The following is a 57,671-nucleotide window of genomic DNA, read 5'->3' as shown; positions in this document are numbered from 1 at the left end:
TAAGTCTCGACCATGTTTTTCGATCGTTTTTCGCTTAGGCGTTTGAAAAAGATTCAGTCGATGTTGACCACAAAGCTCGGCACATACTTCCAGTAATGATTGGGCCGATTTATGTTGTTCCTTCCCCACCAGCGCCGCCTGATCGCCATTCACATGTGGGACGACCAAATGACGTTGAATCTTACTGGCTTCCAGCGCAGCAGGCAGCACACCTTTTACAGGTCTCAGACCACCAGATAACGCTAACTCACCAACAAATTCGTAGTTTTTGAGCTTATCTGTCGCGATTTGCTCCGAAGCGGCCAAAATTCCCAATGCAATAGGAAGATCAAAACGCCCTCCCTCCTTGGGTAGATCTGCCGGAGCCAAGTTCACGGTGATCCGCTTAGCAGGAAATTGAAAGTTAGAATTAATGATCGCACTGCGTACGCGATCTTTGGACTCTTTTACCGTTGTCTCTGGCAAGCCTACTAAGGTAAACCCTGGCATGCCGTTGCTGATATGAACTTCTACACTAACCGATGGCGCTTGCACCCCGACGCTTGCTCGACTATGAATGATTGCCAGCCCCATACGTTCCTCAATTTTTTTGAACACTCTGTAAACAAATGTTTTATCTAGTTGGTTATGTTATATACCGCGTCCCAATTGAGAGTTAATGTGAAAAAAGAATGACTTTTTGCTTGTCATGCAGCGGAATTGTGTGATACCACTAATGACGCAAACAATTTCGTAGAACATTACACAACATTTTTTAACGAAAAAAGAACGACAGACAGATGAACCTTTTCGCTCATATCAACGCACTGCTAGCCCTGATTATCGTGGTCATTATTGGCACCGCGCGGGGTATTGTGGGCGAAAGGTAACCACAAATTACAAAAAACCCCCGCACTGAAAAGTCCGGGGGTTTTTTTACAACTACAAGTTGTCATCTGTCTAACCCTCGGACAGTTTAACGGGAAGAATGGGAGTGCACATGAAGTGCAATAAATATGGCAATCGCTACGAGCCACAACGTAGCAAAGGAGGTTTACGATGACTGGTGCACAACTTGTCGTAGCCGCTTTAAGACAGCAAGGCATCGAAACCGTTTTTGGCTACCCCGGCGGGGCCATCATGCCAATCTATGATGCTTTGTATGACGGTGGGGTGGAACACATCCTATGCCGTCACGAGCAAGGGGCCGCTATGGCAGCTATCGGGATGGCTCGTTCCACTCAAGACGTTGCTGTGTGCATGGCAACTTCTGGCCCAGGAGCCACTAACCTTGTTACCGGCCTTGCCGACGCTTTCCTTGACTCCGTACCTCTAGTTGCCATCACAGGCCAGGTTGCTAGCTCTCATATCGGTACCGATGCATTCCAAGAAATGGATGTGATCGGAATGTCCCTAGCCTGTACTAAGCACAGCTATCTCGTGACCGAAATTGAAGATCTAGCTCCGACACTTGCCGAAGCCTTTGAGGTCGCAAAAACCGGTCGTCCGGGTCCTGTCATTGTCGATATCGCCAAAGACGTTCAACTCGCTCAAGCACCTACAGACCTTCTTCCTCCATACATAGCACCAGCAATCGAAGATGTCAGCGCTGAAGATATCAAACGTGCGCAAGATGTGCTGGCAGCATCTACTCGCCCAGTGTTGTATGTTGGTGGTGGCGTGCAACTTGCGAAAGCAACCGATGCAGTACGCGAATTTCTTCGCTTAAACCCAATGCCTGCAGTTAGCACATTAAAAGGCCTCGGTACCATTGAACGCCATGATCCTCACTATCTTGGTATGTTGGGTATGCATGGCACCAAAGCCGCCAACCTAGTGGTTCAAGAAGCCGATCTATTGATCGTGGTTGGCGCGCGTTTTGATGACCGTGTGACGGGTAAGCTCGATACGTTTGCACCAAATGCGAAAGTGATTCACATCGACATTGATGCTGCGGAGATTCATAAACTGCGCCACGCCAACGCACCATTACGTGGCGACATCAACACCATTCTTCCTCAGCTAGAGCTGACTCAAGATATCTCACCGTGGGTTCATCACAGTGAAAGTCTGCGCAGCGGCTTTAAGTGGCGTTACGACCACCCAGGCGAGTTAATCTACGCACCGCTATTGCTTAAACAACTGTCTGACATGATGCCAGATAGCTCAATTGTCTCGACCGACGTCGGTCAGCATCAGATGTGGGCAGCGCAACATATCCAGCCACGCGAACCACAAAATTTTATCACTTCTGCTGGCCTTGGCACCATGGGCTTTGGCTTGCCAGCAGCGATGGGCGCTGCAGTCGCACGTCCTGATGATCAGTCTATCCTTATTACAGGTGACGGTTCATTTATGATGAACGTTCAGGAATTGGGCACGCTGAAGCGTCGTCAGATTCCAGTGAAGATTGTCCTTCTTAATAACCAACGTCTTGGCATGGTTCGCCAATGGCAGTCATTGTTCTTTGACGGTCGCCACAGTGAAACCATTCTTGATGACAACCCAGATTTCGTGATGTTAGCAAAAGCATTCGATATCCCGGGCAAAACCATCACCAAGAAAGAAGAAGTCGAACCTGCTCTCAAAGAGATGCTAGCGAGTGAAACTTCTTACATGCTTCACGTTTTGATTGATGAAGAAGAAAACGTGTGGCCATTGGTGCCACCTGGCGCATCAAACAGTGATATGTTGGAAAATACATAGGAGACAATCGCATGGACAGATATTTACTCGACATCAAAGCCGATGACAAACCGGTACTGTTGGAGCGCGTTCTACGTGTGATTCGTCACCGAGGTTTCGTGATCAAACAAGTCGCTGCTACGCAAAACCACGAAAGCAAAGTAGCCAGCGTCGAGATCATCGTCGACAGCGATCGACCAATCTCGTTTTTGATCAATCAAATAGAGAAGTTGTGGGACGTTCGTAAGGTTGAGGTGCTAAAAATCCGCAACGATGAACTGCCAAATCACAACTTACAACAACACGTAAGTGCATAAGGAAGGCAACAAATGGCAACGAAAACTGCAGATTTCATTTGGTTTAATGGTGAGATGGTTCCATGGGCAGAGGCGAACGTTCACGTTCTGACTCACGCAATGCACTATGGTACATCCGTGTTTGAAGGCGTGCGCTGTTACAACACACCAAAAGGCCCAATTGTCTTCCGTCACCGTGAGCATGCACAACGTCTAAAAGATTCTGCCAAGATTTACCGCTTTCCGATCCCTTTTTCTGTAGAAGAAATCATGGAAGCGACCCGCGAAACACTGCGCCAAAACAAACTCGACAGCGCTTACATTCGTCCATTGGGTTTTGTCGGTAATGTTGGCTTAGGCGTATGTCCACCAGTTGGCACTGAGATGGATCTAATCATTGCAGCATTTCCTTGGGGCTCTTACTTAGGCGAAGAAGCGCTAGAAAAAGGTGTCGACGCGATGATTTCAAGCTGGAACCGCGCTGCGCCAAACACCATCCCAACTGCGGCTAAAGCAGGCGGTAACTACCTATCTTCACTACTGGTTGGTGGTGAAGCCCGTCGTCACGGTTACGACGAAGGTATTGCGCTAAGCGTAGATGGTTACCTATCGGAAGGGGCTGGTGAAAACATCTTCGTTATCAAAGATGGCGTAATCACCACACCACCAGCAACTAGCGCGATTCTACCGGGCATCACTCGTGACTCGATCATGACAATTGCACGCGATAAAGGCTACGAAGTACGTGAAGCGAACATTGCTCGTGAAGCCCTTTACCTTGCCGATGAAGTCTTCATGACAGGTACTGCGGCTGAGATTGTACCAGTGGCAACCATCGACAAGATTGAAGTGGGCACTGGTAAGCGCGGCCCTATCACTAAAGAACTACAAGCAGCCTACTTTGGCCTATTTGACGGCACCACGGAAGATAAGTGGGGCTGGTTAGACTATGTGTACCCAGAACAGAAGTAAGAAGGATTAGGAAATGCCAAAATATAGATCAGCTACCACCACACATGGTCGTAACATGGCGGGTGCACGAGCACTGTGGCGTGCAACGGGTGTGAAAGAAGAAGACTTCGGTAAACCAATCATCGCCGTTGTAAACTCGTTTACTCAATTTGTTCCGGGTCACGTACACCTGAAAGACATGGGCCAGCTTGTAGCGCGTGAAATCGAAAAAGCCGGCGGCATCGCAAAAGAATTCAACACCATCGCGGTTGATGATGGTATCGCAATGGGTCACGGCGGCATGCTGTACTCACTGCCTTCACGCGAACTTATCGCAGACTCTGTGGAGTACATGGTCAACGCGCACTGTGCCGATGCCATGGTATGTATCTCTAACTGTGACAAAATCACTCCGGGAATGTTGATGGCATCTATGCGTCTCAACATCCCGGTTATCTTTGTTTCTGGTGGTCCAATGGAAGCGGGTAAAACCAAGCTTTCTGATCAGATCATCAAACTAGACCTTGTAGATGCGATGATCCAAGGCGCGGATCCAAAAGTGTCTGATGAGCAAAGCGAGCAGATCGAACGCAGCGCATGTCCAACGTGTGGATCGTGTTCAGGCATGTTCACTGCAAACTCGATGAACTGTCTAACAGAAGCCCTGGGTCTTTCTCAGCCGGGCAACGGTTCTATGCTGGCAACGCACGCTGACCGTGAACAACTGTTCCTTAATGCAGGCCGTCGTATCGTTGAACTGACTCGTCGTTACTACGAGCAAGATGACGAATCAGCACTGCCGCGCAACATCGCTACGTTTGATGCGTTCGAAAACGCAATGGCATTGGACATCGCAATGGGCGGTTCAACCAACACCATTCTGCACCTACTTGCCGCGGCGCAAGAAGGTGAAGTGGATTTCGATATGGAAGATATCGATCGCCTATCACGTCAAGTACCACACCTATGTAAAGTGGCACCATCTACCCAGAAATATCACATGGAAGACGTACACCGCGCAGGTGGCGTCATGGCGATTCTTGGTGAGTTAGATCGTGCAGGTCTTCTACACAATGATGCGCGCACCGTGCTTGGCCTTTCGATGAAAGAGCAGCTGGCGAAATACGACATCATCCAAACTGAAGACGAAGAAGTACTTAAGTTCTACCGCGCAGGTCCTGCGGGTATTCGTACTACTCAAGCGTTCTCACAAGATTGCCGCTGGGATCGCCTTGATGACGACCGTGCGGAAGGTTGTATTCGTACTATCGATCATGCCTTTAGCCAAGAAGGTGGCCTAGCCGTTCTATCAGGCAACATCGCATTAGATGGTTGTATCGTTAAGACTGCTGGTGTGGATGAGAGCATTCATAAATTCACTGGTCCAGCTGTGGTATTTGAAAGCCAAGAAGACGCCGTAGAAGGCATCTTGGGTGGCAAAGTAAAAGCTGGCGACGTGGTTGTTATCCGTTACGAAGGCCCTAAAGGTGGTCCGGGCATGCAAGAAATGCTTTACCCAACCACTTATCTAAAATCGATGGGCCTTGGCAAAGAGTGTGCACTTCTGACTGACGGCCGTTTCTCTGGCGGCACATCAGGTCTGTCTATCGGCCACGCCTCTCCTGAAGCAGCAAACGGCGGTGCAATTGGTCTGGTAAAACAAGGCGATATGATCGCAATTGATATTCCAAACCGTTCAATTTCACTCCAAGTGTCTGAACAAGAACTTGCTGAGCGCCGTGCAAAACAAGACGAACTAGGCTGGAAACCAGTTGACCGCCAACGTGAAGTTTCATTTGCACTCAAAGCGTACGCGAGTATGGCAACCAGTGCTGACAAGGGTGCAGTACGAGACAAGTCGAAGCTAGAGGGCTAGCAATGATGGAAGCTCAACCCGAAAAACAAGTGAACCAAACTGGCGCAGATTATCTGCGCCAAATCCTTCGCGCACCTGTTTATGAAGTAGCAACAGTGACGCCACTGCAAGAAATGCCTCGTTTATCTGCACGTATCGGGAATAACGTGCAGATCAAGCGTGAAGATCGCCAACCCGTACACTCGTTCAAATTGCGCGGTGCATACAACATGGTGGCGAGTTTATCTGAAGCACAAAAAGCCGCTGGTGTCATTGCAGCATCGGCAGGTAACCACGCTCAAGGCATGGCGCTCTCTGGTACTAAGCTAGGCATCAAGACCACCATCGTGATGCCCAAAACCACACCAGACATCAAAGTCGATGCGGTACGTGGCTTCGGTGGCAATGTAGTGCTGCACGGCAGCAACTTTGATGAGGCAAAAGCGGAAGCGGAACGCCTTTCTGATCTGCATGGGTACACATTTGTCCCTCCTTTCGATCACCCACTGGTGATTGCAGGTCAAGGCACCATAGGCATGGAAATGCTGCAGCAAAATGGTCACCTTGATTACATCTTCGTCCCTGTCGGTGGTGGCGGTTTGGCTGCCGGTGTTGCGGTACTCGTGAAGCAGCTCATGCCAGAAATCAAAGTGATTGCGGTCGAGCCAGAAGATTCTTCATGCCTCAAAGCGGCATTGGATGCAGGTGAACCAGTAGTATTAGACCAGGTCAGCATGTTTGCCGATGGCGTTGCAGTAAAACGCATTGGTGAAGAGACGTTTCGTCTATGCCAAAAGTACATTGATGGCCATATTGCAGTCTCTAGCGATGAAATCTGCGCAGCAGTAAAAGACATCTTTGAAGACACTCGCGCCATTGCTGAGCCTTCGGGGGCGCTTGCTCTGGCGGGTTTGAAGAAGTTTGCTGAGCAAAACAAACTGCAAGGTAAGAATTTAGGTACTGTGCTGTCTGGTGCCAACACTAACTTCCATGGCTTACGTTATGTTTCTGAGCGTTGCGAGCTTGGTGAGAAACGTGAAGGTTTGCTTGCCGTCACCATTCCTGAGCGTCAAGGTGCCTTCTTTGAGTTCTGTAACCTCATTGGCGGCCGCGCCGTAACGGAGTTTAACTACCGCTACAACGATGACGCATTGGCAAATATCTTTGTCGGTGTGCGTTTGCAAGGCGGTCAGGAAGAGCTAGAACATATCATTCACGACTTACGTGATGGTGGCTACCCAGTGGTTGATTTGTCTGATGATGAAATGGCGAAGCTGCACGTGCGCTACATGATTGGTGGTAAGCCGTCTAAGCCGCTTAAAGAGCGCCTATACAGCTTTGAATTCCCAGAATATCCGGGAGCGCTACTCAAGTTCTTAAGCACACTCGGTACTCATTGGAATATCAGCTTGTTCAACTACCGTAACCACGGCGCTGACTACGGACGTGTTTTATGTGGTTTCGAGTTAGATGAAAGCGATTTAGCTCAGTTTTCTGCACATTTACGTGAACTTGGCTATCAATGCAAAGACGAGACAGACAACCCATCGTATAAGTTTTTCTTGTCATAAAACGCCACATTTCAAATATATCAAAGACAACACCTCGCATTAGCGAGGTGTTTTTATGACTGTAACCAATCTTTATGTAGCTGATTAGGCGACCCAAGATAGTCCACCATCCACTGGATCAATTTATGATTATCATCTTTGCGCCATACTAAGCAGCAGTGACTGAGCGGTTTATCATCCGGCATGACCTTCTCCACCAGCACACCATCATTGATTAAGGGTGTTGCAATATGACGTGGCATGTAACCCACGCCCACCCCATTTTTTAAACATTCAATCGCACTATACCAATTGGGCAATAATAATCGGCGCTGTTGCGGATAATGGCCAGTATGGCGTTTTGGCAGCACGTTCGAAGTATCATCAAGACAGATCGCCGGAAATTGACTCACAAACTCTTCAGTAAGCACTTGTTGTCGAACGCAAGGATGAGCGGGTGACATTACAAATGCCCAATCTAATACGCCCATATCTTTGACTTCAAAATCTCCCCCAACGGGAACCGCAGATGTCGCGCCAACGACAATGTCAGCTCGACCTTGTGCTATGGCTTCCCAAGAACCATTGAAGACCTCCATATTGATCTGCAATTCAGCAAATTCAAACTCGCGATAGAAATCTTCCACCAAAGGTTTGAGTTTTTCTAACTTCACCACGTTATCTAAGGTCAGCTTTAACGTGCTTTTCCATCCTTGAGCCGCTCGCCGCGTTTGTGCTTTCACCTCTTCCATTTGACGCAGCAAAGAGCGCGCCTCGGCCATAAAAAGTTCACCCGCTGGAGTTAGCTCGACTTTCCTTGGTAAACGTCGAAACAGCACCACATCTAAATCTTGCTCGACCTGCCTTACTCCATAGCTGATGGCTGAGGGGACTTTATGCAATACCTCAGCCGCAGCGGTGAAACTGCCTAAACGGGCAACCGTATCCAGCATTTCCAAAGACGCTTTAGAGAACATGATTTAACCTTTCAAAAAATTTGATTGATAACCAACAATTTTAGCGTTTTATTTTCTCAAAATCGAAAAATAGAATAATAAGGTAAATAAATCAGGGTTGGCGCCAACTGATTTTGATTAAAAAATGATTAAATAATTTGACTGGTTGAATCATGAAAATCTCAAAACTACAGCTCATTTATCTGGCAGCATTATCGATGCTTGGCTTCGTTGCTACCGATATGTATCTGCCAGCATTCAAAGCGATGGAAATCGACTTTGCAACAGGCCCTGAGCAAATTGCGCTCTCTTTAACGGTATTCCTCGTTGGTATGGCGATTGGCCAGCTAATGTGGGGATTGGCATCCGATAAATTTGGCCATCGTAATACACTCGCAGCCGGGTTGGTGCTATTTACTATCGCGTCATTCGGTTTGGCTTTCTGTGATCAAGTATGGCAACTACTCACACTGCGCTTTATCCAAGCTATCGGTGTGTGTGCACCAGCCGTGATCTGGCAGGCTATGGTCATTAAACGCTACTCAAGCAGTAGCCAACAAATTTTTGCGACAATCATGCCACTCGTCGCGCTATCACCAGCACTAGCACCTCAATTAGGGGTTGTGTTGGCAGATAACTTCGGCTGGCACAGTATCTTTATTACGCTAACACTGGTTGGTGTCTTTTTGGTCTTTGCGACCATGGCACAAAAAGACGAGAAAGCAGAAATCAAACAAACCAGTATGTCTGCCGACATCAAAGCGCTGCTGAGTTCTAAAAAATACCTTGGCAACGTGTTTATGTTTGCGACGGCTTCAGCTGCATTCTTTGCTTACCTAACAGGGATGCCAGAAATCATGGCGCAACTGGGCTACGAAGCAAAAGATATTGGTTTGAGCTTTATCCCACAAACTATCGCGTTTATGGCTGGTGGCTACTTAGGTAAAGTAGGCGTTCGAAAATTTGGTGATGAAAAGGTTCTGCGCCAACTGATTGGCCTATTTAGTGTCGCGGCATTAATGATTTTCATTGCTTCACAGTGGGAGCTGTCATCGATTTGGCCTATTCTTGCGCCATTCTGTTTGATTGCCGTTGCTAACGGCGCGCTGTACCCAATAGTGGTAAACCGTGCACTGGCCAGCGCACAACAGAGCCCTGCAACAGCAGCAGGTCTGCAAAACAGCCTGCAAATCTGTGTAAGTAGCTTCTCAAGTGCATTGGTAGCCGCAATGGCAAGCCAAGCTCAGATGGTTACTGGCATCGCAATCATCATCTGTATGGGTGGGCTGTGGATGGGATACATTCTGTCGAATCGCGAATTATCCAAGCACTTTACGACTCCTGACAACGCCCGAGTCGTGAGTGAAGACGAACTTTAATCGTTCAGATAATAAAAAGAGCCGCGCAATGCGGCTCTTTCTGTTTATAAGCTTTTCAACCCCCATTTCTTGGCAGTCTGCTTAAAAAAGCCTTGAGTCTTTTTCAACTCTACCCAGTGATTGATGTAATTAATCCATACTTGATCGTCTTGCGGCAACAACATAGCAATTGGGGTTGGTTTACGCGGTGCGGTCACTGGCACTATCGCCAATTGTTTAAACTTATCCACCAACGTCGCTGCTTCCACATTGGACGTCACCGATACATCGGCCCTGCGAGCTAGTAGTTCTTGGAAGTCGCGCGCTGGCGCTTCAATAACAATATGCTGAGCAGACGGGAAGAACTCTTTCACCATTTTTTCTTGTACCGTACCTAACGTCGCCGCGACTTTTACTTCTGGTTTATTAAAATCCGCCCAATCAGAGAATTTGGCGAGATCTTTCTTTTGCACCACAGGTACAAAGGCAAGGTAGAAATATGGCTGGCTATATCCAGCTACTTTCGCGCGAGACATGTTCAGAGATGCGCTGCCAGTAATATCGTATTTGTTGGCGGTAATGCCATTAACTAGCGTCTTCCAATCCGTGGGCACATACTCCACTTTTACACCGAGATCTTTAGCAAGTTCTGTTGTTACATCGATATCGAAGCCACGATAACTGTTTGTCGCGGGGTCTTTCATCGTCATCGGATTCCAATCTCCCGTCGTTCCAACTCGGAGTACGCCATTGTCTAAAATGGATTGAAGACGGCTTTCAGCGTGAGCGACTTGAGTCGCAGCAAGCAAACACATTCCTAGCACTAGTAAAATCTTTCTCATTTTTATTCCCTTAAAAATAATGACCTTATACGGTTTAATAATTAACCTTTATTAGAGCTCTACTGATAACATAGCAGCAACAAAGGAAGTTTTTTAGTTAATTCAGGGAGTAAATGTGACGTTTCGAACTCTATGGCTGTTTTCACTGCTATTACTCACTGGTTGTTCAGATTATCAATGGGGCTGGTATGTACTTGACCCTTCGACGGATCAAGGGCTCACCAATCTAAAGTTTTTAATCGCTGGGTTTAATGACACCATTCAGGTATCACTCCTCAGTATGTTATTTGCGATGAGCTTGGGCCTGATCGTTGCGTTACCCGCTCTGTCGGACTCAGCCTCTCTGAAGTGGATAAACCGTATTTATGTCGAGGTGATCCGTTCAGTGCCAGTTTTAGTCTTACTACTTTGGGTGTATTACGGCATGCCTACGCTATTGGATGTCTCACTCAATCACTTTTGGGCGGGTGTTATTGCACTGACTATCGCTGAGAGCGCGTTTATGGCGGAAGTATTTCGCGGTGGAATACAAGCTATCAGCCGTGGCCAGCATGAAGCGGCTGAATCTTTGGGCTTAAGCTATTGGCAAAAGATGCGCTTGGTAATTCTTCCCCAAGCGTTTCGGCAAATTCTCCCACCACTGGGCAATCAATTCGTCTACATCCTCAAGATGAGTTCTTTAGTCAGTGTGATTGGTTTAAGCGATCTCACTCGCCGTGCTAATGAGCTGGTGGTGAATGAGTACTTACCCCTAGAAATTTATACCTTCCTCGTTTTGGAGTACTTGTTGCTCATCCTATTTGTATCTCAAGCCGTTCGTTGGCTCGAAAAACGTATTGCTATTCCTAGCTACTAACGATGAAGCCAGAGCTAGAAACAACAAAGCCGCTCTTGTTGAGCGGCTTTGACAGTATAGCGATAGAGTGAGTGCAGGTAATGTTTATTTCTGTTTTACAGGACGCTGCCAGCCAGTAATTTTGCGCTCTTTGACGCGAGTAATTACTAACTCACCTTCTTCAACATCTTTTGTTAGTGTCGTGCCTGCACCGATGGTTGCGCCATCAGCGATAGTGACAGGCGCCACCAGCTGGCTATCAGAACCAACAAAAACATCATTACCGATGATGGTTTTAAACTTGTTCGCACCATCGTAGTTACAAGTGATAGTACCTGCACCGATGTTAGTACGTTGGCCGATCTCTGCATCACCTAAGTAAGTTAGGTGGTTCGCTTTTGAACCTTCTCCGATGCGCGCATTTTTCACTTCAACGAAGTTACCCACATGGGAATCGTTACGCATTTCAGCACCAGGACGAAGGCGAGTAAATGGACCAACCGTACATTCTTCACCAACCGTTGCACCTTCAATCACACTGTAAGGGCGAACGATGGTGTTGTCGTCGATTTCACAATCTTTCAGTACACAACCCGCACCGATAACCACGTTATCACCCAGTGAAACTTTACCTTCGATGATAACATTCACGTCAATTTCACAGTCCATACCGCACTGTAACTCACCACGCAAATCAAAGCGTGCTGGATCGCGTAGCATGACACCTTGCTCTAGTAGTTTCTGAGCTTGCATTGACTGGAAAGCACGCTCTAGACGAGCAAGCTGTGCGCGGTCGTTGACCCCTTCCACCTCAATGGCATTGACTGGGTGTACTGCCTCAACGGCACGACCTTCATCGTGTGCAGCTGCAATAACGTCAGTTAGGTAGTATTCGCCTTGTGCGTTGTTGTTGTTTAAGCCAGACAACCAACGCTTAAGATCCCCACCAGTCGCAACCATCACGCCAGTGTTGATCTCTTTAATTTGTTTTTGTTCTTCTGTTGCATCTTTTTGCTCAACGATCGCCACAACAGGACCATTCTTACGGATAATACGACCGTAGCCTGTCGGGTTATCTAGAATCACTGTTAGTAGTGCAATACCGCCTGTTGGCTGTGCATCTAATAGGTTTTCAATCGTTTCAGCTGAAATCAGTGGAACATCACCGTAAAGCACCAGTACTTTTTCATCGTCTTCAAACTTCGGAGACGCTTGATCAACCGCATGACCTGTCCCTAACTGCTCCGCTTGAAGCACCCAATTTACAGGCTCTTCTGCAAGAGTGGTTTGCATTTGATCACCACCGTGGCCAAAGACCAAGTGGATATTTTGTGCACCTAGACCTGTACATGTATCAATCACATGTTTTGCCATTGGCTTACCTGCCAAAGTGTGTAGCACCTTAGGCATGTTCGAATGCATACGGGTACCTTTACCCGCTGCAAGAATCACAGCACTGAATTTCATTGATAACCTATTGACGTTTTATGTTAATTGGCCGTTATTTTAAACAGCTCTTTTAAAATAGTTAATGGAGTAAGGTAAATTTCCAACTAAAATTAATCAAAAAGGCGACCAATTGGCCGCCTTTTTTCATGCAACGTTGCTAATTGAGCTTAGCGACGCTTTTTTGTCAGCTCGATAACTCGTAGCTGAGCAATGGCTTTAGCCAGTTCACTGGCCGCTTGTGCGAAGTCCATGTCACCATGCTGATTCTGGATTTGCTCCTCAGCGCGGCGTTTGGCTTCTTCTGCCTTCGCTGCGTCTAGCTCTTCACCACGGATAGCTGTATCAGCTAGTACAGTCGCTGTACCAGGCTGAATCTCTACCATACCACCAGAAACATAAATAATTTCTTCGTGGCCGTGCTGTTTCACAATACGCACCATACCAGGCTTGATAGCGGTCAGCAGCGGTGTGTGACCATGGAAAATACCAAGTTCACCTTCGCTACCGGTCACCTGAAACGTTTCAACACGACCAGAGAAGATTTTCTTCTCAGCGCTTACTACGTCTAGGTGAAAGGTTATTGCTGCCATATCGCCTCCTAGTTAGCCTTATAGCTTCTTCGCATTCTCAATAGCATCGTCGATGCTACCGCAGTACATAAATGCCTGCTCAGGAATGTCGTCGTATTCACCAGCTAGTAGACCTTTAAAGCCACGTAGAGTCTCTTTTAGAGGTACGTAAATACCAGGGTCACCTGTAAATACTTCTGCTACGTGGTAAGGCTGAGTTAGGAAACGCTCAATCTTACGTGCACGAGATACAACTTGCTTATCTTCTTCAGATAGCTCGTCCATACCTAGGATAGCAATGATATCTTTCAGCTCTTTGTAGCGCTGAAGAGTCTGCTGAACACCACGAGCAACTTCGTAGTGATCTTGACCAACGACTAGTGGATCAAGCATACGAGATGTTGAATCTAGCGGGTCGATCGCAGGGTATAGACCCATTGCAGCGATGTTACGGTTAAGTACAACCGTTGCATCCAAGTGCGCGAACGTTGTTGCTGGAGACGGGTCAGTCAAGTCATCCGCTGGTACGTATACCGCCTGTACAGACGTGATAGAACCTGATTTCGTTGACGTGATACGCTCCTGAAGTACACCCATCTCTTCTGCAAGAGTTGGCTGGTAACCTACCGCAGAAGGCATACGACCTAGTAGTGCTGATACCTCTGTACCTGCAAGTGTGTAACGGTAGATGTTATCAATGAACAGTAGTACGTCACGACCTTCGTCACGGAAACGCTCTGCCATTGTTAGACCAGTCAGTGCAACACGTAGACGGTTACCTGGTGGCTCGTTCATCTGACCGTAAACCATCGCTACTTTTGATTCTTCAGGCTTCTCAACGTTTACAACGCCCGCTTCCTGCATCTCGTAGTAGAAATCGTTACCTTCACGAGTACGCTCACCAACACCAGCAAATACTGATAGACCTGAGTGCTGTAGTGCGATGTTGTTGATAAGTTCCATCATGTTAACGGTCTTACCTACACCAGCACCACCGAATAGACCGATTTTACCACCCTTAGCGAATGGACAAATTAGGTCGATTACTTTAACGCCCGTTTCTAGAAGTGCAATTTCGTTTGATTGCTCTTCGTAGCTTGGTGCACTACGGTGGATAGAGTAAACCTCTTCCGCACCCACTTCACCACGCTCGTCAATCGCGTCACCTAGGACGTTCATGATACGACCTAGAGTTTTAGTACCTACTGGTACTGAAATTGGAGCGCCAGTGTTAACCACTTCTACTCCACGACGTAAACCATCAGAGCTACCCATTACGATACAACGAACTACGCCACCGCCTAGCTGTTGTTGAACTTCAAGAACTAGACGCTCTTTTGAGTCCGTTACGTTTAGAGCGTCATATACACTAGGTACATTGCTCTGTGGGAACTCTACGTCGACTACCGCACCGATGATCTGTACGATCTTACCTGTAGCCATCGTTAATCCTCTAAACTATTTCGTTTTACCTAAGCTTAAACCGCAGCTGCACCACCAACGATTTCTGATAGTTCTTGTGTAATCGCAGCCTGACGGGCTTTGTTGTACACAAGTTCCAAATCGTCAATCAAACTGGTTGCGTTATCCGTTGCAGCCTTCATCGCAATCATTCGAGCCGCTTGCTCACAAGCAAGGTTCTCAACCACACCTTGGTATACCTGAGACTCTACGTAACGCACTAATAGCGTATCCAGTAGAGGTTTTGGTTCAGGCTCATAGATGTAGTCCCATGAATGCTCACGCTGCATCTCTTCGCTGTCCGATTTAGGCAAAGGTAGCAATTGATCGATCGTTGGTTGCTGAACCATAGTATTAACAAACTTGTTGAATACTACATATAGACGGTCCAGTTCACCTTCATCGTATTTCTTCAGCATTACGCCAACAGAGCCGATTAGGTCTTGTAGGCTTGGATTATCTCCAAGACCAGAAACCTGTGCCGCAACTTTTGCGCCACCATGTTTAAAGAAAGCTGTTGCTTTTGAGCCAACAACGGCTAGCTCAATCTCAGCACCTTTCTCTCTCCATGCTTGCATGTCTGTAACGGCTTTTTTGAACACGTTAATGTTCAAACCACCACACAGACCACGGTCTGTCGAAACGATGATGTAACCAACACGTTTAGCTTCACGCTCTTCTAGGTACGGATGACGGTACTCTAGGTTTGCGTTAGCCACATGACCGATCACTTTACGCATTGTTTCAGCGTATGGACGAGAAGCTTCCATTGCATCTTGAGAACGACGCATTTTTGAAGCTGCTACCATTTCCATCGCTTTCGTAATTTTCTGAGTGCTTTTAACACTACCGATTTTATTACGTATCTCTTTTGCGCCGGCCATCGTTACTCTCCGTTAGTTGGTGGCAGAAACTGCCACCGACCTAATTACCAAGTTTGGGTTGCTTTGAAGTCGTCAGTCAGTTTCTTCAACTGAGCTTCGATTTCATCGTTGTAAGCGCCAGACTTGTCGATCTCAGCTGCTAGTTCAGCGTATTGACCGCGAGCGTACGATAGTAGAGCCGCCTCGAAATCTAGAACTTTGTTAAGTTCTACATCATCAAGGTAACCGCGCTCTGCCGCGAAGATAGTTAGAGCTTGGTCAAATACAGACATTGGAGCGTACTGCTTCTGCTTCATTAGTTCTGTAACTTTTTGACCATGGTCTAGCTGTTTCTTCGTTGCGTCATCAAGGTCAGAAGAGAACTGAGCAAATGCCGCTAGTTCACGGTATGCAGCTAGTGCTGTACGGATACCACCTGATAGTTTCTTGATGATTTTCGTCTGAGCTGAACCACCTACACGAGATACTGAGATACCAGGGTCAACAGCAGGACGAACACCAGCGTTGAATAGCTCAGTTTGTAGGAAGATCTGACCATCGGTAATCGAGATTACGTTAGTCGGTACGAATGCTGAAACGTCACCTGCTTGAGTTTCGATGATAGGAAGAGCAGTCAAAGAACCAGTCTTACCTTTCACTTCACCGTTAGTGAAACGCTCTACGTACTCTTCGTTTACACGAGCTGCACGCTCTAGTAGACGCGAGTGTAAGTAGAATACGTCACCTGGGAATGCCTCACGGCCTGGTGGACGTTTAAGTAGTAGAGAGATCTGACGGTAAGCTACCGCTTGCTTAGATAGATCATCGTAAACAATCAGTGCGTCTTCACCGCGATCGCGGAAGTATTCACCCATCGCACAACCTGCGTAAGGCGCTAGGTATTGAAGCGCTGCAGATTCAGAAGCTGATGCAACTACAACGATAGTATTTTGTAGTGCGCCGTGCTCTTCTAGTTTGCGAACAACGTTAGCGATAGTCGATGCTTTCTGACCGATTGCTACGTAGATAGAGAAAATACCAGAGTCTTTCTGGTTGATGATCGCGTCGATCGCCAGTGCTGTTTTACCAATCTGACGGTCACCGATGATAAGCTCACGCTGACCACGACCGATTGGGATCATTGAGTCAACTGACTTATAACCAGTTTGCACAGGTTGGTCTACCGATTTACGGTCGATTACACCTGGTGCGATCACTTCTACAGGCGAAGTCATTTTCGCTTCGATTGGACCTTTACCATCGATAGGCTCACCCAGCGTATTTACTACGCGGCCTAGTAGTTCTGGACCAACTGGCACTTCAAGAATGCGGCCAGTACCTGTAACTTTCATGCCTTCCTTAAGGTCAGCATATGGGCCCATTACAACCGCACCAACCGAGTCACGCTCAAGGTTAAGTGCCAGTGCATAACGGCCACCCGGTAATTCAATCATTTCACCTTGCATCACGTCCGCTAGGCCGTGGATGCGGATGATACCATCGCTTACCGATACGATAGTACCCTCGTTGCGAGCTTCACTAACAACTTCGAAAGATTCGATACGTTGTTTGATCAGATCGCTAATTTCCGTGGAATTAAGTTGCATGCTCCAATCCCCATTAAGACTGCAATGCATCGCTCAGGCGGTTCAAACGACCACGCGCTGAGTCATCGATGACTAGGTCTCCGGCTCGAATAATAACCCCACCAAGTAGGGTCTCATCTACACTGCAATTCAGCTTCACTTTGCGTTCAAGACGCTTTTCAAGTTTGCTGCCAATGTTTGCAAGTTGTTCATCAGAAAGCTCTGTTGCTGAAATTACTTCAACATCAATTTCTTTCTCATGTTCTTTTTTCAGAGTAAAAAACTCCGTGCAAACATCAGGAAGGGCCGCTAAACGACCATTCTCAGCCATTACCTTCAAAAGGTTTTGACCGTGCGCATCAACTTGTTCGCCGCAAACTGCAACAAAAATTTCTGCCATTTTGTCAGCAGAAACCGAACCCGTTAGTAGTTCGTTCATTTGTTCGTTTTTGGCCACTTCAGCAGCAAAAGATAACATTTGGCCCCATTGGTCCAACTGGTCTTTCTCTAAAGCAAAGTCGAAGGCTGCTTTAGCATAGGGGCGTGCGATAGTAGTCAAATCAGACATATGCGCCCCCAGACTTAAAGTTTTGCAGTAATGTTGTCGAGAATATCTTTTTGCGCATCTTTATCGATAGAACGCTCAAGGATTTTCTCAGCACCAGCTACAGCCAGAGTAGCAACTTGTTTGCGCAGCTCATCGCGTGCACGATTGCGTTCAGCTTCAAGTTCTGCTTCTGCTTGCGCTAGGATTTTCTGGCGTTCTGCCTGAGCTTCCTCGCGAGCTTCATCAAGAATTTGAGACTTACGCTTGTTCGCTTGTTCGATGATCTCAGTTGCTGTGCGCTTCGCTTCTTTCAATTGATCAGAAGCGTTGGCTTGTGCTAGATCCAAGTCTTTCGCAGCACGTTCTGCTGCTTGAAGACCATCAGCAATTTTCTTCTGACGCTCTTCGATCGCTTGCATCAATGGTGGCCATACATACTTCATGCAGAACCACACAAATAGTGCGAACGAGATTGCTTGACCTAGCAGAGTTGCGTTTATGTTCACAACAGCTACCCCTCTATTTGGACTTAGTGTTAATCAGTGACAAGCGATAATCGCCCGTCCCGAGTTAAAGGTGATTAACCTAGTTGACCAACGAATGGGTTTGCGAAAGTGAATAGTAGCGCGATTACGATACCGATCATTGGAACCGCATCAAGTAGACCCGCGATGATGAACATCTTAACTTGTAGCATAGGAGCCATTTCTGGTTGACGTGCAGCACCTTCTAGGAATTTACCACCTAGCAGTGCGAAACCAATCGCTGTACCAAGAGAAGCAAGACCGACGATAATACCTACGGCGATTGCAGAAAAGCTCAGTAAAGTTTCCATTACTATCTCCAATTTATAGTTGTTGGCTTAGTGCCCAAATAAAAAGCTTTAAAAAAATTAATGATCAGGATCTTCGTGTGCCATTGACAGGTAAACAATTGTCAACATCATGAATACGAAGGCTTGAATCGTAATAACCAAGATATGGAAGATTGCCCACGGTAGTGAACCCATCCATTGTAAGTACCATGGTAGCATTGCCGCACAAAGAATGAATACAACCTCACCCGCGAACATGTTACCGAATAGACGCATACCAAGTGATAGAGGTTTCGCTAATAGCGATACCACTTCAATTAGTAGGTTAAACGGAATCATCAGTGGGTGATTGAATGGATGTAGTGCAAGTTCTTTTGCGAATCCACCTAGACCTTTTACTTTGATGCTGTAGTAAATCATCAATGCAAAAACGCCTAGAGCCATAGCCATGGTGATATTCACATCAGCAGACGGTACAACCTTAAGGTAAGGAATACCTAGCCAATGCTCTGCTGGGTATGGTAAGAAGTCGATAGGAACTAAGTCCATCACGTTCATCAAAAATACCCAACAAAAGATAGTCAGTGCTAAAGGCGCGATCAGTGGGTTGCGTCCATGGAACGTGTCTTTGACGTTATCGGCGACAAATTCAACGATCATTTCTACAGCACACTGAAGCTTACCCGGTACACCCGCTGTTGTTCTCTTTGCTACTTTGTAAAAAATTCCGAGGAAAATTAAACCAGTAAACCAAGAAAAAAACAGGCTATCGATATGTACGTTCCAGAAACTTGTCTCCGACCCTACTAAACCCAACTTGTATAGCGATAGGTTAGAAAGGTGGTGGGCAATGTAACCGGACGATGTTAGCGCTTCACCTGGCGCAGCCATAACTCATCCTATTTTTTGTTGTTAATGAATAGCACTGGTGCACAGATATTAATACCTAGTACCAGCAAATAGGTTAGTTTGAGGGGAACAAGTTCCACCTGCATATACATGTAGGCAACATAGAACAGTGCAACCGTGATGAGAATTTTCAGTACTTCACCCGTATAGAAGGAAGCAGCGATGCGCTTGGCAGCGCGAGCTCCACTAAACATGAAAGCACACAGCGCGAATACTGCATTGGCAACAACAAAAATGCCTCCGCCAATCAGCGCTGAAAATCCCCAGTCAGGATTTATGGCTACCGCCATTCCTGCTGCCACAAAAATAACCGCGCCAGACTGGATCATTAACAATTGCCTTGCGAGCTCTCGTCCTGGTCTAGCTAACGCAGCTACCATGTATTCGTACCTCTAGTAATATCCACTTCGCACTTAACTCTCTGTGCTGGGAAATTGGCGAAAATTATACGTTCAGTTCAACGTAAAGCAATTCGATTGCATCAAAAACTTACAGTTTTGTTTACAAAACGACAACTTTCGCACAAAATTCGATTAATTAGATTAATTGACCTAAATCAATTATCTCATCTAGGCCTCAAGCTTGGCAATTAGTTGGTCCAATTTGTGAGGCTCATCAAGACTTATCGTCAATTTCGCTTTTCCGTTTGCAGAACGGGTAAGAGAAACTTTTGCATCAAGCAGCTGACTCAATTTATGCGACATTTGCTCGGCTTCGGTATCCTCTTGTTGCCCTTTTTGCTCATTTTGTGGGGCTAAGCACTTTTTTACTAACTGTTCGGTTTGGCGAACAGTCATTTGCTTCTTAGCCACTTGTTGAGCTACTTCGACTTGCTGTTCGCCTTCTAACGCTAACAGAGCTCGAGCATGACCCATTTCCAATTTTTTATCTGCAACCAGACCTTTTACATCAACTTCCAACTGATTCAGACGTAATAGGTTACTGACCGTCGTTCTTGATTTACCAATCACATCGGCCACTTGCTGATGTGTCAGCGTGAATTCATCTTGTAGACGTTCAAGCGCTTGGGCTTCCTCAATCACATTCAAGTCTTCACGTTGAATGTTTTCAATCAACGCCATGGCGATGGCGGCACGATCTTCAACTTTTTTCACCAAACACGGCACGCGTTTTAAACCCGCCTGCCTTGCAGCACGCCAGCGGCGCTCACCTGCGATGATCTCAAACTGACCATTTTCGACCTGGCGAACCACGATTGGTTGAATAATGCCTTGTGATTGAATCGAAGCCGCTAGTTCTTCTAGCGCTTCAGGCGCCATATCTTTACGCGGTTGGTATACGCCCGGCTGCAATTGACCAATCGCTAAATCGGTTAACTCACCGTCTGCCGATAATTCTTGGCTATGCGATGCAATATGCTGTTTTTCACGAGCAAACGAACTGGTCGACAATAACGCATCCAGTCCTTTTCCGAGACCACGCTTAGACATGGGATTGAATTCCTTAGGTTAGAGTTAAACTGGGATTTCTTCGCGGCGGAGCATTTCGCCCGCTAGAGCAAGATACGCTTTGGCACCTGCGGAGTACTTATCGTAGTACATTGCTGGCTTACCGTGACTTGGCGCTTCAGCCAAACGAACATTACGCGGAATGACAGTACGGTAAACTTTATTCCCAAAGTGTTTTTTAAGTTGATCGGATACTTCATTCGATAAGCGGTTGCGTGGGTCGTACATGGTACGCAATAAACCTTCGATTTTTAGGTTTTCATTCACAACAGCCGCTAACTTGCTGATTGTATCCATAAGAGCAGTTAAACCTTCTAACGCAAAGTATTCACATTGCATCGGCACCAGCACAGAGTCAGCTGCCGCCATCGCATTGATTGTAAGAAGGTTTAGAGAAGGAGGACAATCAATAAAGATGAAATCATAGTTATCGCGAACTGACGACAATGCATTTTTTAGACGCACTTCACGAGCGAAAACTTCCATCAATTTGATTTCTGCCGCGGTTACGTCTCCGTTCGCCGCGATCAAATCATACTTCCCTGTTGTTTGGGTACAAACGACTTGATCGAACGGTGTATCTTCGACCAAAAGATCGTATGCGGTGGCATCGACCATATACTTATCCACGCCACTGGCCATCGTAGCATTGCCTTGCGGGTCGAGATCGATCACCAAAACCTTGCGCTTTGTTGCCGCCATCGAAGCCGCTAAGTTAATGCACGTTGTTGTTTTGCCGACCCCACCTTTCTGGTTGGCGATTGCTACAATTTTACCCACGATTACCTCGCTAATTTTCCTTGCGCGATAAGATTACTAGATGACGATCACCTTCCAACTCAGGAACAGCCAAAGATATGATCTCTGTCACACTGCACCATTCAGGAAGCTGATCCATTTCATCTTTAGGGTGCTGTCCTTTCAGCGCTAGAAACACCCCGTGCTCTTGTTTCGGCAAATGGTGGCACCATTCCACCATGTCTGTCATTGAAGCAAAAGCTCGACTCAAAACGCCATCAAATTTTTCTTCAGGTTGGAATTCTTCGACGCGACTTTGAATTGGTGTCACGTTTTTCAGCCCTAATGTGTGCACGACTTGCTTGATAAAACGAATGCGTTTGCCAAGACTGTCGAGCAAAAAGAAGGTTTTCTCAGGGTTCATTATTGCCAAAGGGATGCCCGGTAACCCCGGACCAGTACCAACATCAATGAAGCGCTCACCGGGCAGGTGTGCGCTTACAACGATACTATCAAGAATATGTTTCACTAACATATCAAGCGGATCACGTACCGATGTTAAATTGTACGCTTTGTTCCATTTGTCGAGCAGTTCGACATAACCAACTAACTGCTCTCGTTGCTGTTCTGACACTTCCAAATCGGTTTTCGCGATCAGTGAATCCAGCTTTGTTCGCAATGCGCTCATTATTCTTCCTCACCTTTCTTCAGCAAACCATGCTTTTTCAAGTGAACAAGTAGAATAGAAATTGCAGCAGGCGTAATACCAGAAATGCGTGATGCAATACCGATGCTCTCTGGTTTGGCCTCGCTCAGTTTAGCAACGACTTCGTTTGATAAACCTTTTACATCGCGGTAATCCAAATCAGCAGGTAACTTGGTATTTTCGTGACGCAGTGATTTTTCGATCTCTTCCTGCTGACGCTTGATGTAACCATCGTATTTCACTTGAATTTCAACTTGCTCAGCCGCTTGCTGATCTTCAAGTGCAGGAGCAAACGCTTCAAGTTGCGTCAGTTGCGAATAAGTGATCTCTGGACGACGCAGAAGATCCTCACCACTCGCTTCACGGGCCATTGGGGTTTTCAGCAGCTTGTTCAGCTCATCAACACCCTCTGACTTCGGATTCATCCACGTTGCTTTCAAACGCTGACGCTCCGTTTCCATATTGTTGATTTTCTCGTTAAAGCGAGCCCAACGAACATCATCAATCAAGCCTAGCTCGCGCGCTTTTTCCGTTAAACGTAAATCGGCGTTATCTTCACGAAGTAGCAGGCGGTATTCCGCACGAGAAGTGAACATGCGGTACGGCTCTTTGGTACCCATGGTCGATAAGTCATCAATCAACACGCCCATGTAAGCTTGGTCACGACGTGGGCTCCAGCCTTCTTTGTCTTGGCTAAACAAGCTTGCATTTAGACCGGCCATCAAGCCTTGCGCTGCGGCTTCTTCGTAGCCAGTCGTGCCATTAATCTGGCCAGCAAAGAACAAACCATGGATGAACTTCGTCTCGTACGTTTGCTTCAAATCACGTGGATCGAAGAAATCATATTCAATCGCATAACCTGGGCGAACGATGTGTGCATTTTCAAACCCTTTCATTGAGCGCACGATTTGTACTTGCACATCAAATGGCAAGCTGGTCGAGATACCATTAGGGTATAACTCGTGCGTGGTTAGGCCTTCTGGCTCAATGAAGATTTGGTGGCTGTTTTTGTCAGCGAAACGCATCACTTTGTCTTCAATAGACGGACAGTAACGAGGACCAATACCTTCAATCACACCTGCGTACATTGGACTGCGATCCAAGTTACTGCGGATCACATCGTGAGTTTGTTCATTGGTGTGGGTGATGAAACATGGAATCTGACGCGGATGCTGTTCACGTTTGCCCATGAACGAGAATACAGGCGTTGGGTTATCACCGTGCTGAGCTTCTAGCACTGAAAAATCAACAGTACGAGCATCAATGCGCGGTGGAGTACCTGTTTTTAAACGATCCACACGGAACGGCAGTTCACGCAGTCGATCCGCTAATGCGATCGATGGTGGATCCCCGGCACGACCACCAGACGAGCTTTCCATACCTATGTGGATCTTACCACCAAGGAAGGTACCCACGGTTAGCACAACGGCTTTCGCATGGAAGCGAAGTCCCATTTGAGTTACCACACCAACTGCGCGATCTTGTTCAACAATCAGATCATCAACTGACTGCTGGAACAACGTTAAGTTAGGCGCATTTTCTAATGCATTACGAACGTACGCTTTGTACAGAGCGCGATCGGCTTGAGCTCGAGTTGCTCGTACTGCAGGACCTTTGGAGGCATTTAGTGTACGAAACTGAATACCTGCATGGTCGATGGCTTCAGCCATCAAACCGCCCATAGCATCTACTTCTTTTACTAAGTGACCTTTACCAATACCACCGATCGCCGGATTACAAGACATCTGGCCTAATGTATCGATGTTATGGGTAAGGAGAAGCGTTTTTTGTCCTGTGCGTGCAGATGCGAGCGCGGCTTCCGTTCCTGCGTGTCCGCCACCGACAACAATGACGTCAAAGTTTTCGTGATAAAGCATGAACTGACCTCAGGTATTCAAAGGGATTTAATGGACAGATAAAGGAGCCGTATTTTACCTGCTTTATGCCAGAGAGAAAAACGTTTTCTCGTTTTATCCGTTTTAAGCTTCAAGATAAATATATATAAGATCTATATATATGATCTTTTATTAGATCTACTATTAGGATCGACCGTTTCTGTGGATAACCTAAAAATGATCAACAAGATCATGGATCTTCTTTGGATTATATCTTGTGATCATGATTGGATCAGATCGAGGATTACCTGGGATCAAAAGTGGTGGTTATACACAGGAGATAAAATTGATCAAAGTTGTTATTGGGATAACTAAAGGAAAATCACTGGATCTTATTGTAGTTATCCACAGTCTGTTTGGTTGGTTTTTGAGCGGTTAAACAAAATAATTTGGTGGGAGTTATTCACATGGGAGAAAACAGAGCCGAATTTCGACTCTGTTGAAGGGAAAGTCGTGAGTTTAAAAACGTTCGATATTCTCTTTTAACCACATCTCTGCGGCGTCTTCTGGCACATCATGGCTCAGTACATCGATTTTAAAGCAATCTGCGAGAGGGGTTGCACCAATATCCTCTAATAAATCATAAGCGTGTTGACCTGCGGCACAGAACGTATCGTAGCTAGAGTCACCAATCGCAATCACCGCAAATTTTACATCAGTCATTTTTGGCGGTGTATTTTGTAATGCTGCGATAAAAGGTTGGATATTATCAGGATACTCACCAGCTCCATGTGTAGAGGTGATCACCAACCACGTACCTTGATTTTCGATATCACTGAGGGAAGGCTGGTTGTGGATCGTTGTTTCAAATCCATTCTCGTTGAGTAGATCACTCAGGTGATCCCCTACGTATTCTGCGCCACCTAACGTGCTGCCTGTAATAATGTGGATCATACTTCTTCCTTATTGAATGCGACGGCTAAAGCTCATGGATGGCTTGCCGTACAAAAAGAAACGCGGTGTGAGTTAAGCTCAGCACCGCGCGTTCGATTATTTACTTCCCGATACAGAATGAAGAGAAGATTCGTCCCAGTAAGTCGTCAGAACTGAACTCACCGGTAATCTCATTGAGATGTTGTTGGGTGATGCGTAGCTCTTCAGCCAATATTTCACCAGCCATATAGCCTTCAAGCTGCTCCTGGCCTATTTGAAGGTGCTGTGCGGCACGTTCTAATGCATCGAGATGACGACGACGAGCCATAAACCCACCTTCACTGTTGCCAGAGAAGCCCATACACTCCTTGAGATGATCGCGCAGAGCTTCAACTCCTGCACCAGTCTTCGCTGACAAACGGATAAGGGTAGGGTTATTGACGTGGCAGATCCCCATATCTTCACCCGTTTGATCCGCTTTATTACGGATCACCGTTATGCCAATGTTGTCTGGTAGGCGATCCACAAAATCTGGCCAGATATCTTTCGGATCGGTGGCATCGGTTGTTGTGCCATCTACCATGAACAACACGCGGTCTGCTTGGGCTATTTCATCCCACGCACGTTCGATACCGATTTTCTCTACTTCATCGGAAGCATCACGCAAACCTGCTGTATCAATGATGTGTAGTGGCATGCCATCAATATGGATGTGCTCACGCAGTACATCACGCGTGGTTCCTGCGATGTCGGTTACGATTGCAGACTCTTTACCCGATAGTGCGTTCAGCAGGCTTGATTTGCCCGCATTTGGACGACCCGCAATCACGACTTTCATCCCTTCACGCATAATAGCGCCTTGGTTAGCTTCTTTGCGCACCGCATCTAGGTTGTCGATGATGGCTTGTAGGTCACCAGCCACTTTACCGTCGGCCAAAAAGTCGATCTCTTCTTCAGGGAAGTCGATGGCTGCTTCAACATAGATACGCAAATGAATCAGCGACTCAACTAAGGTATTAATGCGGCCTGAAAATGCGCCCTGTAAGGATTGCAGTGCCGATTTTGCTGCTTCTTCAGAACTGGCATCAATGAGGTCTGCGATCGCCTCGGCTTGAGCGAGGTCGAGTTTATCGTTCAGAAATGCGCGTTCAGAGAACTCACCAGGGCGAGCAGCTCGAATACCATCTATACCTAGAATGCGTTTTATCAGCATATCCATCACGACAGGGCCGCCATGGCCTTGCAGCTCAAGTACGTCTTCACCTGTAAATGAGTGTGGGTTAGGGAAGTACAGTGCGATGCCCTGATCAAGCACAGTGCCATCTTCTGACTTAAACGGCAGGTACTCTGCGTAGCGAGGCTTTAGTGTTTTGCCAGTGACTTCTAACGCCACTTGGTTGGCTTTAGGGCCAGAAACTCGAATAATACCGACACCGCCACGACCAGGCGCGGTCGCTTGAGCGACAATCGTATCTGTAGTCATAATTTTGCCTTTTGAGCTGGGCTATAGGGAAGATACCTAGGGAGCCATCACAATTAATTAGCTGAATTGTAATCAGCCAAAAACAAAAAGGCGACCTTTTGGCCGCCTTTCTCAATCATTTCCTAAAAGGTTACTTGCTGTGTAAGCCTTTTTTCTCTAATCCTTTGTAGATCAGAGTTTGCTGGATAAGCGTTACGATGTTCGACACCAACCAGTACAGAACGAGACCTGATGGGAAGAACAAGAAGAAGAAGGTAAACATAACCGGCATAAAGGTCATGATCTTCTGCTGCATTGGATCCGTTACCGTTGTCGGGCTCATCTTCTGGATTAGGAACATAGACGCACCCATCAATAGCGGCAGGATGTAGTAAGGGTCCTGTGCTGAAAGGTCATGAATCCAACCGAAGAATGGAGAGTGACGTAGCTCTACCGATTCCATTAGTGCCCAGTAAAGCGCGATGAAAATAGGCATCTGTAGGATAAGAGGTAAACAGCCACCTAGTGGGTTCACTTTCTCTTTCTTGTACAGTTCCATCATTTCTTGGCTCATGCGCTGACGGTCATCACCGATACGCTCACGCATTGCTTGCAGCTTAGGCTGTAGCATGCGCATTTTCGCCATAGACGTGTATTGCGCTTTTGTTAGTGGGTACATTGCACCACGAACGATGAAGGTCAGACAGATGATTGCCACACCCCAGTTGCCAACAAAGCTCTGGATGAATGAAAGCAACATATGAAGAGGCTTCGCAATGAACCATAACCAGCCGTAGTCCACTACTAGGTCTAGGTTAGGTGCCACTTCTGCCATTTCATCTTGCAGTTTTGGACCAACCCAAAGTGTTGCTTCAAACTTAGCCTGATCGCCTGTTGCGATAGTTTTGTTCGGCATACGAACGCCGATGTCGCCTAGGTTGCCAATTACACGAGTGTATAGGTTAGTACCTGGTTCGTTACGTGGGATCCAAGCTGCGGCAAAGTAGTGCTGAATCATTGCTGCCCAACCTTGGCCATCGGCTAGGTTAAGAGACAGGTTGCGATCCTGCATATCATCAAAGCTGTACTTCTTGTAACGCGTATCTTCTGTTGAGTATGCGCCACCACGGTAAGTAGGCATTGTAATGCTACCACCATCGTCCATTAGGTTTTGACGTAGGTGAGCGTACATACCAAATGTTGCGTTGTTGCCTGAGTTGTTCACTACATCGTATTCAACATTAAGCGCGTAGCTGCCGCGTTTAAAGATGTAAGTTTTGGTGTATTCGATACCGTTTGCAGTGAATGTCATCGGAACGCGAAGTTCATCTTGACCGTCAGCCATTGTGAAGCTGTCTGCACTTACGTTGTAGTGAGGGCGATTTGTGCTGCTCAAGTCGATACCTTGAGGGCCCACTAGACCGCTTTGAGCGATAAATTGGTGACCTTGAGCGTCTTTAAGCAGAACAAAGGAATCTGATGAATCTAACTCAGCAGAGTATTCGTTAAGGTTGGCATGTACCACATCGCCACCAACGGTGTCGATCGACAGAGTTAAAACATCAGTCGTTACTGTGATAGTTTTTGCAGAAGCTTGCTGTTGACCAGGAACTGGGTCAAGTTCATCAGCAAAAGATGGTGCAGGTAGAGTGCTGCTTGATTGAGCCTGTTCAACTGCTTGAGGTTCTGGATTCTTTGCAACTTGCCATTGTTGAAACAGCAAAAAAGAAACCAGGGCCAAACCGATGAGCAGGATATTACGTTGAGAATCCATCGTTAGTTATCTCTGTCTTGTTTTTGGACTGGTGGAACGGGGTCATACCCCCCTTCATTCAAAGGGTGGCATTTTAATAGACGTTTGCCTGATAACCAACATCCTTTTACAAAACCGTGAGCTCTCAAAGCTTCTAGCGCGTAAGTGGAACAGGTTGGTGTGAACCGGCAACGAGGACCAATCAAAGGGCTGATAAACCAGCGATACAGATAAACGAGCCCAATGGCTATCCACGTGAAGGGCGAGACAGGCGTTGCCATAGCTTATCAAACAACTTAAAAATTTCCTCATTGCTTAAATCTTGCGCGCTTTTCTTCGCAATCACAACAAAATCTTTGTTTGGAAGCTGATGTTGATTGTTACGAAAGCTTTCACGAGCCAAACGCTTAAATCGGTTACGACCGACAGCCGTTTTGATTTGCTTTTTGGGAACCGCTAAACCTAATCGTGGGTGAGAAAGTTTGTTATTGCGAGCAATGATGGTGAAATGAGGCGAGCCAGCTCGATGAGCTTGCTGGAAGACGTTTTGATAATGCTCGGGAGTTAACAAACGTAACTCCCGATTAAACGCGTACGTGTTCAAAATAAACTAGCGATTATTTTGATAGGCGCGCACGGCCTTTTGCACGACGTGCGTTGATAACTTTACGACCGTTCTTAGTTGCCATGCGAGCACGGAAGCCGTGAGTACGCTTGCGCTTTAGAACTGTAGGTTGAAAAGTGCGTTTCATGATAATTACCTTTACTGATCAGTAGTTTTAGGTTCTTGTTAAACCCGGCGTGGGTATTTGCTTTCTTATATAAAGAAGCTCTTTATATAGAGAAGGACAACCGACGCCTCTCAACAAAGAGGCGGAATTGTAATCACACTCACATAATGTGTCAATGACTCAATGAGTACGAAATTCCGGCCGGGCGATTATACGTAGTGTGAGTAAAATCTCAAGGATCAATCGATCCTGATGCTTGATCGTTACTCTATTCCTACTTGGTTAAGGAATTTTTTCAAACGAGGATCTTGTGGATTATCGAAGATATCCTGTGGAGAACCTTGCTCAACGATATTGCCTTCCGCCATGAAGATCACTCTATCAGCGACTTCTTTCGCGAATTGCATCTCGTGCGTCACCACCAGCATGGTTTGATGCTGATTAGCTAACTTCTTCATTAATGAGAGAACTTCACCGACCCATTCAGGATCCAGCGCAGAAGTTGGTTCGTCAAACAACAGCAGTTCTGGTTGCAGCGCCATCGCTCGGCCGATACCCACACGTTGTTGTTGGCCGCCAGACAATGCCGCTGGATAACTATCGCCTTTATCCCCAAGACCGATGTCATCCAGAATTTGTTGCGCTCGTTTGAGAGCATCGGCTTTTTTCCAACCTCGAACGGTCACTAGACCTTCGGCAATGTTCTGGCGCGCATTCATATGGGCAAACAGGGCATAGTTTTGGAACACAAAGCCAGTTCGACGACGCAGCGCTAATACTTCGGCTTTAGTGTGTTTTTGAGTATCAACGGAGATGTCATCTATCGTGATACGACCTTCATCTGCCTGCTCTAGAAAGTTAACCGTACGCAGCAAGGTTGATTTACCCGTACCACTTGAGCCGATAATCACGATGATCTCACCTTGCTTAATATCGAGGTCGATGCCTTTCAGCACTTCAGTCTTACCAAAACGTTTGTGAATATTTTCTAACTTAATCATCGTACGTACGCCTTATTCAGTTTTGCTTCTGCCCAGATTTGTACGCGAGTCAGAATCACCACCACGCCCCAGTAAATAAGAGCAACCGCAAGGAAAGCTTCAAAGAAACGGAAACTTGATGAGGCTTCCATCTGTGCTTTCGCCATGATTTCGGCCACACCAAGCGTGAAAGCAAGAGACGTTGACTTGATCATATCGATGAAATAGTTCATCAATGAAGGCAGTGCGACACGCGTTGCTTGAGGTAAAATCACTCGGCGCATTGCTTGGGATGTCGTCATACCGACCGATAAGCTCGCTTCCATTTGGCTGCGATCAATGCCAATAATGGCGGCACGAATACTTTCCGCCATATAAGCGGCAAAGTGCAGCGTTAAACCGATAACCGCTGCTGAAAAGGCGTCGATACCGACCATCAATGGAAAAATTTGCGGTAAGCCGTAATAGAGCAGGAAAAGCTGAACCAACAGTGGGGTGCCACGGAAGAAGCTGATGTACAGTTGGCTTAATTGATCCAGAACTGGCAGTTTAAATACGCGAATATTGGCTAAAATGACGGATAAAATCAGCGAAAACACCAATCCCCATGTCGCCATTTCCATGGTTGTGCCAAGATATTTCAGCAATATCGGCAGCAGTTCCAACATGTAATTAAAGTCAAATCCCATACGGCTTACCTAAAGGCTAGAGAAAAGAAAAGGTGGAAAACAAGTTCCACCTTTACGTAAGTTTATTTTAGTCCGAGAGTGATACCACTTTGCGGCCTAAAGTACAAAGAGTTCTTATTTCGTGATGTCAGCGCCAAACCACTTCACGGAAATTTTCTCTACTGTACCATCTGCGCGCATCTCAGCCAGTGCTTTGTTTACTTCTTCTTGCAGCTTACGACCTTTCTCGTTGTCAACGAAAGGCCATGCGTTTTGAATGGTCTCAAACGGTTCGCCTGCCAATTCCAGAGGAAGGCCAGTTTTCTTAATCAGCTCTAACGCAGAAAGACGATCCATTACAAACGCGTCTGCACGACCGAGCGCCACGTCATGTTCGATACCTGTGTCGTACGTTTTAATGTTGATCTTGCCGTCTTTGTCGTATTGACGCAGCAGTTGCTCAAAGTTAGAGCCTAGGTTCACCGCAACGGTTTTGTCCGCAAGATCGTCAACACCTTTGATGCTGTCGTTGCCTTTACGCACGGTAATTTGTGCGCCATCTACAACGTAAGGGTCAGCAAATAGGTATTTAGCTTTACGCTCATCAGTCATGGTGATTTGGTTGGAGATCGTATCGATACGACCAGTTTCTAAAAGACCAAATAAACCAGAGAAGTTGGCTGTTACGTATTCGATTTTGTAATCGTTACGTTTACCGATTTCATCCCACATGTCGACTTCAAAGCCTTGTAGCTTGTCTTGCTTTACAAAAGTAAACGGGAAGTAGCGACCTGACATACCAACTTTGACTTCAGTAGCGGCTTGTACGGTTGCTGCCGACAGTGCAATGGCTGCAACGGCAACCTTAATCCAGTTTTTCATAATACATCTCCATAATTTTATGGTTGGAAATACTACTGTTAGTTAGCTCAATTAAATAAATAACCAAGAGCAATAACCTAGACCTGTGAGTTATTAGATAATAGAAGAAGAATGTTAAATGTGACGAAAATGCGAACTGAACCTAGCGAAATGATCGACAAAATCAGCATTGGGAATAAAATAATACACAGACTTATCACCAATCGCTCGATCTTGTTAATTTTGCCCAATTGTGGATCGTTGTGTGGGCAAATTTGGGGCAAGGTGTGTTGATCTCATCAAGTTTGCAGAAATAATTGTGAATAACTTGGATCTTATTCACTGGATCGTCGATCAATCGCTGGCGATCTTGGTTATCAACAGGTAAAATTGCCAGTCTTTTCCGATAATTCAATTACTCAGTGGGGGCACCGTGTCATCTTCGCTTTGGCTGCAATGTTTGCAGCAGCTTCAAGAAGAGCTACCAGCTACAGAATTCAGCATGTGGGTTCGTCCGCTACAAGCGGAGCTCAATGACAATACTCTCACTCTATTCGCGCCAAACCGCTTTGTGTTGGACTGGGTGCGTGATAAGTATCTGAACAATATTACTCGCTTACTGCAGGAATACTGCGGTGGCGATATTCCTAACTTACGTTTTGAAGTGGGGAGCCGACCTGTCTCTGCACCAAAACCAGCGCCGACACGTACGCCTGCAGATGTGGCTGCCGAGTCATCTGCACCTGCGCAATTACAGGCGCGTAAGCCAGTACACAAAACCTGGGATGACGACGCTCAAGCGATTGCGGCTATCAATCACCGCTCAAACATGAACCCAAAACACAAGTTCGATAACTTTGTTGAAGGTAAGTCGAACCAACTGGGTTTGGCTGCGGCGCGTCAGGTATCGGATAATCCTGGTGCAGCATACAACCCGCTGTTCCTATACGGCGGCACGGGCTTGGGTAAAACGCACTTGTTGCATGCGGTGGGCAACGCGATTGTGGATAACAACCCGAACGCAAAAGTGGTCTACATGCACTCAGAACGTTTTGTGCAAGACATGGTAAAAGCGTTGCAAAACAATGCGATTGAAGAATTCAAACGCTACTACCGCAGCGTGGATGCGCTCCTTATCGATGACATCCAATTCTTTGCTAATAAAGAACGTTCACAAGAAGAATTCTTCCATACCTTCAACGCACTATTGGAAGGTAATCAGCAGATCATTCTAACGTCTGACCGTTATCCTAAAGAAATTAATGGCGTTGAAGATCGTCTTAAATCTCGCTTTGGTTGGGGTCTTACTGTTGCGATCGAGCCACCTGAGCTTGAAACGCGTGTGGCGATCTTGATGAAAAAAGCTGAAGATCACCAAATCCACCTTGCTGATGAAGTGGCATTCTTCATTGCCAAGCGTCTGCGTTCGAACGTTCGTGAGCTCGAAGGTGCACTGAACCGTGTTATCGCGAACGCGAACTTTACTGGTCGTCCAATTACGATTGATTTTGTTCGTGAAGCGCTGCGCGATCTGCTTGCTCTACAAGAGAAGCTGGTGACGATCGATAACATTCAAAAGACCGTGGCGGAATACTACAAGATTAAAGTAGCGGACTTGCTGTCTAAACGTCGCTCTCGTTCTGTAGCTCGTCCTCGTCAGCTGGCTATGGCGTTAGCAAAAGAACTAACCAACCATAGCTTGCCTGAAATTGGCGATGCGTTTGGGGGCCGCGATCATACGACCGTACTTCATGCTTGTCGCAAGATTGAGCAGCTGCGTGAAGAGAGCCACGACATTAAAGAAGATTACTCTAACTTGATTCGCACCCTGTCTTCGTAATCGGTTAGAATAACGGTATTCTAAGCAAATCATTTATTGAGCTGACAGCGTAAAGAGCCAAGCATGAAATTTACCATTGAACGTAGTCATTTAATCAAACCGCTACAGCAGGTTTCGGGCGCTTTAGGTGGCCGACCAACCCTGCCAATCCTGGGTAACCTACTTCTTAAAGTAGAAGAGAACGTATTGTCGATGACGGCAACCGATCTTGAAGTAGAGTTAGTAAGCAAAGTGACGCTAGAAGGTGATTTTGAAGCGGGCAGCATTACCGTTCCTTCGCGTAAGTTTCTCGATATCTGCCGTGGTTTACCGGACGATGCGATCATCACATTTGTATTAGAAGGTGATCGCGTACAAGTTCGCTCTGGTCGCAGCCGTTTCTCATTGGCAACGCTTCCTGCGAACGATTTCCCTAATATTGAAGACTGGCAAAGCGAAGTGGAAGTATCACTGAGCCAAGCTGATTTACGTACGCTGATCGACAAAACTCAGTTCTCGATGGCGAATCAAGACGTTCGTTACTACCTCAACGGCATGTTGTTTGAAATTGACGGCACCACGTTACGCAGCGTGGCGACGGACGGCCACCGTATGGCGGTATCGCAAACTCAGCTAGGTGCAGACTTTGCGCAGAAGCAAATCATCGTGCCACGCAAAGGTGTGCAAGAATTAGTAAAGTTGATGGATGCGCCAGAGCAGCCTGTAGTACTTCAGATCGGTAGCTCCAATGTTCGTGCTGAGGTGAATAACTTTACTTTTACCTCTAAGTTGGTTGATGGTCGTTTCCCTGACTACCGCCGTGTATTGCCTCAGAGCACCAATAAGACACTAATAGCAAGTTGTGACGAGTTGCGCCAAGCCTTCTCTCGTGCTGCGATTCTTTCCAACGAAAAATTCCGTGGCGTGCGTGTGAATCTGGCTGATACTGAAATGCGCATAACCGCGAATAACCCAGAACAAGAAGAAGCGGAAGAGATGCTTGATGTAACCTTTGAAGGTGACGCCATCGAAATCGGCTTTAACGTAAGCTATGTGCTTGATGTTCTGAACACGTTGCGTTGTGAAAATGTACGTGTGTCGATGTCGGATGCTAACGCTAGCGCGTTGATTGAAAATGCCGACGATGACAGTGCCATGTACGTGGTGATGCCAATTCGTCTATAAGCCAACTGAATGCCTCTTTCTCGTCTCATCATTCAGCAGTTTCGAAACATTAAAGCCTGTGATATTGAGTTATCAGCAGGCTTTAACTTTCTTATCGGGCCGAACGGCAGCGGTAAAACTAGTGTCTTAGAAGCGGTTTATCTGCTCGGGCATGGCCGCTCATTCAAGAGCTCTCTCACCGGACGAGTGATACAAAATGAGTGTGACGAACTGTTTGTTCATGGTCGTTTTTTGAACTCGGATCAATTTGAGCTACCTATCGGCATTAATAAGCAGCGTGATGGCTCAACAGAGGTTAAAATAGGCGGTCAATCTGGACAAAAATTAGCGCAGTTGGCACAAGTTCTGCCTCTGCAGTTGATACACCCAGAAGGGTTTGATTTACTGACAGATGGCCCTAAACATCGTCGTGCGTTTATTGATTGGGGCGTATTTCATACCGAGCCCGCTTTTTATCAAGCATGGGGAAGGTTCAAGCGCCTGAACAAGCAGCGCAACGCGTTGTTGAAAACCGCCAATAGTTATCGTGAGCTCAGTTATTGGGATCAGGAAATGGCAGGATTGGCTGAAAACATCAGCCAATGGCGAGCAAGTTACATCGAGCAGATGAAAACTGTCGCAGAAACTATCTGTCAGACATTTTTGCCAGAATTTGAGATCCAATTGAAGTATTATCGTGGCTGGGATAAAGACACTCCATACCACGAGATACTAGAAAAGAATTTTGAGCGTGATCAGGCATTGGGATACACCTTTAGTGGCCCAAACAAAGCTGATTTGCGCATTAAAGTGAACGGAACGCCCGTTGAAGATGTTCTGTCACGCGGTCAATTAAAACTCATGGTGTGTGCATTGCGTGTAGCGCAAGGGCAACACCTGACAGAGATGGCCGGTAAACAATGCATTTACCTAATTGATGACTTCGCGTCGGAATTAGATAGCCAACGTCGCAAGCGTCTTGCTGACTGCTTAAAAGAGACGGGCGCACAAGTATTTGTAAGCTCTATCACTGAAAGCCAAATCGCCGATATGTTGGACGATAACGGTAAATTGTTTCATGTGGAACATGGCAGGATAGAGTCAAACTAGAAGAGAGAAACTCATGTCTGAAAATTACGATTCATCGAGTATTAAGGTACTGAAGGGTCTGGATGCGGTACGTAAGCGTCCAGGAATGTACATCGGCGATACGGACGACGGCACCGGCCTTCACCACATGGTTTTCGAGGTGGTGGATAACTCAATTGATGAAGCGTTGGCAGGTCACTGTAAAGACATCGTTGTGACAATTCATGAGGATAACTCGGTTTCCGTTAGCGATGATGGTCGTGGCATTCCAACAGAAATCCACTCTGAGGAAAATGTCTCTGCAGCAGAAGTAATCATGACGGTTCTTCACGCGGGTGGTAAGTTCGACGATAACTCATACAAAGTATCGGGTGGTCTTCACGGGGTAGGTGTTTCAGTAGTAAACGCACTATCAGAGAAAGTTGAGCTAACGATTCATCGTGGTGGTCATATCCATACGCAAACCTACCGCCATGGTGAGCCTCAAGCGCCACTAGCCGTTGTGGGTGATACGGATAAAACCGGTACACAAATTCGTTTCTGGCCAAGTGCCGAGACGTTCTCTAACACTGAGTTCCACTATGACATTCTGGCGAAACGCCTGCGTGAACTGTCATTCCTGAACTCTGGTGTGTCGATCAAATTGGTTGATGAACGTGAAGCGGACAAACATGATCACTTCATGTATGAAGGTGGTATTCAAGCGTTCGTTGATCACCTAAACACCAACAAAACGCCAATCATCGAAAAAATCTTCCACTTTAATTCTGAGCGTGAAGACGGCATTTCAGTTGAAGTGGCGATGCAATGGAACGATGGTTTCCAAGAGAATATCTTCTGCTTTACCAACAATATCCCACAGCGTGATGGTGGTACTCACCTTGCTGGTTTCCGTGCTGCGCTAACACGTACATTGAACAGCTTTATGGATAAAGAAGGTTTCTCGAAGAAAGCGAAAACAGCGACTTCAGGCGACGATGCGCGTGAAGGTCTAACTGCGGTTGTTTCGGTGAAAGTGCCTGATCCTAAGTTCTCAAGCCAAACAAAAGACAAACTGGTTTCTTCTGAAGTGAAATCAGCTGTTGAGTCTGCAATGGGTGAAAAACTGTCTGAGTTCCTGATTGAGAACCCGACAGAAGCGAAGATGGTTTGTTCGAAAATCATCGATGCAGCACGTGCTCGTGAAGCAGCGCGTAAAGCTCGTGAAATGACGCGCCGTAAAGGTGCACTAGACCTAGCTGGCCTTCCAGGTAAACTTGCAGACTGTCAGGAAAAAGATCCGGCACTCTCTGAACTATACATAGTGGAGGGTGATTCGGCAGGCGGCTCCGCAAAACAAGGCCGTAACCGTAAGAACCAAGCGATCCTACCGCTAAAAGGTAAGATTCTTAACGTAGAAAAAGCACGTTTCGACAAGATGCTATCTTCTCAAGAAGTAGCAACACTGATCACCGCACTAGGTTGTGGTATCGGTCGTGACGAGTACAACCCGGACAAGCTTCGTTACCACAACATCATCATCATGACCGATGCCGATGTCGATGGTTCGCACATCCGTACGCTACTGTTGACCTTCTTCTACCGTCAAATGCCAGAGCTTATCGAGCGTGGCTATGTGTACATCGCTCAGCCACCACTATACAAAGTGAAAAAAGGCAAACAAGAGCAGTACATCAAAGATGAAGAAGCGATGAACCAATACCAAGTATCATTGGCTCTGGACAATGCATCGCTACACGTAAACGCAGAAGCACCTGCACTGGCAGGTGAAGCACTAGAGAAGCTTGTTCAACAGTACAATGCGGGTATTAAACTGGCGGAACGTATGAGCCGTCGCTACCCAAGTGCTTTGGTAAACGAGTTGATTTACACTCCTCGCCTAACGCCAGAGCAATGCCATGACGCATCAGTTGTGGAAGCTTGGACGAAGCAGCTTATTGAACAGCTGAATGCGAAAGAAGTGGGTGCAAGCCAGTACAGCTACGAAGTTGAGCAGCACGAAGAGCTAGGCTTAAACTTGCCTAAGATTGTGGTTCGTACTCACGGTGTGACGCACGAACATGCAATTAGCATCGACTTCCTAAACTCGAAAGAGTACGGCAAGTTGGCTGATCTATCAGAAGCACTTGATGGACTTCTGGAAGAAGGCGCGTACATCAAACGTGGTGAGCGTACTATGCCAGTGGCAAACTTTGCAGAAGCGCTTGACTGGTTAGTGAAAGAGTCAATGCGTGGCTTAAGCCGTCAGCGCTACAAAGGTCTAGGTGAGATGAACCCAGACCAACTTTGGGAAACCACCATGGACCCAGAAACTCGTCGTATGATGCAGGTAACGATTGAAGATGCGGTAGGTGCAGATCAACTGTTCACTACGCTAATGGGTGACCAAGTAGAACCTCGTCGTAACTTCATCGAAGAGAACGCACTGAAAGTAGCGAACCTAGACGTATAACGACACTGTTCGTGATAGTAAAAAGCAGCGAGAAATCGCTGCTTTTTTTGTTGTACCACCAGCTAAAATCGCCACTTTCTGCTAAAGCGGATGTTTTTCTGGTACTAACTGCCAACAACCCGATCAAGCCTGCCATTTTATTTCTGTTTTCTTTTTTTCTCGCCATTTTGTTCGCTTGAGCGTTTTTGCTTTCTTTTTTCTGCTCGCTATAGTGCTGAAGAGCTGATGAATAAGGAGACTAAGAAAATGGTGATGACTTTCCTGAACTAAGCCGGAAGTGATGCACTTCCGGTTCAATGCACTGAATTTATTTGTAAGACAAGGCATTAAGAAGGAAATAATCATGTTTGAACGCTGGTTCTCAGCGTACTGCTTGGCGCTGCGAACTTGGTGGTTAACCAGTCGCTTTTTAACCTATCAATCACCACTAAGGTTGTTATCGCTATTTGAAATCTGCGAGCAACAAGCCCATTGCCGTAACCGAGCTCGTATTGCGGTTGGGGACACGGTTCGCTTAGTGGATGTTGAACGCGCCTATCAATATCGCATGACATTGGTCAGCTCGCGTAAGGGGCAACCCATGACAGGTATGCTCGCGGTCGATTCTTATTTGGGGTCTCGACTGTTAGGTCGAGCTAAAAATGATGCGCTCGAAGTGGAAATTTTTAATCAGCGACGCTGCTTTGTGATTACTGAAATTGTTCATCAATCGCAGCCACCAGCTCAGAAAATGCTGTGTGGTTGTCTGTTGTGCCAATAAATAGAGGTGAAGTCATGAGTAAGAAAGAAAAGAAACAACCGCAGTTGAGTCTAAAAGAAAAGCGCAAACTAAAGCAGGAAAAGGACGTTGTAAAAGCGCGTAAATCCTCCCGCAAGTAAAGTGTAGATTGAGCCCCCCAGAACGGCGGGCTTTTTATCACAGATCGCGAAGTGATGAGGAACTAAGCTGTTCAAGGGGATAGTGGATGCTTTAAAAATTTTTTATTTTTTCACTTGAAAGTCATTTTTGACGACCTTATATCTAGTTGTGAAGAGGGTGACTGGCTTGCTAGAGACTAGAAGACCTGCCCTCTGAAATCGCTAAAACGAGATCGCTCAGAAGAGGATATGGCGTTTTAGCACACAACTTAAACCTTTAGATTCAATATCATGTCTCCGAGCCAAACCAAGGCCAGTGGAATGATAAGAATCTCTTAGTTCGGCGTTGGTTTTTGCATAAACACGCCAGTAGGATGAAACTCATCTGAACTAAGACTATTGCTTAATTAAGAGGATAGATTTATGCGTAATGTAGATTTCTCACCACTATACCGTAATGCAATTGGCTTTGATCGTCTGCTAAACCTGATGGAAGCGAATACAGCGAAAAATACTTCTGGCGGTTACCCTCCATACAACATTGAGCAAAAAGACGAGCACAACTACCGTATTACTATGGCCGTTGCTGGCTTTGCTGAAGAACAGCTCGATCTGACTCAAAACGAAAACATGTTGATTGTGAAGGGCGAACGTAAAGCAGAAGAAGGCAAAAACTACGTTTACCAAGGTATTGCAGAACGTGATTTTGAACGTAAATTCCAGCTAGCGGATTACGTAAAAGTCGTGGGTGCATCAATGGAAAACGGTCTGCTTCATATCGATTTAGTTCGTGAAATCCCTGAAGCCATGCAACCACGTAAGATTGCTATCGGTGGCAACAACCTGATTGAGAACAACTAATCAGTTAACCACCCGGTTATAGAATGAGAAAGAGCGCCATATGGGCGCTCTTTTTAGTTTGGGGGTTTTCAAATCCGCTATTTCAAAGCCGTAATTTCAAAGAGAAGAACGGCTGAGTTCAATCCGTCTATTTACCTTCGCGGTAAGCCTTTTCCACTTCTTCAGCGATAATCGCAATGCCTTTTTGCATCATCTCATCATCTTGAACGTAGTTCATACGCAGGCATTGGTGCGCGTGATCCCACTCGTCTTGCTGACCAATAAAGAAATATTCACCAGGGACAATCAATACGCCACGCGCTTTCAAGCGTTGGTACAGTTCCATTGTTGTGATTGGCAGTTCATCAAACCATAACCACAAGAAGATAGCGCCTTCTGGCTTGTGGATGCGGAAGCGCTCATCGGTAATCGCTTCTTGGAGTAGTTCAACTGCACGTTGTGACTTCTGTTTGTAGAACGGCTTAATGACCTCTGAGCTTAGTTTAAGCAGATCGCCTTTGCCAATGATGTGGTTTGCCAGCGCTGGACCAACACTGCCCGGCGCTAGGCTGATGATGCCGTTCATATTGGTTAATGCTTGCGTGATTTCTTCACTCGCAATCACAATGCCACAACGCACGCCCGGTAAACCAAGCTTAGATAGGCTCATGCATAGGATGGTGTTTTCATTCCAGAACGGTTCGACATCTTCAAAGATGATGTTCGGGAAAGGTAGACCGTAGGCGTTATCGATGATCAGTGGGATGTTGTTCTCACGTGCTAGCTTGTCCAGCTTACGTACTTCTTCATCTGTCAGTACATTACCCGTTGGGTTAGTTGGGCGAGACGCGCAGATTGCCGCAACAGAGTCGTCGACGGCGAGTTGCTCAAAATCGACGTGGTATTTAAACAGGCCGTTATCTAACAGCTCGATTTCTGGGTGGTAAGAGATAAAGATATCTTCATCAATGCCAGCATCACCATAACCGATGTATTCAGGCGCGATAGGCAGTAGCACTTTCTTGTGCGAACCGTCTGGCTGTTTACCTGCCAACAAGTTGAACAAGTAGAAAAAGCCACTTTGGCTACCGTTAGTTAGGCTGATGTTTTTTTCGGAAATATCCCAGCCGTAAGTTTCACGGAATAACTGAGCTAGCGCTTTGACGAACGCGTCTTTACCCTGCGGGCCATCGTAGTTGGCGAGGGCGGCGACGAGCTCCCCACTGGCGAGCATTTCCTCACTGGCTTGGTGAAAGTAATCGAGCATGGCAGGAATGGCGGCAGGATTACCTCCACCGAGCATGATGGCACCTGGTGTGCGCAGACCATCATTCAAATCGTCCATTAACTGCGTAATACCTGAATACTGATTAAATTTTTCACCAAACTTTGAGAACTGCATGCTGACTTATACCTAATTCATTGTGATTGCTTTGTGTATGTTTATGCCGATGTTTTATCGGCTTATCGAGTAATCCTTGACCTTACCTCAATGTGTAATTAACGCAAAGTGTGAATTAAGCCGAGAAAGAAAAAAGTGCGTCATCAGACCAGAGGAACGAGACAAAAGGGCAAAAAGAACAATAAAAAAGGGAAGCTTATGCTTCCCTTGCTGGTGGAGAGAGTGTGATTTACTCACCGGTGTAAACAATCAGCACCTTGTCGTCTTGGTATTGGCGTTCGAACGCGTAGTAACCTTCTTGGTTGCGAGTGATGTGCTTACCTTGAGCTACCGCTGGGTGGCGTTTACGGAATTCGCCCAACTTTTGCCAATGTTGCAGTAGATCTTCTCGCTCGCCATGAATCTTATCCCATGGCATATCTGAGCGTGTGCCTTGGTGGGTGTCTGAACCAGTAATGCCAAAATCACGAGCTATCTCATCACCGTAATAGATCTGTACTGCACCGGGAGCCAGCATCAGTGCATTCGCGGCACGAGCTTGGTCATCAAAACTGCGGCTGCGAGCCGACCAAAACAGCTGTGTATCGTGTGAAGACAGATAGCTCAACACATTGAACTCAGGATCGGTATTGATGCGCTCTGCATAGCGGCGGTAATCATTATCAAGTTGAGCGAAACACTTCAGGGCTTTTGGTGCTACGTCAGATTGGAACTCGAAGTTGATGATGGAATCGAAGCCGTTATCGAAATACGGGCTCTTCACTACGCTGTGTGCCCACACTTCACCTGTCATCCAGAAAGGTAGGTCATCCAAGGCTTTGTCCGGGTTGTTTTGCTTCCACTGAGCAAGCGCCTGAGTGGTGCTGGTTTTCAACTCTGACCACGCTTCCATTTCTACGTGTTTAGCGGTGTCGACACGGAAGCCATCAATGCCATAGTCGCGCACCCAATCGGATAACCACGTAATGAGATGCTCACGCGGGGTTTGCAGCTCATCTTGCGCATTGGTGTCTTTATTGCGGAAGAAGTTTGGTAGTCCGGTTTTTTGAGTTGATTCGGTTTTGAGATCCGGTAGGTAGTTCAAAGACATGGTGATGTCGTTGTAGCCCGGAGCATCGTAGTCACCAATGTCGGTGCGGATCCAATCTTTGCCCCACCATTTATCCCACGCTTCGCTATCACCGTATTTGATGTAATCGTTGAAGCTGTGCCAGCTTTGTCCTGATTTTGGCTGCCAGTCGGTCCATTTTTCACCGAGGACTTCTTTGGCTTCTTGGTCATCAAGGTAAAGCTGACCAAAGCCGAATTCCTGCATGTCTGCTAATGTTGCGTAGCCAGTGTGGTTCATGACTACATCCCAAATCACGCGGATGCCTTTCTTGTGGGCGGTATCGACGAAGGTTCTGAGTTCATCTTCGGTGCCCATGTTGGCATCAAGCTTGGTCCAATCTTGGTGGTAGTAGCCGTGGTAGCCGTAGTGCTTAAAGTCGCCTTTATCGCCGCCGCCAACCCAGCCGTGGATTTGTTCCAGTGGTGAAGTTATCCAGATAGCATTGACACCAAGTGATTCGATGTAATCGAGTTTTTTCGTTAGACCCGCTAAGTCACCACCGTGGAAGGTACCAATCTCATATTTTCCGTCTTTGCTGCGACCGTAGCTGTTGTCGTTGTCTGGGTTGCCATTGTAGAAGCGGTCGGTCATGACGAAGTACACCGTCGCGTTATCCCAGCTGAACGGTTTATCGGCTTGCTGTTCAACTTCTTCTAGCAGCAATAGACCTTGGCTCATAGGACCCGGCTGCATGGTGACGCTGCCATTGGCGACTGTGGCTTCTTGTCCGGTTAAGGCATCGCGAACGACAGTGCCATCATTAAAGGTTTGAGCAACATTGATGGTTTTTGGCGCGTCAGTTGCGACAGGGCAAGAGTAGGTGATGTCCTGACTCTGTTTTGGTTTGATTTTTACAGTTAGCTCATTGGTGGTTGGATTGAGCGTAAATTGATAGGTATTGGCTTTGAAGATGCGCAGCGGCATTTGTGCATCAGTGGCGCAGTTATCCATTTTTAATGGACGATTGAACTTGATGCGATCTTCTTCTGCTAGGGCAAAGCTACTGCCACAGCTTTGCTTGCTGTCAGCAATGGTAAAGCTATAACTGCCTTTTTCGAGTTTTTGCTCGGCGACAAGTAAGCCTTGTGAGTTTTCCTCAAAAACAGCGGTGTCATCACCAACGCTTAATACGATGGCATTTTCTGGAATCTGGCTGCAAGCGCTCAGTAGACCAATAGAGAGTGCGAGAATTGTTTTTTTCATTGTGTCCTTCCCCCGAATAAACAGTCCAGTTATAGCAAAACTGTGCCTCTACAATCCGAGCTCTACACCAACAAGTTAAACGCGTCTCACCCTACAAATTTTAGTCTTGTTCACAAAATGAATAATAAGCGTCACCTTCATCGGTTTGAAGGCAACAAAAAAGGGAAGCATCTGCTTCCCTTTTACTTATTTCTTAATCACTTCGAAGAGTAATGAATTACTTTTGAAGCAAAGAAATGTCTGCGATCTGTAGGAACAGGTTACGCAGGTTGTTCAGTAGTGTCAGACGGTTCTTCTTAAGTGCTTCGTCGTCTGCCATTACCATTACGTTATCAAAGAACGCGTCAACTGGTTCACGTAGGTCTGCTAGCTTGCTTAGGGCTTCTTGGTAGTTACCTGTAGCAAATGCTGGCTCTAGCGCTTCAGTCATTACTTCAACGCTTTCTGCTAGTGCTTTCTCTGCGTCTTCTTGTAGAAGTGCTAGGTCGATGTCTGCTGCTAGTTCGCCGTCGAATTTCGCTAGGATATTACCTACACGTTTGTTCGCTGCTGCTAGAGACTCTGCTGCTTCTAGTTCACGGAAGTGAGAAACCGCTTTAACTCGTTGGTCGAAGTCTGCTGGTTTCGTCGGACGACGAGCTAGAACCGCTTGAATGATGTCTACGCTGAAGCCTTCGTCTTGGTACCAAGCACGGAAACGACCAAGCATGAACTCGATAACGTCTTGTTCAACATTGTCGTTGGTTAGACGCTCACCAAATAGTGACTTCGCTTTCGCTACTAGGTCAACAAGATCTAGGTTGTAGCCGTATTCAACGATGATACGTAGTACACCTAGAGATGCGCGGCGTAGTGCGAATGGGTCGCTGCCTTTAGGCGCTTGACCAATACCGAAGATACCTACGATAGTGTCTAGCTTGTCTGCCATTGCAACTGCAGTTGAAACACCGTTAGATGGCAGTTCATCACCTGCGAAACGAGGCATGTATTGCTCGTTCAGTGCGACTGCAACTTCTTCTGCTTCACCGTCGTGGCGAGCATAGTGCATACCCATAACGCCTTGAGTATCCGTGAATTCGAATACCATTGAGGTCATTAGGTCACATTTTGCTAGTAGACCAGCACGCTTTGATTTCTCAACGTCAGCACCGATTTGCTCAGCAATGTAGCCAGCAAGCTCTGTGATGCGGTCTGTTTTGTCTTTGATCGTACCCAGTTGCTTTTGGAAGATCGCTTGCTCTAGTTCAGGCAGACGGTCGATAAGCGGACGCTTACGGTCTGTGTTGAAGAAGAACTCTGCGTCAGCAAGACGAGGGCGAACTACTTTCTCGTTACCTTCGATTACGTAACGAGGCTCTTTTGATTCGATGTTCGATACGAAGATGAAGTTAGGTAGTAGCTTCTTGTTTTCGTCATAAACAGGGAAGTACTTCTGGTCACCTTTCATGGTGTAAACCAACGCTTCAGAAGGCACTTTTAGGAACTCTTCTTCGAACTTCGCTGTTAGTACTACTGGCCATTCAACCAGAGACGTTACTTCTTCTACTAAGTCATCTTCTAGGTCAGCGATACCGCCAACCGCTGCTGCCGCTTTTTGTGCGTCAGCGAGGATGATTGCTTTACGCGCTTCGTAATCTGCCATTACTTTACCGCGCTCTTCTAGGATTGCAGGGTATTGCTCAGCAGAATCGATAGTGAACTCTTGCTCACCCATGAAGCGGTGACCACGGATAGTGCGGTCAGAAGCAACACCAAGGATCTCGCCTTCGATTAGGTCGCTGCCCATTAGCATGGTTAGCGTCTTAACTGGACGGATGAACTGAGTTGTTTTGTTACCCCAGCGCATTGGTTTTGCGATAGGTAGGTTTGCTAGTGCTTTCGCTGCAAGTTCAACGACGATCTCAGACGTTGGCTGACCTTTCACTTCTTGTTTGAACAGTAGCCATTCACCTTTGTCTGTAACCATGCGCTCTGCTTGGTCAACCGTGATGCCACAACCGCGTGCCCAGCCTTGAGCCGCTTTTGTTGGGTTGCCTTCCGCGTCAAACGCTGCAGAAACCGCAGGACCACGCTTTTCAACAACTTTGTCAGACTGGCTGTCTGCTAGTGCTGCTACTTTAAGTGCAAGACGACGAGGTGCCGCGAACCATTTCACGCCTTCGTGAGCAAGCTCAGCGCCTTTTAGTTCTGCTTCGAAGTTTGCTGCGAATGCTTCAGCTAGTGTGCGAAGTTGCGTTGGTGGTAGCTCTTCTGTACCTAGCTCGATTAGAAATTCTTTTGCCATGTTACTCTACCCCTTACGCTTGTTCTTTCTTACACATTGGGAAGCCAAGAGCTTCACGCGATGCGTAGTATGCTTCTGCAACTGCTTTCGTCAGGTTGCGGATGCGTAGGATGTAACGTTGGCGTTCAGTTACTGAGATCGCTTTACGCGCGTCTAGTAGGTTGAATGCGTGACCCGCTTTTAGAATGCGCTCGTAAGCAGGTAGTGGCAGTGGCTTTTCAAGCTCAAGCAGCTCTTTACACTCTTTTTCACACTGTTCGAAGAAACCAAATAGGAATTCCACGTCTGCGTGCTCGAAGTTGTAAGTCGATTGCTCTACTTCATTTTGGTGGAAGATATCACCGTAAGTCACTTTGCTGCCATCTGGTGCGATGTTCCAAACTAGGTCGTAAACAGAGTCTACTTCTTGGATGTACATTGCTAGACGTTCGATACCGTAAGTGATCTCACCAGTTACTGGCTTACACTCAAGACCACCAACTTGCTGGAAGTAAGTAAACTGGGTCACTTCCATGCCGTTTAGCCAAACTTCCCAGCCCAGACCCCATGCGCCTAGTGTTGGGTTTTCCCAGTTGTCTTCTACGAAACGGATGTCGTGTACAAGAGGGTCAATACCAAGAACTTCAAGGGAGCCAAGGTACAACTCTTGAATATTGTCAGGCGATGGTTTTAGCGCTACTTGGAATTGGTAGTAGTGCTGAAGACGGTTAGGGTTTTCACCGTAACGGCCATCAGTAGGACGACGTGAAGGTTGTACGTAAGCTGTCGACATTGGCTCTGGGCCAAGCGCTCGTAGACAGGTCATTGGGTGAGAGGTACCCGCACCCACTTCCATATCTAGCGGTTGAACAATGGTACAACCATTTTGAGCCCAATAATCCTGCAGCGCGAGGATCATTCCCTGGAAGGTTTTGATATCGTATTTTTGCATAAGTCAGGTTCGCGCGATTCTCTTGTTACTCGTTAATTCGTCATCTATGCCGAGTTTTTCAACTCTAACAACGGCGATAAAGAGTAATTACGGTTGAATAAATTAACAATCTAGTATAACCAGATATTGAGCATGGGAGTAGAGCTAATCTTGATTAATTCGTGGGCGATTTTCTCCTTTAATGAATTTTTACCGCGTTATCTGCTGTATTTTTCCTAAAAGGGAGTTTTCGCCTGCTTTGGCTCTTGAGAAGCGCAACAAAGGTGGCTAGAATTGCGCCTGTCTTTGGGGAGTAGCTTACCTGATGAAGTTTCTGTTTCATCTGGTTCGTCCGTCAACATAATTGGTGCAAAATCACCATGGCGTTCGAGACTTGAAGCCTTTCAAGTTTAGCAAGACCTTAGACAAATCATCACGAACCGGGGTAGGGGCGTGAGGTTTGTCTTCGGTTAAAAATAATAATCCCTGCCCCAATGAGCATGTCGTGAGCGTTTTAGCTATTTCAATTACTACTGTAGCGTTAGCAGAAATTGGCGATAAGACCCAATTGCTATCTCTATTACTCGCAAGTCGTTACCGAAAACCAATCCCAATTATTGCAGCAATCTTTTTGGCAACTATTGCCAACCACGCTTTGGCTGCATGGTTAGGTGTGGTTGTCGCAGACTATCTATCACCTGAGATTTTAAAGTGGGTGCTGGTGGTCAGTTTTGTCGCGATGGCGGCTTGGGTTCTGATCCCGGACAAACTGGATGATGACGAGCAGATTTCTAATCGAGGCCCATTTATTGCCAGCTTTATCGCGTTCTTCGTTGCGGAGATAGGCGATAAAACTCAGATCGCCACTTCCATCTTAGGGGCGCAATACGCGGATGCGTTAAGTTTGGTGATTATCGGTACCACAATCGGTATGCTGCTGGCGAATGTACCTGTGGTCCTGATTGGTAAATTGTCGGCCGACAAGATGCCTTTAGGGCTGATCCGTAAAATCACCGCATTTTTGTTTATTGCTCTGGCAATAGGGGCTGCACTGTTCTGATTTTTTGCACGTGAAATGATGTGAGTTATCAATCATTAGTAGCGTGCTGCGCGAGTTCAAACTCTGACTCTAAATCGTTCCGTTGCGTGACGGATGACATATAAGTGTCATACTTGTCATGGTAGTTTAATGGTGTGAATGATAGCGAGAGGGCAAGTTTATGCTTACACGTTACATGGGGATGTCCCCGAAGAGTCAGAGTTATTTATTCACTTTTGGTTTAGCGCTGTGTTTACTAGCGATGGTGCTAACTGATATGTGGTTACCGATTGTAGCAGGATCGTTCGTTCTTACTGGATTGACAGTAGAAGCGTGGATTCGTGTCGCTCACATCATTCCTATGCATGAAGAGATGCGGGCAATGAAGAAACAACTTAACAAGCTCCAATCAGAAGTTCGCACACTCGAATACGACGAATAAACAAACGGCAGCCAATATTGGCTGCCGTTTTTAGTTCGACCAGATTATTCCAATCCTTTCTTGATCAGGTACTGATACGGAACTTGCTCCGTTTGTGCCGCAACTAATTGGTGGTCCATAAAGCGGCAGAAACTCGGAATGTCTCGAGTTGTGGATGGATCGTCTGCTTTGACCAGCAAAATCTCACCATCTTGCATGTTGCGAATTGTCTTCCTGACCATCATCACTGGCTCTGGGCAGCGCAGTCCTTCCGCCTCTAATGTCTTGTTTGCCAGTTCAGGATTAAAGCTCATAGTGTGATTCTCGTAACTAACTGAGCGTTGAATTTTACTTTCGTTGAAAAAATATTCAATAACCACTTGGCAAACCGAATTTTTTGTTTTACCTTAAATTAACAATTTGGTAACAACTGGCAAGGGAGAGGCAATGTTAACAGCGTTAGACAGACTTACGATTTACTCAGTGCTGTGTTTTATCTCGTTTTGTGCATTGGTACTCAGGACGCCAGCTGACACCTCTTTGACGCCTCTAGTAGGCATGGTTGCCACTATTATTGGGATTTGGATCGAGATGCGCAGATGGTCTGGTGCATCTGAGCAAGAAAATTAGCGCTTCTTGCTTGGATCAGAATGCTTTTAATAACGCTCACCTATTTTTATTTTACCGACACTTCATTCCGACACTATCCCCATTTTTCTTGGGCTTCCCCGCTGAAAGGCGGGATTTTTTTTGCCTAAAGAGTACAATTTACCCAAACACATACAAAATAAGTGGCTAATTTGTGGAACTGGAAGACATCTATCGCCGAGATTTAAATTTACTGGTTGCGTTGCGAGTACTGATAGAAGAAAACAGTGTCAGTAAGGCGGCAACACGTCTGAACTTGAGTCAATCGGCAATGAGTCGTGTGCTTGGTCGTCTACGCGACTTATTGGGAGACCCGCTGTTTACTCGTCAGGGACAGCATTTGATCCCAACTCAGAAAGCGTTAGAGATCGATCGCTCATTGGGCGAACCATTAGAGTCTTTACGTCAGTTGTTATCTCCGGTTGAGTTTGACCCATTGCAATGCGTACAGACTTTCAACATCGTGACCACCGACTATGCCATGCAAACGATCTTACCGTTCGCTTTGCCGAGAATTTACCAAGAAGCGCCAAACGTGTCTTTCAACTTCTTACCACTGCAACACGACCGTTTATCAGATCAGCTCACTTATGAAGGTGCAGACTTAGCGATTTGTCGCCCGACAGGCCCGGTGGAGCCTCTACGCAGTGAAGTGTTGGGGCGAGTGGGGGTGCTGTGTATGCTTTCAAAACAGCATCCATTAGCGAATAAAGAAATGAGCTTGGATGATTATCTGAGTCATCCACATGCCATGATCGCCATCAGTGATGGTGTTAAGGCACTGATCGAACAAGCTTTGATGGAGAAACCTAAGCGTAAAATGGTCCTGCGGGCGTACCATTTAGAAGCCGCATTGGCGATCATGGATACCTTGCCAATTATCATCACAGTGCCAGCGGATTTGGCGTATCTGGTTGCCGAGCGTTATGACTTGGTGGTGAAACCGTTACCATTCCAATTCACGCCGTTTGAATACTCGATGATTTGGCATGCGCGTTGCGAGCATTCTCCCGCTCAAGAATGGTTAAGAACGATTGTGCGTGAAGAGTGTAGTCGTCTGATAGCTAAACGTATCGAAGATATGGGACTGAACTGCTAACAAAAAAGAGCCAGCAATGCCGGCTCTTCGTCTGTTTACACTGAGTCAGTGTTTATAGCTTGATAACCACACGACCCGTTACTTGACCGTTGGTGATGTCTTCTGCATATTTCGGTGCTTCAGCAAGAGCAACTTCAGTACACGCTTGCTCGAAGTAGCTGTCTGGTAGTAGCTCTACCAGCTTTTCCCATGCAGCGATACGTTTCTCTGTTGGGCACATTACTGAGTCCACACCTTGTAGGCGAACATTACGTAGGATGAACGGCATCACTGTGGTTGGTAGATCAAAACCACCTGCAAGACCACAAGCTGCAACTGCACTGTTGTAATCCATTTGCGCCAATACTTTTGCTAGTACTTTGCTGCCTACAGTATCAACCGCACCTGCCCATACTTGTTTTTCAAGCGGACGTGCTGGTTCTTCAAATTCAGTACGGTCGATGATGCGGCTAGCACCTAGTTTTTCAAGTAGCGGGCCATTTTTCTCTACACGACCTGTCACTGCAGCAACTTTGTAGCCAAGCTGTGCTAGAAGCGTTACTGCGACTGAGCCTACACCGCCACTTGCGCCAGTTACTAGGATTTCGCCATTTTCAGGTTTGATGCCTGCATCAAGCAGTGCTTGAACACACAGCATACCAGTGAAGCCAGCAGTACCAACCATCATTGCTTTCTTGCTGTCTAGACCTTTTGGTAGTGGTACTAGCCAATCCGCTTTTAGACGAGCACGCTGAGACATACCACCCCAGTGGTTTTCACCCACGCCCCAGCCAGTAAGGACAACTTTGTCACCAGCTTGGTAGCGGCCGTCTTCTGAGCTTACTACCGTACCTGCTAGGTCAATACCTGGCACCATCGGGAAGTTACGGATGATTTTACCTTTACCTGTGATCGCAAGGCCGTCTTTGTAGTTTAACGATGAGTAATCAACGTCAACCAGAACGTCGCCTTCAGGCAGTTGTGTTTCATCGATTTGCTCGATGTTAGCGATAGTACGTTTGTCTTCTTGATTTAGAACTAGAGCATTAAACATAAGGTTCTCCGATTGTGCGGTAGCATGACTCTGGGTCACATGCAGCAAGATATCAACTGGTCTAAGTGTATGTCTTCTTTGTCTATGAATAAAATGAAACTTGAGCATTTAATGTATGCTCTTCATGCATGTTTGATGTAAAACAAAGGGCGACATCAATTGTCGCCCTTAAGTGTAATACTAAAAATTTTAGTACTAGTTCATTTGCTTATGATTGTTGGCTCGATCACTACAACAACGTCTTGAACTGTTATGGTCGTTCAAATACTGTCGCAATGCCCTGACCCAAACCGATACACATGGTGGCCAGACCGTATTTCGCGTCTTTGGCTTCCATTAGGTTGATCAACGTTGTTGAGATACGTGAACCAGAACAGCCTAGTGGATGACCCAATGCTATCGCACCACCGTTAAGGTTGACCTTCTCATCCATAACATCAAGCAGGCCTAAGTCTTTAGCACACGGCAGAGACTGCGCGGCAAATGCTTCGTTTAGCTCAACCACACCCATGTCTTCAATTGAAAGACCGGCACGCTTGAGCGCTTTTTTCGTCGCAGGTACAGGACCGTAACCCATAATAGAAGGATCGCAGCCCGCAATGGCCATGCCTTTAATACGTGCACGAATCTTCAAGCCAAGCTCATTGGCTTTCTCTTCACTCATGATCAACATCGCTGATGCACCATCAGACAGAGCCGATGATGTACCGGCTGTTACTGTACCGTTTGCAGGGTCGAACACTGGGCGAAGTTGAGATAGACCTTCAACGGATGTTTCAGGGCGAATCACTTCGTCGTAATCCAGAGTGAACAGTGTGCCGTCTGCTGCGTGGCCTTCAATTGGTAGAATTTCGTTTTTAAAACGACCCTCTACGGTTGCTGCGTGCGCACGAGCGTGAGAGCGAGCGGCAAACTCGTCTTGTTGCTCACGGCTAATACCATGTAATTTACCAAGCATTTCAGCCGTTAAGCCCATCATACCCGCAGCTTTTGCTACGTTCTTTGACATACTTGGGTGAAAGTCTACACCGTGGTTCATTGGCACATGCCCCATGTGCTCAACACCACCAATTAGGCAGATTTCAGCATCGCCAGTCATGATGGCACGTGTACCGTCGTGAAGCGCTTGCATTGATGAGCCACACAAGCGGTTCACCGTCACGGCGCCAATTTCAATCGGCAGACCAGCAAGCAGCGCCGCATTACGTGCAACGTTAAAGCCTTGCTCTAGTGTTTGCTGTACACAGCCCCAGTAGATGTCTTCAATCTCGCTTGGGTTCACTTGTGGGTTACGCGCAAGAATGCCTTTCATTAGGCGCGCAGATAGATCTTCTGCTCGTGTATGACGGAAAGCACCACCTTTAGAGCGACCCATTGGAGTACGTAGACAATCGACTACGACAACATTTCTTGTTTGATTAGTCATTTTAGAATCCCTCCTTAGATAGAACCTTGCTGTTGTGCACCGTAAAAGCTTTCACCTTTCGCCGCCATATCAATCAGCATTTGCGGTACTTGGTACATCGCACCTAGCTCGGCGTGTTGTTTTGCCATTTCAACGTATTCAGCAATACCCACGCTGTCTAGATAGCGGAATACGCCACCGCGGAATGGAGGGAAACCAAGACCATAAACCAATGCCATATCTGCTTCCTGCGGAGTCGCGATGATGCCTTCTTGTAGGCACAGCACCACTTCGTTGATCATTGGAATCATCATACGTTGAATGATGGTCTGATCGTCAAAGTCCTGCTTATCGGCACAAACGTCAGCAAGTACTGGTAAGATCGATTCGGAGAAGGTTTTCTTCGGCTTACCTTTTTTATCTATGGTGTAGCTGTAGAAGCCATTACCATTTTTCTGACCATATTTGTCTGCTTCGAACAGTGCATCAATCGCATCACGACCTTGTTTACCCATACGCTCAGGGAAACCCTCTGCCATCACAGCTTGTGCGTGGTGCGCGGTATCAATGCCGACTACGTCAAGCAAGTACGCCGGTCCCATCGGCCAGCCAAACTTACGCTCCATGACTTTGTCGATTTTCGTAAAGTCAGCACCATCACGAAGTAGCATGCTGAAGCCGCCAAAGTATGGGAACAATACGCGGTTAACGAAGAACCCTGGGCAGTCATTAACGACAATTGGTGATTTGCCCATTTTCGCAGCATACGCCACAACACGATTGATGGTTTCATCAGAGGTGTGCTCACCACGGATGATCTCAACAAGAGGCATACGATGCACTGGGTTGAAGAAGTGCATACCACAGAAGTTTTCTGGGCGTTTTAGTGATTTTGCCAATAGGTTGATAGGAATCGTCGAGGTGTTTGAGGTGATAACGGTGTCGTCACCGACATGGGACTCAACTTCACTCAAAACTGCTGCTTTTACTTTCGGGTTTTCAACGACAGCTTCAACAATCACATCAGAGTTTTCAATACCTGCGTAATGTAAGCTCGGTGTGATTGACGCTAAAATACCCGCCATCTTAAAGCCATCAATGCGACTGCGAGATAAGCGTTTATTCAGCAGCTTAGATGCTTCAGTCATGCCTAGGTCGAGCGACGCTTGTGCGATGTCTTTCATCAAGACTGGCACACCTTTTAGCGCTGATTGGTAAGCAATGCCGCCACCCATGATACCTGCACCTAATACGGCTGCACGTTGCGTGTCTTTACTTGCTGACTTCGCTGCTTTTTTCGCAATGCCTTTGATGTATTGATCATTAAGGAATAGGCCAACGAGTGATTTTGCTTCTTCCGTTTTAGCCAATTTCACGAAGTGCTTACGTTCAATGTCTAACGCTTCATTACGTGCAAAGCGAGCACCTTCTTCAATCGTGATAACGGCTGTCATTGGGGCAGGGTAGTGAGGACCTGCTTTTTGTGCCACCAGACCCTTCGCCATGGTGAAGCTCATCATTGATTCAAGCTTACTCAGCGTTAGCGGAGATGTTTTCTGTGCTCGGCGTGCTTGCCAGTCAAGTTTCTCATTAATTGCAGAGTTAAGAGTTTGTAGTGCTGATTCGTATAAAGCATCAGTCTCTACAACAGCATCGAGTAAGCCAATTTTCAATGCTTCATCAGCTCGGCATGCTTTACCTTGGGTGATGATTTCCATTGCGCTGTCTGCGCCAATAACGCGAGGTAAGCGTACACAACCACCAAAGCCCGGCATGATTCCCAGTTTCGTTTCTGGTAGGCCGATGCTGGTGGTTTTGTCACCAATACGCATGTCTGTTGCTAGCACACATTCACAACCGCCACCAAGAGCGTGGCCTTTGATCACTGAGATGGTCGGAACGGGTAAGTCTTCTAATTTGTTAAAGATGCTATTAGCAAATTGCAGCCATTGGTCGAGCTCGGCATCCGTTTTAGCAAACAGACCTAAAAACTCGGTAATGTCTGCGCCTACAATGAATGCGTCTTTATCTGAAGTGAGCAACAACCCCTTGAGGCCTTGATGGGCAATGAGCGCATCAATAGCTTTATCTAGCGATTCTAATGTCGCTAGGTCGAGTTTGTTGACGGATTTTGGAGAGCAGAAGCTTAGCTCTGCAATACCATCTTGTATTTCCTTTACCTGTAGGGTTTCGGCTTGGTAAATCATTGTCTATCTCCATGACATACAATCGTGGATTGTCTGTATACCTATTTCAACGACGCCGTGTACCTCGGCAAATAGGTATCGAGGAAGTCGTTTTATTTTTGTTCTGGTTTGACCAGTAAGGTTAGTTTGGATCGTGGATTGTTTAATTTCAATACATTTTTTAAACAAGTGTTTAACATTGTGCGCTGTGGCAGATCTTATGCGACGGGTAAATCACACTCGTGATAGACTTCAGGCAAATAGACATGAATCCATAATCCTATGAATGACAAGCCTTATCTGATTCCAGCAGAGCCCGCTCAATTTGAAGAAGAAATTAAAAAGAGCGTCTTCATTACTTATTTGGCACACACGCCAAGTATCGAAGCTGCAAAAGCATTTGTTGATCAAATCAAAGCTAAACACGCTGATGCTAGACATAACTGTTGGGGCTTTGTTGCTGGTCGACCAGAAGATTCGATGAAGTGGGGCTTTAGTGATGATGGAGAACCTTCAGGGACGGCAGGCAAACCAATCCTGGCGCAGCTGTCTGGATCTGGGGTGGGGGAGATCACGGCTGTGGTCACGCGATACTCTGGTGGAATCAAGTTAGGTACAGGCGGCTTGGTTAAAGCGTATGGGGGTGGGGTTCAACAAGCGCTCAAGCTGCTTCAAACTATTGAGAAAAAAATAACCACAAAGCTCAGACTAACGTTAGACTATGGGTTTATGCCTATCGCACAATCAATCATGCCGCAATTTGGTGCGATAGAAGTCGAGGCTGAATACAGCGATCAGGTCGTATTAGTGGTGGAAATTGAGCTTCGAGAAGTGAGCGCGTTTACCCAAGCAATCATCAATAAAAGCGGGGCAAAGGCAATTGTCACTCCGCTAGACGGACAATAATGAAAAACAGGAAGCAACAGGGACAGCTTCGCTAGTCAATTTATCCATGCAATTTCGTTCAATTATTCGAATCGTCGGGCTACTGCTCGCACTCTTTAGTGTCACTATGCTTGCGCCAGCACTCGTTGCGCTGATCTATCGAGATGGTGCTGGTGTGCCTTTTGTCACGACATTTTTTGTTCTGCTGTTTTGTGGGGCCGTTTGTTGGTACCCAAACCGCAGGTATAAGCACGAGCTTAAAGCTCGAGATGGCTTTCTTATTGTCGTCTTATTCTGGACAGTACTTGGCAGTGCAGGCTCGATCCCCTTTCTCATTGCTGACAATCCGAACGTCTCAGTGACAGATGCGTTTTTTGAATCGTTTTCTGCTCTCACGACGACCGGGGCGACCGTTATTGTTGGTTTGGATGAGTTACCTAAAGCGATTCTATTCTATCGACAGTTACTGCAGTGGTTCGGCGGTATGGGAATCATCGTATTAGCGGTGGCGATTTTGCCAGTACTTGGCATCGGTGGTATGCAGCTTTACCGCGCCGAGATCCCAGGTCCAGTCAAGGACACTAAAGTGACGCCGCGCATAGCAGAAACTGCTAAGGCGCTTTGGTACATCTATCTGAGCCTGACTATCGCCTGTGCTTCGGCTTTTTGGTTAGCTGGTATGACGCCATTTGACGCCATCAGTCACAGCTTTTCAACCATTGCCATTGGTGGCTTCTCTACCCACGATGCCAGCATCGGATACTTTGATAGTTACGCGATTAATCTTATTACCGTGGTTTTTCTGCTTATATCTGCATGTAACTACACACTGCACTTTGCTGCATTTGCATCAGGTGGCGTACATCCCAAGTATTACTGGAAAGATCCTGAGTTTCGTGCCTTCTTGTTCATTCAAGTGCTGCTATTTATCATTTGCTTTCTATTATTACTGAAACATCACTCTTACACATCGACATACGATGCTTTCGATCAGGCTCTGTTCCAAACCGTATCAATATCCACAACAGCGGGCTTTACGACAACAGGTTTTGCGGATTGGCCGCTCTTCTTACCTGTGCTGTTATTGTTCTCTTCCTTTATAGGTGGTTGTGCTGGTTCAACAGGCGGCGGCATGAAAGTGATCCGTATCCTGCTTCTTACCTTACAAGGTGCGCGTGAACTAAAACGTTTAGTCCATCCACGCGCGGTTTACACCATCAAAGTAGGTGGCAGTGCCCTACCGCAACGTGTTGTCGATGCGGTTTGGGGTTTCTTCTCCGCATACGCATTGGTATTTGTGGTTTGTATGTTGGGGTTGATTGCAACAGGAATGGATGAGCTCAGTGCGTTCTCGGCGGTGGCTGCGACTCTGAACAACCTCGGTCCTGGCTTGGGAGAAGTAGCGCTGCACTTTGGTGATGTTAACGACAAAGCAAAATGGGTATTGATAGTTTCTATGCTGTTTGGTCGTTTGGAAATCTTTACCTTACTTATTCTACTTACGCCGACGTTTTGGCGTAGCTAAGGGGAAATCGTGGCAAAAGCATTATTTCTATACTCTTCCCGCGAAGGGCAGACTAAAAAAATTCTCCACTATATAGATGAACAACTTCCAGACTTCGATTGTGAGCTGGTGGATTTACATAATGTCGAGACGATTGACTTCAGCCAATACGACAGAGTATTGATAGGCGCCTCTATTCGCTATGGCCATCTTAATAAAAAGCTATACCAGTTTATTGAGCGAAACCTCAATCAATTGGAGCAAAATAAAGTGGCATTTTTCTGCGTAAACCTAACCGCTCGTAAAGAGGACCAAGGAAAGGATACACCTGAAGGTAGTGCCTACATTCACAAGTTCCTAATTAAGTCGCCTTGGAAACCAACGCTAATAGGTGTTTTTGCTGGTGCACTTTATTACCCACGTTACAGCTGGTTCGACAGAACTATGATTAGGTTCATTATGTCGATGACGGGTGGCGAAACTGATACGACCAAAGAGGTGGAGTACACCAATTGGGAAAAAGTGGCTCTTTTCGCAGATAAATTCAGAGAACTGTAGAAATAACGTGCTCTTTTGACCGCTTTTGATGCAAATTTATCCGAACGATAAAAAAATCAAAAAAAACGAGAAAAAGGGCTTGCCAATGTGATCGCAATCTCTATAATGCCACCTCGCTGA

Annotated in this window: 54 protein-coding genes (1 of these 54 running past the window's edge); 20 read left to right on the top strand and 34 right to left on the bottom strand. The window is 46.5% G+C overall.

Annotated elements, in window-relative coordinates:
• Nucleotides 1–573 carry the 5' portion of a YifB family Mg chelatase-like AAA ATPase gene (locus R7Z10_RS19535; RefSeq protein WP_005383862.1) on the bottom strand. It extends 951 nt beyond the left edge of the window, so the window shows 573 of its 1,524 coding nt (coding positions 1–573); it begins with the start codon at nt 571–573; its stop codon lies off the left edge, out of view.
• A gap of 465 nt (nt 574–1,038) precedes the next feature.
• On the opposite strand from R7Z10_RS19535, the gene ilvG reads away from it, so the two are divergent.
• The 5 genes from ilvG to ilvA are packed head-to-tail and all read left to right on the top strand — an operon-like array spanning nt 1,039 to nt 7,337.
• Nucleotides 1,039–2,685, top strand: a complete 1,647-nt coding sequence (ilvG, locus tag R7Z10_RS19530; RefSeq protein ID WP_005378960.1) for an acetolactate synthase 2 catalytic subunit — start codon at nt 1,039–1,041, stop codon at nt 2,683–2,685.
• Between the two features lie 11 nt (nt 2,686–2,696).
• Nucleotides 2,697–2,981, top strand: coding sequence for an acetolactate synthase 2 small subunit (gene ilvM, locus R7Z10_RS19525; RefSeq protein ID WP_005378958.1), 285 nt, complete (start codon nt 2,697–2,699; stop codon nt 2,979–2,981).
• Between the two features lie 12 nt (nt 2,982–2,993).
• Entirely contained in the window at nt 2,994–3,932 is a 939-nt protein-coding gene (gene ilvE / locus R7Z10_RS19520) for a branched-chain-amino-acid transaminase (protein ID WP_005378953.1), read from the top strand.
• 13 nt (nt 3,933–3,945) lie between these two features.
• Nucleotides 3,946–5,787: a dihydroxy-acid dehydratase gene (ilvD, locus tag R7Z10_RS19515; protein ID WP_017635601.1), complete on the top strand. Its 1,842-nt coding sequence runs from the start codon at nt 3,946–3,948 to the stop codon at nt 5,785–5,787.
• A 2-nt stretch (nt 5,788–5,789) separates the two neighbouring features.
• Nucleotides 5,790–7,337 carry a threonine ammonia-lyase, biosynthetic gene (gene ilvA / locus R7Z10_RS19510; protein WP_017635600.1) on the top strand — a complete coding sequence of 516 codons (1,548 nt, stop codon included), beginning with the start codon at nt 5,790–5,792 and terminating at the stop codon, nt 7,335–7,337.
• A gap of 53 nt (nt 7,338–7,390) precedes the next feature.
• On the opposite strand, the gene punR is transcribed toward ilvA, so the two are convergent.
• Complete coding sequence (gene punR / locus R7Z10_RS19505; protein ID WP_017821565.1) at nt 7,391–8,293, bottom strand: DNA-binding transcriptional activator PunR; 903 nt, start codon at nt 8,291–8,293, stop codon at nt 7,391–7,393.
• A 152-nt stretch (nt 8,294–8,445) separates the two neighbouring features.
• Here punR and punC point away from each other — a divergent pair, with 152 nt between their 5' ends.
• Nucleotides 8,446–9,651, top strand: a complete 1,206-nt coding sequence (gene punC, locus R7Z10_RS19500; protein ID WP_005378946.1) for a purine nucleoside transporter PunC — start codon at nt 8,446–8,448, stop codon at nt 9,649–9,651.
• 44 nt (nt 9,652–9,695) lie between these two features.
• On the opposite strand, the gene R7Z10_RS19495 is transcribed toward punC, so the two are convergent.
• Nucleotides 9,696–10,472, bottom strand: coding sequence for a transporter substrate-binding domain-containing protein (locus tag R7Z10_RS19495; protein WP_005378944.1), 777 nt, complete (start codon nt 10,470–10,472; stop codon nt 9,696–9,698).
• 115 nt (nt 10,473–10,587) lie between these two features.
• On the opposite strand from R7Z10_RS19495, the gene R7Z10_RS19490 reads away from it, so the two are divergent.
• On the top strand, nt 10,588–11,328 hold the full coding sequence (locus tag R7Z10_RS19490) for an amino acid ABC transporter permease (protein WP_005383852.1): 741 nt from the start codon (nt 10,588–10,590) through the stop codon (nt 11,326–11,328).
• A gap of 84 nt (nt 11,329–11,412) precedes the next feature.
• On the opposite strand, the gene glmU is transcribed toward R7Z10_RS19490, so the two are convergent.
• The 23 genes from glmU to R7Z10_RS19375 all read right to left on the bottom strand — a co-directional run bounded on the left by glmU (nt 11,413) and on the right by R7Z10_RS19375 (nt 31,662).
• Nucleotides 11,413–12,774 (bottom strand): bifunctional UDP-N-acetylglucosamine diphosphorylase/glucosamine-1-phosphate N-acetyltransferase GlmU, encoded by a 1,362-nt coding sequence (glmU, locus tag R7Z10_RS19485; RefSeq protein ID WP_053304044.1) that lies wholly within the window; start codon nt 12,772–12,774, stop codon nt 11,413–11,415.
• Nucleotides 12,775–12,923: 149 nt separating this feature from the next.
• On the bottom strand, nt 12,924–13,346 hold the full coding sequence (locus R7Z10_RS19480; protein WP_005378937.1) for a F0F1 ATP synthase subunit epsilon: 423 nt from the start codon (nt 13,344–13,346) through the stop codon (nt 12,924–12,926).
• A gap of 18 nt (nt 13,347–13,364) precedes the next feature.
• Nucleotides 13,365–14,768, bottom strand: coding sequence for a F0F1 ATP synthase subunit beta (gene atpD, locus R7Z10_RS19475; protein ID WP_005383849.1), 1,404 nt, complete (start codon nt 14,766–14,768; stop codon nt 13,365–13,367).
• 35 nt (nt 14,769–14,803) lie between these two features.
• Nucleotides 14,804–15,670 (bottom strand): F0F1 ATP synthase subunit gamma, encoded by an 867-nt coding sequence (gene atpG / locus R7Z10_RS19470; RefSeq protein WP_005378932.1) that lies wholly within the window; start codon nt 15,668–15,670, stop codon nt 14,804–14,806.
• Between the two features lie 44 nt (nt 15,671–15,714).
• Nucleotides 15,715–17,256 carry a F0F1 ATP synthase subunit alpha gene (gene atpA, locus R7Z10_RS19465; RefSeq protein WP_005378931.1) on the bottom strand — a complete coding sequence of 514 codons (1,542 nt, stop codon included), beginning with the start codon at nt 17,254–17,256 and terminating at the stop codon, nt 15,715–15,717.
• A gap of 13 nt (nt 17,257–17,269) precedes the next feature.
• Nucleotides 17,270–17,803, bottom strand: coding sequence for a F0F1 ATP synthase subunit delta (atpH, locus tag R7Z10_RS19460; protein ID WP_017635596.1), 534 nt, complete (start codon nt 17,801–17,803; stop codon nt 17,270–17,272).
• A 14-nt stretch (nt 17,804–17,817) separates the two neighbouring features.
• A complete protein-coding gene (atpF, locus tag R7Z10_RS19455; RefSeq protein WP_005378929.1) occupies nt 17,818–18,288 on the bottom strand; it encodes a F0F1 ATP synthase subunit B in 471 nt (156 codons plus the stop codon).
• 74 nt (nt 18,289–18,362) lie between these two features.
• On the bottom strand, nt 18,363–18,617 hold the full coding sequence (gene atpE, locus R7Z10_RS19450; RefSeq protein ID WP_002540812.1) for a F0F1 ATP synthase subunit C: 255 nt from the start codon (nt 18,615–18,617) through the stop codon (nt 18,363–18,365).
• A gap of 57 nt (nt 18,618–18,674) precedes the next feature.
• Nucleotides 18,675–19,487: a F0F1 ATP synthase subunit A gene (gene atpB / locus R7Z10_RS19445; protein WP_005378922.1), complete on the bottom strand. Its 813-nt coding sequence runs from the start codon at nt 19,485–19,487 to the stop codon at nt 18,675–18,677.
• Nucleotides 19,488–19,495: 8 nt separating this feature from the next.
• Nucleotides 19,496–19,885, bottom strand: a complete 390-nt coding sequence (locus R7Z10_RS19440) for a F0F1 ATP synthase subunit I (RefSeq protein ID WP_005378921.1) — start codon at nt 19,883–19,885, stop codon at nt 19,496–19,498.
• Between the two features lie 189 nt (nt 19,886–20,074).
• Nucleotides 20,075–20,956 (bottom strand): ParB/RepB/Spo0J family partition protein, encoded by an 882-nt coding sequence (locus R7Z10_RS19435; RefSeq protein WP_005383840.1) that lies wholly within the window; start codon nt 20,954–20,956, stop codon nt 20,075–20,077.
• Between the two features lie 24 nt (nt 20,957–20,980).
• Complete coding sequence (locus R7Z10_RS19430; RefSeq protein ID WP_005383838.1) at nt 20,981–21,754, bottom strand: ParA family protein; 774 nt, start codon at nt 21,752–21,754, stop codon at nt 20,981–20,983.
• A gap of 10 nt (nt 21,755–21,764) precedes the next feature.
• On the bottom strand, nt 21,765–22,400 hold the full coding sequence (rsmG, locus tag R7Z10_RS19425) for a 16S rRNA (guanine(527)-N(7))-methyltransferase RsmG (RefSeq protein ID WP_005378902.1): 636 nt from the start codon (nt 22,398–22,400) through the stop codon (nt 21,765–21,767).
• On the bottom strand, nt 22,400–24,295 hold the full coding sequence (gene mnmG / locus R7Z10_RS19420; RefSeq protein ID WP_005378901.1) for a tRNA uridine-5-carboxymethylaminomethyl(34) synthesis enzyme MnmG: 1,896 nt from the start codon (nt 24,293–24,295) through the stop codon (nt 22,400–22,402). Before mnmG ends, rsmG begins: the two co-directional genes overlap by 1 nt.
• Before the next feature lie 477 nt (nt 24,296–24,772).
• On the bottom strand, nt 24,773–25,207 hold the full coding sequence (gene mioC / locus R7Z10_RS19415; RefSeq protein ID WP_005378900.1) for an FMN-binding protein MioC: 435 nt from the start codon (nt 25,205–25,207) through the stop codon (nt 24,773–24,775).
• A gap of 100 nt (nt 25,208–25,307) precedes the next feature.
• Complete coding sequence (gene mnmE / locus R7Z10_RS19410; RefSeq protein WP_005383836.1) at nt 25,308–26,669, bottom strand: tRNA uridine-5-carboxymethylaminomethyl(34) synthesis GTPase MnmE; 1,362 nt, start codon at nt 26,667–26,669, stop codon at nt 25,308–25,310.
• 130 nt (nt 26,670–26,799) lie between these two features.
• A complete protein-coding gene (gene yidC / locus R7Z10_RS19405; RefSeq protein ID WP_005383834.1) occupies nt 26,800–28,422 on the bottom strand; it encodes a membrane protein insertase YidC in 1,623 nt (540 codons plus the stop codon).
• 2 nt (nt 28,423–28,424) lie between these two features.
• A complete protein-coding gene (gene yidD / locus R7Z10_RS19400; RefSeq protein WP_005378822.1) occupies nt 28,425–28,682 on the bottom strand; it encodes a membrane protein insertion efficiency factor YidD in 258 nt (85 codons plus the stop codon).
• Nucleotides 28,649–28,972, bottom strand: coding sequence for a ribonuclease P protein component (gene rnpA / locus R7Z10_RS19395; protein WP_005394102.1), 324 nt, complete (start codon nt 28,970–28,972; stop codon nt 28,649–28,651). Before rnpA ends, yidD begins: the two co-directional genes overlap by 34 nt.
• Nucleotides 28,973–29,018: 46 nt before the next feature.
• A complete protein-coding gene (gene rpmH / locus R7Z10_RS19390) occupies nt 29,019–29,153 on the bottom strand; it encodes a 50S ribosomal protein L34 (protein ID WP_005378825.1) in 135 nt (44 codons plus the stop codon).
• A gap of 242 nt (nt 29,154–29,395) precedes the next feature.
• Complete coding sequence (locus tag R7Z10_RS19385) at nt 29,396–30,133, bottom strand: amino acid ABC transporter ATP-binding protein (RefSeq protein ID WP_213867294.1); 738 nt, start codon at nt 30,131–30,133, stop codon at nt 29,396–29,398.
• Nucleotides 30,130–30,801: an amino acid ABC transporter permease gene (locus R7Z10_RS19380; protein ID WP_005378829.1), complete on the bottom strand. Its 672-nt coding sequence runs from the start codon at nt 30,799–30,801 to the stop codon at nt 30,130–30,132. Before R7Z10_RS19380 ends, R7Z10_RS19385 begins: the two co-directional genes overlap by 4 nt.
• Before the next feature lie 114 nt (nt 30,802–30,915).
• Nucleotides 30,916–31,662 carry an amino acid ABC transporter substrate-binding protein gene (locus R7Z10_RS19375; protein WP_054730020.1) on the bottom strand — a complete coding sequence of 249 codons (747 nt, stop codon included), beginning with the start codon at nt 31,660–31,662 and terminating at the stop codon, nt 30,916–30,918.
• Between the two features lie 412 nt (nt 31,663–32,074).
• Between R7Z10_RS19375 and dnaA the strand changes: the two genes are divergently transcribed.
• From dnaA to R7Z10_RS19345, 6 genes are all read left to right on the top strand, one after another.
• Complete coding sequence (dnaA, locus tag R7Z10_RS19370) at nt 32,075–33,481, top strand: chromosomal replication initiator protein DnaA (RefSeq protein ID WP_005378835.1); 1,407 nt, start codon at nt 32,075–32,077, stop codon at nt 33,479–33,481.
• A 63-nt stretch (nt 33,482–33,544) separates the two neighbouring features.
• Nucleotides 33,545–34,645: a DNA polymerase III subunit beta gene (gene dnaN, locus R7Z10_RS19365; protein ID WP_005394106.1), complete on the top strand. Its 1,101-nt coding sequence runs from the start codon at nt 33,545–33,547 to the stop codon at nt 34,643–34,645.
• Nucleotides 34,646–34,654: 9 nt separating this feature from the next.
• On the top strand, nt 34,655–35,734 hold the full coding sequence (gene recF / locus R7Z10_RS19360; protein WP_005378839.1) for a DNA replication/repair protein RecF: 1,080 nt from the start codon (nt 34,655–34,657) through the stop codon (nt 35,732–35,734).
• 13 nt (nt 35,735–35,747) lie between these two features.
• Nucleotides 35,748–38,165, top strand: a complete 2,418-nt coding sequence (gene gyrB / locus R7Z10_RS19355) for a DNA topoisomerase (ATP-hydrolyzing) subunit B (RefSeq protein ID WP_005378841.1) — start codon at nt 35,748–35,750, stop codon at nt 38,163–38,165.
• Between the two features lie 343 nt (nt 38,166–38,508).
• Entirely contained in the window at nt 38,509–38,925 is a 417-nt protein-coding gene (locus R7Z10_RS19350; protein WP_017635594.1) for a GreA/GreB family elongation factor, read from the top strand.
• Between the two features lie 521 nt (nt 38,926–39,446).
• Nucleotides 39,447–39,884 carry an Hsp20 family protein gene (locus R7Z10_RS19345; RefSeq protein WP_005378857.1) on the top strand — a complete coding sequence of 146 codons (438 nt, stop codon included), beginning with the start codon at nt 39,447–39,449 and terminating at the stop codon, nt 39,882–39,884.
• A gap of 127 nt (nt 39,885–40,011) precedes the next feature.
• Here R7Z10_RS19345 and R7Z10_RS19340 read toward each other — a convergent pair whose 3' ends face one another.
• From R7Z10_RS19340 to glyQ, 4 genes are all read right to left on the bottom strand, one after another.
• A complete protein-coding gene (locus R7Z10_RS19340) occupies nt 40,012–41,265 on the bottom strand; it encodes a valine--pyruvate transaminase (protein ID WP_213986832.1) in 1,254 nt (417 codons plus the stop codon).
• Between the two features lie 229 nt (nt 41,266–41,494).
• Nucleotides 41,495–43,579: an alpha-amylase gene (locus R7Z10_RS19335; protein WP_318105668.1), complete on the bottom strand. Its 2,085-nt coding sequence runs from the start codon at nt 43,577–43,579 to the stop codon at nt 41,495–41,497.
• A gap of 217 nt (nt 43,580–43,796) precedes the next feature.
• On the bottom strand, nt 43,797–45,863 hold the full coding sequence (glyS, locus tag R7Z10_RS19330) for a glycine--tRNA ligase subunit beta (RefSeq protein WP_154204933.1): 2,067 nt from the start codon (nt 45,861–45,863) through the stop codon (nt 43,797–43,799).
• 13 nt (nt 45,864–45,876) lie between these two features.
• The gene (glyQ, locus tag R7Z10_RS19325) at nt 45,877–46,794 is read right to left on the bottom strand and encodes a glycine--tRNA ligase subunit alpha (RefSeq protein WP_005383818.1); all 918 of its coding nucleotides are present in this window, start codon (nt 46,792–46,794) and stop codon (nt 45,877–45,879) included.
• A gap of 484 nt (nt 46,795–47,278) precedes the next feature.
• On the opposite strand from glyQ, the gene R7Z10_RS19320 reads away from it, so the two are divergent.
• Both R7Z10_RS19320 and R7Z10_RS19315 read left to right on the top strand, forming a co-directional pair.
• Nucleotides 47,279–47,833: a TMEM165/GDT1 family protein gene (locus R7Z10_RS19320; protein WP_005378877.1), complete on the top strand. Its 555-nt coding sequence runs from the start codon at nt 47,279–47,281 to the stop codon at nt 47,831–47,833.
• Between the two features lie 160 nt (nt 47,834–47,993).
• Nucleotides 47,994–48,254, top strand: coding sequence for a hypothetical protein (locus tag R7Z10_RS19315; RefSeq protein ID WP_005378878.1), 261 nt, complete (start codon nt 47,994–47,996; stop codon nt 48,252–48,254).
• A 44-nt stretch (nt 48,255–48,298) separates the two neighbouring features.
• Here the strand turns inward: R7Z10_RS19315 and tusA are convergent, their stop codons facing one another.
• Nucleotides 48,299–48,547, bottom strand: coding sequence for a sulfurtransferase TusA (gene tusA / locus R7Z10_RS19310; protein WP_005378879.1), 249 nt, complete (start codon nt 48,545–48,547; stop codon nt 48,299–48,301).
• A gap of 133 nt (nt 48,548–48,680) precedes the next feature.
• On the opposite strand from tusA, the gene R7Z10_RS19305 reads away from it, so the two are divergent.
• Together R7Z10_RS19305 and R7Z10_RS19300 are read left to right on the top strand one after the other, a co-directional pair.
• Nucleotides 48,681–48,863: a hypothetical protein gene (locus R7Z10_RS19305; RefSeq protein WP_005378880.1), complete on the top strand. Its 183-nt coding sequence runs from the start codon at nt 48,681–48,683 to the stop codon at nt 48,861–48,863.
• 172 nt (nt 48,864–49,035) lie between these two features.
• Nucleotides 49,036–49,980, top strand: a complete 945-nt coding sequence (locus R7Z10_RS19300) for a LysR family transcriptional regulator (RefSeq protein WP_017821924.1) — start codon at nt 49,036–49,038, stop codon at nt 49,978–49,980.
• Between the two features lie 52 nt (nt 49,981–50,032).
• Here R7Z10_RS19300 and R7Z10_RS19295 read toward each other — a convergent pair whose 3' ends face one another.
• The 3 genes from R7Z10_RS19295 to fadB all read right to left on the bottom strand — a co-directional run bounded on the left by R7Z10_RS19295 (nt 50,033) and on the right by fadB (nt 54,625).
• Complete coding sequence (locus R7Z10_RS19295) at nt 50,033–51,013, bottom strand: MDR family oxidoreductase (protein WP_158159519.1); 981 nt, start codon at nt 51,011–51,013, stop codon at nt 50,033–50,035.
• Between the two features lie 250 nt (nt 51,014–51,263).
• Complete coding sequence (fadA, locus tag R7Z10_RS19290) at nt 51,264–52,439, bottom strand: acetyl-CoA C-acyltransferase FadA (protein ID WP_213901761.1); 1,176 nt, start codon at nt 52,437–52,439, stop codon at nt 51,264–51,266.
• A 14-nt stretch (nt 52,440–52,453) separates the two neighbouring features.
• A complete protein-coding gene (gene fadB, locus R7Z10_RS19285) occupies nt 52,454–54,625 on the bottom strand; it encodes a fatty acid oxidation complex subunit alpha FadB (RefSeq protein ID WP_258483914.1) in 2,172 nt (723 codons plus the stop codon).
• A 261-nt stretch (nt 54,626–54,886) separates the two neighbouring features.
• Here fadB and R7Z10_RS19280 point away from each other — a divergent pair, with 261 nt between their 5' ends.
• The 3 genes from R7Z10_RS19280 to hemG are packed head-to-tail and all read left to right on the top strand — an operon-like array spanning nt 54,887 to nt 57,551.
• A complete protein-coding gene (locus R7Z10_RS19280) occupies nt 54,887–55,510 on the top strand; it encodes a YigZ family protein (RefSeq protein ID WP_005378891.1) in 624 nt (207 codons plus the stop codon).
• A gap of 46 nt (nt 55,511–55,556) precedes the next feature.
• Nucleotides 55,557–57,014 (top strand): TrkH family potassium uptake protein, encoded by a 1,458-nt coding sequence (locus R7Z10_RS19275; RefSeq protein WP_005378893.1) that lies wholly within the window; start codon nt 55,557–55,559, stop codon nt 57,012–57,014.
• A gap of 9 nt (nt 57,015–57,023) precedes the next feature.
• Nucleotides 57,024–57,551, top strand: a complete 528-nt coding sequence (gene hemG / locus R7Z10_RS19270) for a menaquinone-dependent protoporphyrinogen IX dehydrogenase (protein WP_054577148.1) — start codon at nt 57,024–57,026, stop codon at nt 57,549–57,551.
• The last annotated feature ends 120 nt before the right edge of the window (nt 57,552–57,671 follow it).

This window comes from Vibrio sp. Vb1018 (assembly GCF_033338775.1).
Lineage (GTDB): Bacteria > Pseudomonadota > Gammaproteobacteria > Enterobacterales > Vibrionaceae > Vibrio > Vibrio alginolyticus.
This window is presented reverse-complemented; position numbering and strand designations above follow the sequence as displayed.

Excerpts from the sequence above, each read along its gene's own strand:
- ilvG (WP_005378960.1), top strand. The coding sequence starts at position 1,039 with ATGACTGGTGCACAACTTGTCGTAGCCGCTTTAAGACAGCAAGGCATC.
- ilvM (WP_005378958.1), top strand. The coding sequence starts at position 2,697 with ATGGACAGATATTTACTCGACATCAAAGCCGATGACAAACCGGTACTG.
- ilvE (WP_005378953.1), top strand. The coding sequence starts at position 2,994 with ATGGCAACGAAAACTGCAGATTTCATTTGGTTTAATGGTGAGATGGTT.
- ilvD (WP_017635601.1), top strand. The coding sequence starts at position 3,946 with ATGCCAAAATATAGATCAGCTACCACCACACATGGTCGTAACATGGCG.
- ilvA (WP_017635600.1), top strand. The coding sequence starts at position 5,790 with ATGATGGAAGCTCAACCCGAAAAACAAGTGAACCAAACTGGCGCAGAT.
- punR (WP_017821565.1), bottom strand. The coding sequence starts at position 8,293 with ATGTTCTCTAAAGCGTCTTTGGAAATGCTGGATACGGTTGCCCGTTTA.
- punC (WP_005378946.1), top strand. The coding sequence starts at position 8,446 with ATGAAAATCTCAAAACTACAGCTCATTTATCTGGCAGCATTATCGATG.
- R7Z10_RS19495 (WP_005378944.1), bottom strand. The coding sequence starts at position 10,472 with ATGAGAAAGATTTTACTAGTGCTAGGAATGTGTTTGCTTGCTGCGACT.
- glmU (WP_053304044.1), bottom strand. The coding sequence starts at position 12,774 with ATGAAATTCAGTGCTGTGATTCTTGCAGCGGGTAAAGGTACCCGTATG.
- R7Z10_RS19480 (WP_005378937.1), bottom strand. The coding sequence starts at position 13,346 with ATGGCAGCAATAACCTTTCACCTAGACGTAGTAAGCGCTGAGAAGAAA.
- atpD (WP_005383849.1), bottom strand. The coding sequence starts at position 14,768 with ATGGCTACAGGTAAGATCGTACAGATCATCGGTGCGGTAGTCGACGTA.
- atpG (WP_005378932.1), bottom strand. The coding sequence starts at position 15,670 with ATGGCCGGCGCAAAAGAGATACGTAATAAAATCGGTAGTGTTAAAAGC.
- atpA (WP_005378931.1), bottom strand. The coding sequence starts at position 17,256 with ATGCAACTTAATTCCACGGAAATTAGCGATCTGATCAAACAACGTATC.
- atpH (WP_017635596.1), bottom strand. The coding sequence starts at position 17,803 with ATGTCTGATTTGACTACTATCGCACGCCCCTATGCTAAAGCAGCCTTC.
- atpE (WP_002540812.1), bottom strand. The coding sequence starts at position 18,617 with ATGGAAACTTTACTGAGCTTTTCTGCAATCGCCGTAGGTATTATCGTC.
- atpB (WP_005378922.1), bottom strand. The coding sequence starts at position 19,487 with ATGGCTGCGCCAGGTGAAGCGCTAACATCGTCCGGTTACATTGCCCAC.
- R7Z10_RS19440 (WP_005378921.1), bottom strand. The coding sequence starts at position 19,885 with ATGGTAGCTGCGTTAGCTAGACCAGGACGAGAGCTCGCAAGGCAATTG.
- R7Z10_RS19435 (WP_005383840.1), bottom strand. The coding sequence starts at position 20,956 with ATGTCTAAGCGTGGTCTCGGAAAAGGACTGGATGCGTTATTGTCGACC.
- rsmG (WP_005378902.1), bottom strand. The coding sequence starts at position 22,400 with ATGAGCGCATTGCGAACAAAGCTGGATTCACTGATCGCGAAAACCGAT.
- mnmG (WP_005378901.1), bottom strand. The coding sequence starts at position 24,295 with ATGCTTTATCACGAAAACTTTGACGTCATTGTTGTCGGTGGCGGACAC.
- mioC (WP_005378900.1), bottom strand. The coding sequence starts at position 25,207 with ATGATCCACATTATTACAGGCAGCACGTTAGGTGGCGCAGAATACGTA.
- mnmE (WP_005383836.1), bottom strand. The coding sequence starts at position 26,669 with ATGACTACAGATACGATTGTCGCTCAAGCGACCGCGCCTGGTCGTGGC.
- yidC (WP_005383834.1), bottom strand. The coding sequence starts at position 28,422 with ATGGATTCTCAACGTAATATCCTGCTCATCGGTTTGGCCCTGGTTTCT.
- yidD (WP_005378822.1), bottom strand. The coding sequence starts at position 28,682 with ATGGCAACGCCTGTCTCGCCCTTCACGTGGATAGCCATTGGGCTCGTT.
- rpmH (WP_005378825.1), bottom strand. The coding sequence starts at position 29,153 with ATGAAACGCACTTTTCAACCTACAGTTCTAAAGCGCAAGCGTACTCAC.
- R7Z10_RS19385 (WP_213867294.1), bottom strand. The coding sequence starts at position 30,133 with ATGATTAAGTTAGAAAATATTCACAAACGTTTTGGTAAGACTGAAGTG.
- R7Z10_RS19380 (WP_005378829.1), bottom strand. The coding sequence starts at position 30,801 with ATGGGATTTGACTTTAATTACATGTTGGAACTGCTGCCGATATTGCTG.
- R7Z10_RS19375 (WP_054730020.1), bottom strand. The coding sequence starts at position 31,662 with ATGAAAAACTGGATTAAGGTTGCCGTTGCAGCCATTGCACTGTCGGCA.
- dnaN (WP_005394106.1), top strand. The coding sequence starts at position 33,545 with ATGAAATTTACCATTGAACGTAGTCATTTAATCAAACCGCTACAGCAG.
- recF (WP_005378839.1), top strand. The coding sequence starts at position 34,655 with ATGCCTCTTTCTCGTCTCATCATTCAGCAGTTTCGAAACATTAAAGCC.
- gyrB (WP_005378841.1), top strand. The coding sequence starts at position 35,748 with ATGTCTGAAAATTACGATTCATCGAGTATTAAGGTACTGAAGGGTCTG.
- R7Z10_RS19350 (WP_017635594.1), top strand. The coding sequence starts at position 38,509 with ATGTTTGAACGCTGGTTCTCAGCGTACTGCTTGGCGCTGCGAACTTGG.
- R7Z10_RS19345 (WP_005378857.1), top strand. The coding sequence starts at position 39,447 with ATGCGTAATGTAGATTTCTCACCACTATACCGTAATGCAATTGGCTTT.
- R7Z10_RS19340 (WP_213986832.1), bottom strand. The coding sequence starts at position 41,265 with ATGCAGTTCTCAAAGTTTGGTGAAAAATTTAATCAGTATTCAGGTATT.
- R7Z10_RS19335 (WP_318105668.1), bottom strand. The coding sequence starts at position 43,579 with ATGAAAAAAACAATTCTCGCACTCTCTATTGGTCTACTGAGCGCTTGC.
- glyS (WP_154204933.1), bottom strand. The coding sequence starts at position 45,863 with ATGGCAAAAGAATTTCTAATCGAGCTAGGTACAGAAGAGCTACCACCA.
- glyQ (WP_005383818.1), bottom strand. The coding sequence starts at position 46,794 with ATGCAAAAATACGATATCAAAACCTTCCAGGGAATGATCCTCGCGCTG.
- R7Z10_RS19315 (WP_005378878.1), top strand. The coding sequence starts at position 47,994 with ATGCTTACACGTTACATGGGGATGTCCCCGAAGAGTCAGAGTTATTTA.
- tusA (WP_005378879.1), bottom strand. The coding sequence starts at position 48,547 with ATGAGCTTTAATCCTGAACTGGCAAACAAGACATTAGAGGCGGAAGGA.
- R7Z10_RS19305 (WP_005378880.1), top strand. The coding sequence starts at position 48,681 with ATGTTAACAGCGTTAGACAGACTTACGATTTACTCAGTGCTGTGTTTT.
- R7Z10_RS19295 (WP_158159519.1), bottom strand. The coding sequence starts at position 51,013 with ATGTTTAATGCTCTAGTTCTAAATCAAGAAGACAAACGTACTATCGCT.
- fadA (WP_213901761.1), bottom strand. The coding sequence starts at position 52,439 with ATGACTAATCAAACAAGAAATGTTGTCGTAGTCGATTGTCTACGTACT.
- fadB (WP_258483914.1), bottom strand. The coding sequence starts at position 54,625 with ATGATTTACCAAGCCGAAACCCTACAGGTAAAGGAAATACAAGATGGT.
- R7Z10_RS19280 (WP_005378891.1), top strand. The coding sequence starts at position 54,887 with ATGAATGACAAGCCTTATCTGATTCCAGCAGAGCCCGCTCAATTTGAA.
- R7Z10_RS19275 (WP_005378893.1), top strand. The coding sequence starts at position 55,557 with ATGCAATTTCGTTCAATTATTCGAATCGTCGGGCTACTGCTCGCACTC.